The sequence below is a fragment of the Parerythrobacter lacustris genome, from assembly GCF_024626475.1.
GTDB classification, from domain to species: domain Bacteria; phylum Pseudomonadota; class Alphaproteobacteria; order Sphingomonadales; family Sphingomonadaceae; genus Parerythrobacter_A; species Parerythrobacter_A lacustris.
On record NZ_JANKHH010000001.1, the window covers coordinates 446,764 to 503,127 of the forward strand.

The window sequence follows — 56,364 nt, forward strand, 5'->3', positions numbered from 1 at the left end:
CAGGCGGAGACCGCCGCCGTGCGCCGTCACGATCCCGACCACCCGCTTGCCGACGAAAACGGCGACGTGTGGGAAAGCGGCGTCGATGAGAACACCGAGATGGTCGAGATCATGGAGAGCGCCCGCCAGTACCAGAATCTGGTCGAGGCGATGAACACCGCAAAGCAGCTGATGCTGGACACGATCAGGAGCAAGTGATGGCCGTAGAATCCACCGGTGGCCTCGCCGCCAATCTGCAGGCGCTGAACGCGCCGGGCACCGCCGCGCGGGCCACCTCGCGAGGGGGCATGGGCGCGCTCGACCAGGGCGATTTTCTGCGCCTGATGCTCGCCCAGTTGCAGCAGCAGGACCCGCTGGAGCCGGTCGATAACAAGGACATGCTGGCGCAGATGGCGCAGTTCACCGCGCTCGCCGGCAGCACCGAAACCAACCAGACGCTGGCCGACATCTCGGCCAAGCTCGACGCGCTGATCGCGGCCCAGAAATCCGCCCAGCCCACTACCTGAGGAGCAAGCCCGATGACATCCTTTTACACTTCGCTGAACGGCCTCAAGAATTCGCAGACCGATCTCAGCACCATCGCGCACAACATCGCCAATGCCGAAACCACCGGCTTCAAGAAAAGCAATGTCGAATTCGCCGATATCGTCGCCAACGGATCGGCCGCAAACCCGCGGATGACGCAGGGCATCGGCGCGACGGTGGCGGGGATCAACCAGAACTTCAGCCTGGGCTCGATCGAACAGACCGGGCGCAGCCTCGACATCGCGATCGACGGCGACGGCTTCTTCACCACCCGCAACCCGGAAAACGGCCAGGTGCTCTACACCCGCAACGGCAGCTTCCAGATCGACTCGGTCGGCAACGTCACAGATTTCGCGGCCAAGAACCTGCAGATGTTCGCGGTCGATGCGAGCGGGGCGGTGGTCAATGCCGGGACCACGGTCGATGCCGTGGTCCCGACCACCAACGGTGCCGGTTCGGAACTCGCCAGTATCACCATCGAGAAGAACGGGCTGATCAACGCCGCTTATGCCGACGGGAGCACCCAGGCGATCGGCCGGGTGGCGCTGGCGACATTCGTTGCGCCGACCGGGCTGCGGCCGGTGGGTTCGACCAACTGGGAAGCGACCGGATATTCCGGCAGCGCGACCTACGAACTGCCGGGCAACGGCCGCAATGGGCAGTTGCTGGCAGGCGCGCTCGAGCGTTCGAACGTCGATCTGGCGGAAGAAATGGTCGGGCTGATCACCGCGCAGCGTAATTTCCAGGCCAACGCCAAGGCGATCGATACCGCCACCCAGTTCTCGCAGACCATCATCAACCTGCGCAGCTGACCGGCACGACTGAGGGAGGCCCGCTATGGACCGGATGATCTACACCGCGCTGACCGGCATGGATGCCGCAATGACGCGCCAGCGCGCCATCGCCAGCAATCTTGCCAACGCCAGCACACCCGGCTTCCGCGCCGAGACTTTTGCCACCGTGCCGACACACCTGCCGGGCGGAGCGCTCGACGTGCGCGGCTATGCACAAGGGGCGGTCCGCGGGGTCGATCTCGGTGCGGGCACCATGGTGCAGACCGGGCGCGCGCTCGACATAGCCGTGGCGGGCGAAGCGCTGATCGCCTTCCAAGGCGAAAACGGCGAGGAGGTCTATTCGCGCCGGGGCGACTTTTCGATCGATTCCGCAGGGCGGTTGGTCAACGGCGAAAATCTGCAGGCGATGGGGCTGAACGGCCCGGTCGCCGTGCCGCCCGGTTGGGAGGTCATTCTCGGCAGCGACGGTAATGTCTACGCCGCCGATCCCGCCGCGCCCGATGCGCCGCCGACCGAAGTCGGGCGGATCAAGCTCGCCAGCCCCGCCGGAAGCGCGGTGGTCAAGGGGCTCGACAACCAGCTGCGGGTGCAAGGCGGCGGGGTGTTGCCCGCCGATCCGACCGCAGAAATCACCAGCGGCGCGCTCGAAGGCAGCAATGTCGATGCGAGCGGCACGCTGGTCGACATGATCGAAGCGCAGCGCAGCTTCGAACAGCGCGCAAAGCTCATCTCCACCGCTGAGAAGCTCGACCAGTCGAGCGCCAGCCTGATGTCGCTCGGATAACCGAAAAAGGACCCGACCCATGCCCACTTCAGCCCTTCACGTCGCCCGCACCGGGCTCGAAGCGCAGGATACCCGTATGCGGGTGATCGCGCACAACCTCGCCAATATCGGTACCACCGGCTTCAAGCGCGACCGCGCCAATTTCGAGACGCTGTCCTACGACGACGCGCGGGTGGCCGGGCAACGCTCGACCGGCGAGACCGCCTATGCCATCGGCCTCAACCTCGGCACCGGGGTCTCGGTGCAGGGCACCACGCGGATCGATACGCAGGGGACGCTGACCACCACCGGCAATTCGCTCGACCTCGCGCTTGACGGCAACGGCTTCTTCCAGGTCGAACTGCCGGGCGGGCAGACCGCCTATACCCGGGCCGGGAACTTCACCCTGTCCGCCGAGGGTACGCTGGTCACCGCGCAGGGCTATGCCCTGCAACCAGCGATCCAGGTGCCCGCCGGAGCGCAGTCGATCGCGGTCGGGCCGGACGGCACGGTCACTGCGATCATCGACGGCGATGCGGCACCAGCAGAACTCGGCCAGATCAACATCGCAAGCTTCGTCAATCCGGCCGGCCTTCAGGCCACGGGCGACAATCTGCTGCTCGAAACCGCCGCCAGCGGCGCGGCCGACACCGGCGTCGCCGGGCAGAATGGCCGCGGCCAGATCCGCCAGGGCATGCTGGAGGCGTCCAATGTCAATGTGGTGGAGGAGCTGGTCGAGATGATCGAGGCGCAGCGCGCCTACGAGATCAATTCCAAGATGGTCAGCGCGGTCGACGAGATGCTGCGCAACGCCAACCAGACGCTGTGAGAGACATCATGAAACGCGCTCTCCTCGCTCCGCTGGCGTTGCTCGCCCTCTCCGGTTGCGGCCTCGAAGGCGGCAAGCCGGCCACCGGCTTCGCCGCCGCCCTGCCCCCTGCGCCGCCCGAATTCGCACCGCGCAACGGAGCGATCTTGCAGGTCGCGCAGGGCTATGCCGCGCTGCACGAGGGCACCCGCGCGCGCCGCGTGGGCGATGTGGTGACGGTGCTGCTGGTCGAGAACCTCAACGCAGGCAAGTCCGCCAGCGCCAACACCGCGCGCGACGGATCGGCCGGGTTGACTCCGCCGAGCGCCGGTCCGCTGTCGTTCCTCAACCCCGACGCCCTTAATGCCGAGGCACAATCGTCGTTCAAGGGGCAGGGCAGTGCGAACCAGCGCAGCACGCTCAACGGCACGATCGCGGTGACGATTGCGGAAGTGCGCCCCAACGGAACCGCGCGCGTGGTCGGAGAACGGCAGATGCAACTGAGCCAGGGCGATGAATGGGTGCAGTTCTCCGGCATCTTGCGGCTGGCCGATGTCGACGTGGACAACCGCGTCATCTCCAGCCGGATCGCCGATGCGCAGATCATCTATGGCGGGAAGGGCGCGATCCAGCAGGCCAGCCGACCGGGCTGGCTGAGCCGCTTCTTCAACATGGTAAGCCCGTTTTGAGGAGCGATGCGATGCGCCGGATAATCTCGTTTCTCACTCTCGCCCTGCTGGCGCTGCTGGCGGCGGTGCCCGCCCATGCCGAGCGCATTCGCGATCTCGGCAGCTTCGACGGCGTGCGCCCGAACCAGCTCACCGGATACGGAATCGTGGTCGGGCTCGACGGCACGGGGGACGACAATTTCGAATATGTGACGCAAGCGATGCGCGGGGTGTCGGGCCGGCTGGGCCTGACACTGCCGCCGGGCGTCTCGCCGGGGCTGAAGAACGCCGCCGCGGTCATCATCACCGCCGAACTGCCCGCCTTCGCCAAGCCGGGCCAGACGATCGACGTGACGGTTTCGACCATCGGCCGCGCCAAATCGCTGCGTGGCGGATCGCTGGTGCTCGCGCCGCTCTATGGCGCGGACGGCAAGATCTACGGCATGGCGCAGGGTAACCTCGCGGTCGGCGGGCTTGGCGTGTCGGGGCGGGACGGATCGAAGGTGACGGTCAATGTGCCGACCGTGGGCCGGATCGCCGACGGGGCGACGGTCGAACTGGCGGTCGCGACCGGGTTCGACAGCGAACAGGAACTGCGCTTCAACCTTCACAACGCCGATTTCCAGACCGCTTCGCGGGTGCGCGACGCGATCAACGCGCGCTATCCCGGCTCCGCGCGGGTGATCGACGGGGTCACGCTGGCCATCGTCATGCCCTTCGGCAGCGATCTGCGGGCCGAGATGATCGCCGGGATCGAGATGATCGAGGTCCGCCCCGCCGAAACCCCCGCCCGGGTGATCGTCAATGCGCGGACCGGCACGGTGGTGATCAATTCCGCGGTGCGGCTCGCGCCCGCGGCGATCAGCCACGGACGGCTGGTGGTGCGGATCGAAGAATCCCCGGTCGTGATCCAGCCAGCGCCGCTGAGCCGCGGACAGACCGCAGTGGAGCAATCCACCACCATCACAATCGAACAGGCCGAAGATCGCGTCGCGCTGATGCCGGGCGGGGCGAACCTGTCCGAAGTGGTCGATGCGCTCAACATGCTCGGGGTCGGTGCGGGGGACCTGGTGGTCATCCTCGAAGCCCTCAAGCAGGCGGGTGCGCTGCAGGCCGAGATGGTGATCCTGTGACCGCGATTTCCGCCTCTGCAGGGCCCTTGAGCCTCGCTGCCCAGGCCGCCGATCCGCGCGAGCAATTGCGCAGCGCGGCGCAGGCGTTCGAGGCGATCTTCCTGCGCCAGCTGCTCGCCAGCGCGCGCGCGACCGATTTCGGCGGCGAGCCATTGCTCGGCGGCCCGGGCCTCGAACAATTCGAAGCCATGCGCGACGAACGCTTCGCCGACATCGCCTCGCAACAGGGCATGTTCGGCCTCGCCGAAGCGATCGAGCGGCAACTCGCCGCTTTCGTGGGAGATACGCCATGAGCGCCAACCTCCTGCTGATCGGCAAGAGCGGGGCGATGGCGGCGCGCGCCGCGCTCGATCTCACCGCGCAGAACATCGCCAATGCCGGCAATCCCGACTACGCGCGGCGCACGCTGTCGATGGCGGAAGTGGCGGCCAAGGGCGGTATCACCATGCAGCAGGACGTCGGCCTGTCCGGCGTGCGCCCCGACCGCGTGCTGCGATCGGATTCGCTGTTCCTGCACAACGAGGCGCGGCGGACATCGGGCGATGTTGCCCGCGCGGACGCCGAACTCGCCGGGCTGACCAATGCCGAAACTTCGATCGAACAGGCGGGGATCTACACCGCCATCGTCGATTTCGAAGCCAGCCTCTCGCGGCTTGCGGCCGACCCGCTCGACGGCGCGCTGCGCAGCGCGGTGGTCGAGGGGGGCGACCGGCTGGCGCAGACCTTCCGGATTGCAGGCAACGGGCTCGACATCGCTGAGGCGGATTTGCGCTTCAATGCCGATGCGGGGGTCGAACAGCTCAACCTGCTATCGGGGGAACTCGCGCGCACCAACGCCGGGATCGCCCGCGCGCGGCCCGGCAGCAGCAATATGGCGGCACTGTTCGACCAGCGCGATGCGCTGCTGCGCGATATGGCACAGCTGGCGGGTGTGAGGACCCAGCTCGATGCGATGGGCCGTGCCGCAGTGAGCCTCGACGGTCAGCCGCTGGTGACGGGGGTCGACAGCTTCGCGCTGGCCGTTGCCGCCAATCCCGATGGCACGCTGGGCTTTACCGTCGGCGGCACGGCGGTGGAACTCGACGCGGGCAGCCTGCTCGGCGCGTCGCAGGCGCTGCGCGGGATCGCCGAGCTGCGCACCCAGCTGGATGGCCTCACAGCGCAAGTGATCAATCTCGCCAATACCGCGCAGGCCAATGGCATCGCGCCCGACGGGACACAGGGGCAACCGTTCTTCTCCGGCAGCGGCGCGTCGGATATCGCGCTGGCGCTGACTGGCGGCAACCAAATCGCAACGGCGCCCGCAGGCTCCGGTGTAGACAGCCGCAATATCGGCAATCTCCAAGCCCTGCGCGATGCGCTGGCGGTCAACGGCCCTGCGTCCAGCGCGGACACGCTGCTGTTCAACCTCTCAAGCGCGATCGGATCGCGCACCATCACCCGCGATGCCCTGCGCACGATCGCCGACTCCGCCGGGGTCGCGCTCAGCGCCGAGACCGGGGTCGACCTCGACCGCGAGGCGACCGAACTGCTGCGCTACCAGCAGGCGTTTCAAGCCAATGGTCGGGTGATCCAGGCGGCGGCGGATATCTTCGACACCATTCTGGGGATCGGGCGATGATCACGACCGGCAATTCGACTCAGGCCTTCTATGGCCGCTCGCAGCTGTTCATGGGCGGCCTGCGCGCCGAGGCGGAGAGCCTGCAACGGCAGGTTTCTACCGGAGAGCGGATCGCGCGCTCGTCCGACGATCCGGTTGCGGCCTCTCGCCTGCGCGCACTTGCGCGGCACGAGGCGCTGGGCAGCATCGATGCCGGCAAGGCGCGGCGGGTCGATGAGGATCTGCAACTCACTACCAACGCCTTGCAATCGGTGGCGGACGATCTCATCCGTGCGCGCGAGCTGACGCTCTGGGCGAGCAGCGAGACCACCGGGGCGACAGAACACGCGGCGATCGCGACCGAGCTCGAACAATTGCGCGAACGCATCTTCGCCACCGCCAATGCGCTCGACAGCGGCGGGCGTCCGCTGTTTGGCGGTACTTCGGGAACCGTCGCTTATCAGAAGGATGCGGCCGGAACCGTCACCTATGCCGGAACCGCATCGCCCGGTGAGATCGATCTCGGGCAGGGCCAGAGCATAACCCGCGGCTTTGCCGGGCCGGACATATTCGAATTCACATCCGGCGGCGCGCCCGCCGATGTCTTCGGCTCCCTCGCAGCGCTGGCCTCGGCTTTGCGCGGCGGAGCGGCCGACCCGTCGCAGGCGGCGCAGGATGCGCTGGCCCGGCTCGACGACGCACTCGGCTCGGTCACCCGCGCACAGACTGTCTCCGGTGCGCGCTCGGCCTGGCTGGAGGTGGTGCAGGACCGCCAGATCGACCAGTCGCTCGTGCGCAACCAGCAGATGGCCGATGCAGGCGGTGTCGATCTGACCAGCGCCATCGCCCGCCTGCAGCAGGTGCTGACCGTGCTGGAAGCGAGTCAGGCCAGCTTTGCGCGCGTCGCCAGCCTCTCCCTTTTCGAGCGGATCTGATCCGCCAACCGCTCATCGATCGGAAAGCCCAAAATGTTCGCAATCATCGGTATCGTCATCCTGCTGGTTATGGTGTTCGGCGGCTTCGCGCTGACCGGCGGTGCGCTGGGGCCGGTGATGGAGGCCGTGCCGCATGAGATGCTGATCATCGGCGGCGCTGCCATCGGGGCAACGGTGACGGGCAATTCAATGCACGAGCTCAAGCTGCTCGGCGGCGGGCTGAAGAAGGTGTTCAAGGGCCCGCGCTATTCGGACCAGGACCATGTCGATGCCATCGCGCTGACCAGCCGGCTGATGAAGATGCTCAAGACAGAGGGTCCGGTGGCGATGGAAGCCCATGTCACCAATCCACAAGATTCCGCAGTCTTCGCCGAGTATCCCAACCTGCTGGCAGACAAGGGCCTGACCGACCTGATTGCCGACACGCTGACGCTGATCGTCGTCTCCTCCGGCTCGCTCGATACCCATGCGGTAGAGGACGTGATGGACAACACGATCAAGACCCGCCTGCACGAACTGGACGAGCCCGCGCATGCCTTGCAACAACTCGCCGACGCGCTCCCTGCGTTGGGCATTGTCGCCGCCGTGCTCGGGGTGGTGAAAACCATGGGGTCGATCGACGAGCCCCCCTCGGTGCTCGGCGGAATGATCGGCTCTGCGCTGGTCGGGACCTTTCTCGGCGTGCTGCTCGCCTATGGCATCGTCGGGCCGCTCGCGGGAAGGCTCAAGCAGGTCAATACGCACGATGCGCAGATACTCCATTCGGTGAAGCAAGTGATCATCGCCTCCTTGCGCGGCTATCCGCAGCCGCTGGTGGTGGAGAGTGCGCGTTCGGGCTTGCCGCCCGCGCATCGACCCTCGCTCACCGAGCTGCTCGATACGCTGCGGGGCAAGTAAGTGGCCAGCGCTGCGCCCCTGCTCGCTGCGGATGAAGAGACACTTCCGCCGGTCGCGCCGATCATCGTGAAGAAGATCACTATCGAGGCCGGGGGGCACCATGGTGGGGCGTGGAAGGTGGCCTATGCCGACTTCGTGACCGCAATGATGGCGTTCTTCCTCCTGCTGTGGTTGCTGGGTGCAACGACGGAAGACCAGCGCAAGGGGCTGGCCGACTACTTCACGCCCACCCTCGTGCATACGCGCGAAGAATCGGCAGGGTCGGCGGAAGGCCTGCTGGGCGGCTCGTCGCTGACCGATGTGGACAATTATCCGCATGCTGCGGGACAGACCGGAACCCGGGCGATCACGATCCCGCGCGGGGCCAAGGGCGGTCCGCTCGAAGGCGGGGTCGAAGAGCGGGAAAAGCGTCGGGCAGAAATCGCACAGCGGATCGAACAGAAGCTCGAAGCCGCCGCGCGGTTGAGGCGTCTCACAAGCCAGGTGCGGGTCATGCGCACGCCCGAGGGCGTCAGGATCGATCTGGTCGACGATGCCGATTTCTCCATGTTCCACCTGTCGAGCACCGTGCTGGTGCCCGAGGCGCGCGAGCTGCTGGCAATCATCGCGGGCACTCTGGCAGAGCAGGAAGGTCAGCTCATCGTGCGCGGCCATACCGATGCGCTGCCATGGCGCGGCGGTGAAGGCGGGGGCCCAAGAGCCAACAACTGGTCGCTCTCGACCGGTCGTGCCGAAGCCACCCGGCAGGAATTGCTGCGCAACGCCATCGCGGAACAGCGCTTCGACCGGATCGAGGGCGTCGCCGACCGCGAACTGCTGGTGCGTGACGATCCGTCCGATCCGCGCAACCGGCGGATCTCGATCCTGCTGCTGGGTTAGGGCGCCGCTGCGCGGCCCTGCCCTACTGTAGCCTTCCGGCGCCCCTCCGTCAGAAGCAGGGCAGCACGTTCGCTTCAAACGCGCAGGATACGTCGACGCCGCCCTGAGGCCGAGTGGATATCCGGCACCGAACCAACACGATGCAGTTCCATTTGCGCGGCGCAGATCTAGGCGCGAACGGACATGCCTCCGCATCGTGCGATTCGCATAGCGTGCGCGGCCATCTCGCTCTTCCAAAGAGATTGGGTCCGGACTTCGCTTATTGCATCGACTGATTTGCCGGGCAGCCGAGCGTGCGCCATTGTCGCGATCATAGCGAAATCCGGCAAAGCGAGTGGGCAAGGGATCGAGGCACGGGTCGCCGCACCAAGGGCTGCATTGCCGATTCTTCCTCCCGGTGCCGAGTGGCTTTGGGCGAGCACGGCGACTTATCTCGCGAGCGTCGATCAAATCGGCAGCGATGCCGTGACTTTGCGCCCTTGGCCGGACCCGCCCAGTTGCGCGCCCCCCCCCCNCCTCGGGAAGCGCCACGCGCTCCCCGCTGTTCAGAGGGATCAGCGCAGCAACGAGAGAACGTTCTGCTGGCTCTGGTTGGCCTGTGCCAGCATCGCGGTCGATGCCTGGCTCAGGATCTGCGCCTTGGCGAGCGCGGTCGTTTCGGCCGAGTAGTCGGTGTCGACGATCCGCGAACGTGCATCGCTGAGGTTGGTCGAATTGGTGGTCAGGTTGTTGATCGCCGATTCGAGCCGGTTCTGGCCGGCACCCAGCGTGGCGCGGGTGGCGCTGATGTCGTCGAGCGCATTGTCGACATTGGTGATGGTGGTCGCCGCTGCCGTGGTGGAAGTGACGTCGAGTGCCGTGGCGGTCAGGTTCGTGCCGTCGATACCGACACTGGTGAGATCGACCGTGTTGGTCGCGTCGGTCGCGATGGTCACGGTGACGTCGGTGCCCGCCGTGGTGCTGAACAGCGTCACGCCGTTGAACTCGGTGTTGGCGAGAATGTCGCTGATCTGCGCCTGCAGCTCGTCCACTTCGGCATCCATGTAGCCGCGGTCGGAAGCCGAGTAGGTCTCCGTCTTCGACTGGACCGCCAGTTCACGCACGCGCTGCAGCATGTTGCTGACCTCGTCGAGCGCGCCTTCCGCCGTCTGCGCCAGCGCGATGCCGTCGTTGGCGTTGCGCACGCCCTGTTTCATCGCACGGATGTCGGCGGTCATGGTGGTCGAGATGGCGAGGCCTGCGGCGTCGTCCTTGGCGCCGTTGATGCGCTTGCCGGTCGACAGGCGTTCCATGGCGACGGCCTGCATGCGATCGGCCATGCTCGAAGCATTGGAAGCGCGCAGGGCGCTGATGTTGGTATTGATAACGGCCATGATGGGTCTCCTGGTTGAATTCAGACTGGTCTGTGTCGCTGCCGGCCTGGGCAATGGACCATGCCGGTTGACACCCCAAAGAGCGGCCAGAGGATCGCGGGTTTAAGGGCAATGAAAGCGAGGCAAGTGGCCGGAAGATAGGTACTTCTACCCGGTATTAACTTTAGCCTTCCTTGGCCGCTCGTGGGCCATTTCCCCCTTGAAACATGGTTTACGGGGGTCATCCGATGGTACGGGCAAACAGCACCGATGCGGCACGGAAAAAACATTCCGGATTGGTGGAATACGCCGGGGCCATGCTCGCCAACTGGCCGGATGACAGCGAGATCGCCCTGGTGGATGCCGGGGCCGGACCGCCTTCCCCTCGTGGAGGACGGGCGATCGCATTGCGCCGCGCCGAATGCGGATCGATCGGGCGACAAGCCGATGGCCGGTATCTCCTGTGCTACGCTAAGAGCGACGAAACAGCCGCCCGGGCCGCGCTGGTTGCTGCCTGCGCGCACAATGGCATGCCGGTTGCCGCCGATACCGGCACGCTCGCCATGCTCACCCTTGCCGCCCGCGTGGCGCAGAGCAATATTCCGGTGCTGGTCGAAGGACCGACCGGGACGGGCAAGGAAGTTCTCGCCCGGTTCCTCCATCGGGCGAGCGGACGGGCCGAGGCTCCGTTCGTAGCGGTCAATTGCGCCGCCATGCCCGAGGCCATGCTCGAAGCGATGCTGTTCGGCCACCGCAAGGGTGCCTTTACCGGTGCCAGCGAGGCGGCCGAAGGCTTCTTTCGCGCAGCGCACGGCGGCACCCTGTTGCTCGACGAACTGGGCGAGATGCCGCTGGCGCTGCAAGCCAAGCTTCTGCGCGCCTTGCAGGAGGGCGAGGTCGTGCCCCTGGGCGCGACCCAGCCGGTCAAGGTGGATGTGCGGGTGATTGCCTGCACCAACCGCAGCCTGCCCGACGAAGTGGCTGCAGGCCGCTTCCGGGAAGATCTATATTATCGCCTCGCGGTCTTTCCGCTCCGGCTCGATGCCTTGCGCGAACGGCGCGACGATATCGCCCCGCTCGCCTTCGCCATGCTGCTGCGCCACGCGGAGATGAAGCAAGGTCCGCGCTGGATCGTGGCGGACGCGCTGTCCGCGCTCGAAGGGCACAGCTGGCCGGGCAATGTGCGCGAACTGGAGAATGTGATCCGCCGCGCGCTGGTGCTGGCCGGTACGGCGGAGCGGATCGAGGCCGAACATATCGTTTTCGACCGCCCCGTGGCCACCGTCGAGCAGGGTGAAGCCCCCGCCGCGATCGGCGACGGCAAGCTGCATGCCATCGCCCGCCATTCCGAGGCGAGGGCGATCCTGGATACGCTCGACCGGCATGACGGTAATCGGCTGGCGACGGCGCGATCGCTCGGGATATCCGAACGCACGCTGCGCTACCGTCTCGCCTCGATGCGCGAGTCCGGCATGCTGGCCGCAGGAGGTGCGCGATGAGCGTGATCCCGCCCGCCGGCAGTGCCGGAGCCTTGCAGCAGGTGCTCGCACTGCGCCAACAGGTGCTGCAGCAGTCCGACGCCCTGCGCGGCCTGCGCGAGGCCGGGGCGACCGACGCCGCCGGACAGACCGCCTCCGCGCCCGCCGGTGGCGGCTTTGCCGATACGCTGCGCTCGACGCTCGAACAAGTGAACCAGGTCCAGGCGAAATCGGCCGACATCACCGCCGCTTACGAACGCGGCGAAGTGACCGATGTCGCGCAGGTGATGCTGGCGCGGCAGGAATCGAGCGTCGCCTTCGAGGCAACCCTGCAGGTGCGCAACAAGCTGCTCAGCGCGTATCAGGAAATCATGCGGATGGGGGTCTGATAGATGGCCGAGTCCACCGCCCTTGCCCCGTCGCGGCTCGATGGAGGCGACCGCCTGTCCCTGTCCGATATGGGCGACAGTTTCGGTTCGCGCTTGCAGGGCCTGGCCGCGCAGCCTGCGATCCGGCGCGCACTGCCCGCGCTTGCGGGGGTCGGCCTGCTGGCGGGCGCAGCCGTGCTCTACCTCGCGCTGGCGAGCGAGCCGCAACGCGTGCTCTACACGACCCTTTCGGATGGCGAACGCGCTGCGGTGGTCAGCTCGCTGGAAACCGCCGGGATCGCGTTCGAGATCGACCCGGCAACGGGCATGCTGTCGGTGCCCGAAGACGAACTCTACCGCGCGCGCATGGTGGTCGCGGCGGACGGCGGGCTGGTGAGCCCGGACAATTCGATCGAACTGCTCGATTCCATCCCCTTGGGTTCGAGCCGGACCCTTGAAGGGGAACGCCTGCGCAATGTGCGCGAGCAGGAACTGGTGCGGACGATCGAGGAAATCGACAGCGTCGAGAGCGCGCGGGTCCATCTCGCTTCGCCCGAACGATCGGTCTTCGTGCGGGAGAATGTCGCCCCGAGCGCATCGGTGATGCTGCGGCTCGCGCGCGGACGCAGCCTGTCTCCCGACCAGGTCGCTGCGATCGTCAACCTCGTCGCCGGCTCGGTGCCCGGCCTCTCGGTCGCCGATGTGCGGGTGGCGGACCAGCACGGCCGGTTGCTTTCTCAGACGGGAGGCGGAGCAGGCGATCATCTGGAACTGCAGCGGGCGTTCGAAGACAAGCTGCAATTGCAGGTGTCGCAATTGCTCACCCCGCTGGTCGGGGCAGAGAACTTCTCCAGCCAGGTGCAGGTCGAACTCGACATGGCCGAGGTGACCAGCGCACGCGAAAGCTATGATGACAGCGGTGTGGTCCGGTCCGAAAGCCAGAGCTCGTCGAGCCAGGGCGGGGAGACGCTGGCAGGCGGCATCCCCGGCGCGACCAGTAACACGCCGCCGCCGGGTGCGACGCTCGAACAGGGCGCGCCGCAAGGTGGCCAGCCGAACGACTCCGCCAATCCGCAGTCGGGTCAGGAAAGCGCCCAGCGCGTTTATGAGGTTGGCCGCGAGGTCGCGGTCTCGTCGACCCGGCCGGGCGGTGTGCGGCGCATTACGGTGGCCGTCGTGCTCAGCGCCAAGGCCGTTCAGGCGATCAAGCCCGCCACTGCGGCCCAGGTGCGCGAACTGGTCGAATCGGCTGTCGGAGCGAGCCTCGAGCGCGGCGACAAGGTGACGGTCATCGCCGGCGCATTCGACCCGGTAAAGGAAGAGGAGACGCCGTTCTACCAGACCGGCTGGTTCGACATGGCGATCCGCTATGGTTCGGGGCTGCTGGCGGTCCTCCTCGCCCTGCTGCTCGGGGTCCGTCCGATCCTCAAGGCGCTGCGCCGGGAGCGTGCGACCGATGAGGATGCGGACAACAGCAATGGCGAGCCCATAGCCGAAGCCGACGAACAGGCCGCAGCCGGTGCAACGCCCGTCTCGGCTCAGCAGACCGATCTGGGCGAGCAGGTCGACCTTGCCCGCCGCCTTGCGGCCGAACAGCCCGAGCGTGCCGTGGTGGCATTGAAGCGGATGCTGGCTACTCCGGCCGAAGGGCGCGGCGCATGACTGCCTCCGCCCAGCTCTGCAACGCCGATCGCGCGGCTGTCATTCTGATGCTGATGGACGACGAGGAGGCGGTCGACCTTCTCGGGCGTCTGGAGCCGGAAGAATTGCAGCTGATCGGCCAGAAGATGGTCGCGCTGGGCGATGTCGGTCCGGAGCGGATCGCGGGTGCGATCGAAGGCTTCGTCCGGCTGGCAGACGACAGGACCCTCCCGGCGCAAGACCGCCCGGCGCAGCTGCGCGAGCGGATGAACCGCGCGCTGGGCGAGGTGAAGGCCGAATCGATGATGCAGCGTATCGGCACCGAGGAGCGGGCGCGCTCGCTGGAGATTGCGCGCTGGCTCGCGCCCTCGGTGCTGGTCGGGCTGGTCGAGGGCGAGCACCCCCAGGCCATCGCCGTTCTGCTGTTGCTGCTGGAGGCCGAACCCGCGGCGGAACTTCTCTCGCTGCTGCCACCAGCACTGCAACCCGATCTCGTCGAACGGATCGCGCGGATGCGGCAGGTGTCCGGACTGGCCCTTGAGTTGCTCGAAGAAGTTCTGACCGAACGGATATCCCGCAAGTTCGGCCGCGCCGCGATCGAGCTGGGCGGCGCGCGCGAGGCTGCCGAGCTGATCAACCTCTCTGCTCGCCCGGTCGGGGCGACGGTCATGCCGGCGATCGCAGGCAGGGACGCCGCGCTCGCCAAGGCGATCGAAGCGGAGATGTTCACCTTCGAGATGCTGTTCGCTCTCGATGCCATGGCGATGGGGCGCCTGCTGCGCGATGTCGAGAACGAGGTTCTGGTCGATGCGATGAAGGGGCTCGAGGAAGAGCAGCGCGAGCCGTTCTTCGCCGCCATGTCCAGCCGCGCGGCGGACGGGGTGCGCGACGAAATCGAAATGCGCGGCCGTGTGAAGCGGGAAGATGTCGTGCGGGCCCAAACGGCGATCATCGCCATCGCGCGCCGCCTGGCGGACGATGGCGAAATCAGTCTCGGAGCGGACGATGGCGAGTTCGTTTGAATCGCTTTTCGGCGGTACCGCTGCGCTGGACGCATCCCGCTCGCCTGCTCCGGCAACGGGTGCATGGTTCGCACGGATTGCGGACGATCAGACATTTCGCCCGCTCGCCCATTTTGGACAGCGGAGCGCTACCGCCGCGACCCCTGCCGCTCCCGATCCCATCGACGCCGTCACTGCCGACGCCTTGGCCGACGCGGAAGCGCGCGGCAGACAAGCGGCGTTGGCGGAAATGGCGAACGAGGGAGCGGCAAGGGCGGCCCTGAAGCTGTCGCTCCAGCGGCTCGACGACAATCTGCAGGAGGAACTCGGTCTCCGCATTGCCGAGACGGTCGCCGCCCTGTGCGAACATACAATCGCGCCGCTCGCAATCGACCGGTCGGCCTTGCGGGCGCGCGGCCTTGCTGCAGCCGCGCTGCTGCGCGAGGGAATCGAAGCAACCTGCCTGCGCTTGCATCCCGACGATATACCGCTGCTCGATGAAGACTTCGCTGCCCGCTGGCCGATCGAGGCCGATGCGCGGCTCGAGCGCGGCACCCTCCAGTTCGATACCGCCGAAGGGGCGGTGCGCGACGGGCCGGCGGAATGGCGCGCGGCTCTGCATGAGGCGCTCGGACTGTGCTGAGCCTGCTCGAAGGGGAGCTGGCGCGGATGCGCAGCGCGGCGAGCGCGCTCGATTTCGCGCCCAGGCGTCTCGGCCGGATCGTCAGCTGCGACGGCGGGCTGATCGGCGTCTCGGGGCTCGATGCGCCGATCGGGACCCTGTGCCGGGCGGAAGCAGCGCCGGGTCATGAGGCTCCGGCGGCCGAAGTGATCGGATTTCGCGGAGGATTGAGCCTGATGATGTTGCTGGGCGACACGGTGCGCCTGCAACCGGGCGCACTGGTCCGAGCCGAAGGCCATCCGGGCATCGTGCGGGTCGGTGAAGATTTCCTCGGCCGCGCGGTCGATGCGCTGGGGCGACCGATCGACGGTCTCGCGCCGCTGAAGGCAAGCCAGGAATGGCCGCTGGACGGGGTGCGCGAAATGACGCTCGACCGGGCGTCGGTGATCGAGCCATTCGACTGCGGCATCCGCGCGATCAATGCGCTGGCAACGCTCGGGGTCGGCCAGCGGGTCGGAATCATCGCCGGATCGGGCGTGGGCAAGTCGACCCTGCTCGACATGGTGCTGCGAGGATCGGAATGCGACATCGTCGTCGTCGGCCTGATCGGCGAGCGTGCGCGCGAGGTTTCCGATTTCATCGGTCGGCATATGCGCGGGGAGCGCCGCCGCCGGACCGTCCTTGTCGCGGTTCCCTCCGACCACGCGGCAAACCTGCGGCTGCGCGGCGCGCAGTTCGCCACCTCGCTGGCCGAATATTACCGGGCGCAGGGCAAGCGCGTGCTGCTGGTGCTCGATAGCCTCACCCGCGTGGCGCACGCCGCGCGCGAGCTGGCGCTGTCGCTGGGTGAAACCGGCGCATGGCGCGGCTACCCCCCTTCATCGCTGGCGGTGCTGACAAAGCTGATCGAGCGTGCCGGGAATTCGCACCGCAGCGGCGGATCGATCACCGGGATCTACTCGGTGCTGGCGGACGGTGATGACCAGACAGACCCGGTGGTCGATACGGCGCGCGCAATCCTCGACGGGCATATTGTGCTCAGCCGCGAAATCGCCCGGCGCGGCCGCTACCCGGCATTCGATATGCCCGCATCGCTCAGCCGGGTAATGGCCGATCTGGTCGATCCGGACCATCGCCGCAACGCCGATGCTTTGCGCGCGCTGATTGCCGCGCACGAGAGTAACCGCGACCTGCTGATGATGGGGGCCTATCGCGCCGGAAGCGATCCGCTGCTCGACCGCGCGCTCGCCCTGCAGGGGCCGATCGAGGCCTTTCTGTCACAGGAACAGTTCGACCGGATTTCATTGGGCGAAAGCGTCGCGACGATGGCCGGGATCATGGAGACAACCGATGCCGCGCCGTAAGCTCGAGCTGCTCGAACGCCTAGCGCGGCTGCAGAAGGTCGAGCGTCTATGTGCCGCTACGCAAGCCGCCGAGGCGCAGGCGGTCCATCGCAAACTGGAAGCGCTCCATCTGCGCAGCACTGCGGTCGCGAGCGGCATCGGCGCATGGCGTTTGGCGATGAGCGGCGACGACTTCGCCCGCCAAGTCACTTTCGCCGGCGGGGTGCAGCGGATCTGCAGCGCAACCGCCGAGGAATCGCGCAAGGCCGAGCGCGAAGCGCAAGATGCGCTGGTCACGCTGCGCCAGGCCGAGCGGCGTCACGACCTGGTCGGCGAGCAGGTCGCGGCGCAGCAATCCCGGATCGCCACCATCGTCGAGGTCCGCGAAGTGACCGGTCTGGCACGAAACTTGAAGAGCCGCTGACATGTCCAGCCGAACCACAAGGGGTGCAGCAAGGTGAGCCCGATTTCGACCAGCCCTGCGATCTCCGGGCTACCCCTCGCGCCTTCCGGTGCGACGGCTGCTCTCGCCGTAAGCGATGCCTTGCCCAACCTGTTTTCGCTCGCGCTGGGCGGCACCGCGGCGGGTGAGGCAGGGGCGGAATCCCTCACCGGAACAACGGGAGAGGGCAACGAGCCACCGCCCGGCGGCAAGCTCTTGCCGGTCACAAGCGGCAACGGGTTGCCGCCCATGTCGGCCGGTCCGATTGCGCCGAATAATGCGAAGGCGTCCGCCCCGGTGGACGCAGGGACGATCGACCGGCACGGTGCCGGGGATTCGACAGGCGATGCGAGCGCAGGCTCGGTCTCCGCCGATGCCGCGGTGGACCAAGGCTCGCCGCCCCCCGAACCACCGGCAACGACAGCTCCGGTGTCCGTGCTGCCGGTTCTGCTCGCTGATCTGGCGGGAGCCTCGCTCCCTGCCGGTCAAACACCCGCCGACCCGGCAGCAGCGATTGTGCCGGGCACGATGGCATCTGGCGATCCGGGGCAGAGCCCGACCGACGAGGCAAGCAGCGTCGCAGTTTCGGCTGCCTCCCTGCCCAAAGCGGTTCCGGCCGCAGTTGCCCCGTCTTCCCCAGAGCCGGAGGCGACCGATGACGCCACGGTGCAGCCGAAAGATCCCCGACAGGCGCCGACACTTCCGGCCGCAGCTTCCGCCGGGACCACGGCGGTGTCCATTCAGCCCATCGCGTCCACTCCTCCGCCCGGCCCCGCTGCTCCCCAGGCAGGCCCGGTGCCCGGCGATCCGCCTGCGGTCCCGCGTCACGAATTCGCGCAATTGGTCGAGAAATTGGCGGAGGCCCGCGAATGGGCCCGGCCTGGACGGGCGGAAATGCAGCTTGCGCATCGCGAGTTCGGGCCGGTGTCGATGCAGTTTGAAATCAACGGTCAGGCGCTGAAGGTGGCACTGTCCAGCCCGCACAGCGGGTTCGTCGCCGCCGCCCAAGCCGCCATGGCGGACGGGCCGCGCAGCGACAGTGGTGGACCACGGCAAGATAGCGCCGCGCCGTTCCACCATCCGGGGTCCGGCCAGTCCCCGACCACCGATGCCCAGACCCAGCGTCAGCAGGGACAGGCCCCGTATCGCCGCGAGCGTCCCGAGGGAGAGCCCCTTTCCCGTCATGACAACCAGGAATCAGCGCCCCGCCGGACCGATGCGGGCGGCCTGTTCGCCTGAGCCGCCAGAGGAGACGAAAATTGAGCAAATCCAAGAAGACTGACGAGAGCGCCGAAGCAAAGCCGAAGTCCGGCAAGCTCAAGCTGATCGTGGGTATGGTGCTGCTGCTGGGTGCGGGCGCGGGCGGGACTTATGGTGCGGTCGCGGCGGGCCTGCTGGGCGGCCATGCAGGGGAGGCCAAGCCCGATGTCCCGCAGCTGGTCGCGAAGGATGGAGAGGATCCCTACGCTCCGCCAGCGGAAGGAAAGGGCGAGGCACCCGAGATCGTTCATGGCGAGGGCGGCAGCGAATACCGCACCGCCTACTACAATTTCGAAGAGAGCTTCACCTCCAACCTCAAGGATTCCGCCGGCTTGCTGCAAGTGAGCCTGAGCGCCTCGACCCGTCATGACGGGAGGGTGATCCAGTGGCTCGAGCTGCACGAACTCGCGATCCGCTCGGCGATCCTGATCGAACTGGCCGACACGCCGGAAGACGATGTCTATTCGGTCGAAGGCAAGGAACGGTTGAAGAAACGCCTCGTGCTGGCGATCAACCGGGTGCTCAAGGAAGAGGAAGGTTTCGGCGGCGTCGACGCGGTCCACTTCCAGGGGTTCATCGTCCAGTGAGGCCCGAAGGTGTTCTTGTCGCCGAACGGCCTCTGGCGCGGCATAGCGAGCGCCTGGTCCGGCGCACACCGGATGCGGGCGAAAGCGGGGCAATGCTGTGCGCGGCGCTGCCGCGGATTGAACATGCTTTGGCGGATGCGCTGGCGGATCTGATCGGAGCGAGGCCTCAAGTCGCCTGCGCCAAGGTCGAACGGACCACTGCCGCGCGACTGCACAAGCTGGTCGATGCCGTTGCGGTGAATTGTCTGTTGGCCGAAGCCGCCACCGAACTGGTGGTTCTTTCGCTCGGTTACGCCGATGCCCTGATGCTGACCGATCAGGTGTTCGGTGGTTCGGGCGCGCGGCCCGGTGTTCGGCCCGAGCGCCTCTCGGCCTCGGCCGACCGGGTCGCCGACCGCCTCTCTCCGCTGGTCGGAGAAGCCCTGGCCGGCGTGTTCGATCGCGGTGAGCCGTTGCAACCCGCAGCACGCTGCGATGTGCTGGGCAAGTTGGTAAGCGCGTCCGACCCGGGCGAGTTCTTCCTTCTTGCTGTCACGGTCTCGCGCGACGGGCAGGGTGACTGGGGCATGCGGCTGGTCCTGCGGCCCGAACAGGCTGCACGCTTGCTGCATGGCGCACGGCGCACCGGCGGATCGTCCCGAAGCGGCGACGCCGATAGCCCCGAGGCAGACCGGATGCCCGGTGTGGCCATGCCGCTGACGGCAGTTCTGGGCGAAATTCGCGCACCGGTTGCGCGCCTCGCCAGACTGGCGCCGGGCGATGTTCTTCCTCTGGCGATCTCGGGGCAGGCGCGCCTGCGGGTCGGCGGCATCGAGATAGCACGCGGCCAGATCGGCGCGACCGATGGCCAGCTCGCGCTGCGCCTTACGCATATTGCATGGACGGAAAAGAGGCATGGACATGACGGATAAACTGCAAGCGCTCGACTTCATTCGCGATGTCGAGGTGGCCGTGAGCGTCGAGCTCGGCCGCACCCGGATGCCGCTGAGGCAGGTGCTCGAGCTGGGGCTCGACGCGGTGGTCCCGCTCGACCGGCAAGTCGACGAACTGCTCGACATCTATGTCAACGGCACCGCGATCGCCCGGGGCGAGGTTATCACCGAAGGGGATCGCTTTGCGCTGCGCATTGTCGAGCTGGCAGGCGACCGGCGGCAGGGGGAGGCGGCCTGATGGTCTGGTATGTGATCAAGCTGGTTCTGCTGCTGCCGCTGCTCGGCGGGATGATCTGGGGCAGCCTGTGGCTCGCGCGCAAGGCGCAGACCGGGCTCGGTCAGCGACTGGGCCAGCACAATGCGGCGAAATCGGCCCGGCTGGTGGAAACGACCATGCTTTCCCCCGGCATGCGGCTGGCGGTGGTCGAGTTCCACGGCCGCGAGATTCTCGTCGGGGCGACCCGCAACGGGCTCGTCCGGCTCGCCGAGGCACCGGCCCGCGGAGAGCGTGCATGACCCGCCGTATCCTGCTGATCGCGCTCGCCGCTCTGCCGCTGGCCCTGCTGCCCGATCTCGCCCATGCGGCTGCAGCGGTGGCGACCCCGCCGGCGGGTGTCGGCGGCGCGCTCGAACGCGCGCTCGACGGTGCGGCGGGCGGGGAGGGGACACCGCTCTCGCTGTCGCTGCAGGTCCTGCTGGTCATGGGCCTGCTCACGATCCTGCCCGCGCTGGTGCTGATGATGACCAGCTTCACCCGCATCATCATTGTGCTGGCGATCCTGCGCCAGGCGCTGGGGCTCCAGCAGTCGCCGCCGAACCAGGTTCTGATCGGCCTGTCGCTGTTCCTTTCGCTGTTCATCATGGCCCCGACCCTGGAAGAGGTGAATGCACAGGCGATCGAGCCCTATGCCGCCGGGCAGGTCGAGGCGGATGTGGCGATCGAGCGCGCGGGCGATGCCTTCGCCACCTTCATGATCCGCCAGACCCGCGAGACCGATCTGGCGATGTTCGCCGACATGGCGGGGCAGGGCAGCTTCGCCGACGCCGAAGAGATCCCGTTTTCGATCCTGCTGCCCGCTTTCGTCACCAGCGAGCTCAAGACCGCATTCCAGATCGGCTTCATGCTGTTCCTGCCGTTCCTCGTGATCGATCTGGTGGTGGCGAGCGTCCTGATGAGCCTCGGCATGATGATGATGTCGCCGACCATCGTCTCGCTGCCGTTCAAGCTGCTGCTGTTCGTCCTGATCGACGGCTGGGCGCTGTTGATGGGCTCGCTCGCGATGAGTTTCGGATAGCGGAGGGCTGGAAGATGGACGAGACCGCTTCGTTCTTCGCGCTGGTCGACCGGATGCTGTGGACCACCGCGCTGGTGGCCGGGCCGATCCTGCTCGCCGCGCTGGTTGTCGGCCTGCTGGTCGGGGTGATCCAGGCCGCCACTTCGGTCAACGAACAGACGCTGACCTTCGTGCCCAAGCTGGCGATCGTCGCCGTTGTGCTCGTGCTGATGGGCGCGAGCATGCTGGGGCTGGTGGGGGATTTCGCGCGCGAGATATTCGCCCAGATTGCCGGAATCGCCGGACAGTGATCCTGCCCGATTTCGGCCTCGGTGTGTGGGAAACCCACCTGTGGCACCTTGTCTTCGTGCTGGTCCGGATCGGGGCAGCGATGCTTGCCGCCCCGGTCTTCGGATCGCGGCTGGTGCCGATGCAGGTGCGCACAGTGGTGGCGGTGGCGCTCGGCATTTTCGTGCTCAACTGGGTGCCGGTGCAATTGCCCGAGGACATGCTGGCCCTGCCGACGCTGGTCAGCCTGCTGTCCGAAGCGGTGATCGGCTTCACCTTGGGCATGGTGTTGCAAATTTCCTTTGCCGCGCCGCTGATCGCGGGCGAGCAGATCGCCGGCGGTATGGGCATGGCGATCGCCACCGCGGTCGATCCGTCGAGCGGCAGCCAGTCGGGGGTGGTCGGGCAGTTCTTCACCATCGTGATGACGCTGGTGTTCCTCGCCACCGGGGGCCACCTGCTGTGGATGCGCCTGCTGGTCGAAAGCTACACCCTGCTACCGCCGGGCAGCGATATGGCGATGGCTGATCGTGGCTGGCTGGTCGCGAGCTTCTTCACCCAGGCGCTGGCGACCGCCGTGGCGATTGCGCTGCCGATCGTGCTTGCGCTGTTGCTGGTCCAGCTGGTGACCGGGGTGATCAGCCGCTCGGCACCCTCGCTCAACCTCTTCGCGCTCGGCCTCCCCGCTAGCGTGCTCGCCGGTCTGGCTGCGCTGATCGCGGCAGTGCCTCTGCTCAACGAGCAGTTTGTTGCGCTGTCGCTCGAAGCGATCGAGCTGGCCGGAATGGCCGTCACGCCATGAGCGAGAGGCCGGCCGGAGAGAGGTCTCATGCGCCGACCGAGAAGCGGCTGCGCGATGCGATCGGCAAAGGCAACGTCCTGCGCTCGCGCGAGGTCGCCACGGCGGCGGCGGTCGGAGCAGGGGCGCTGTGGCTCAAGCTGGCGGGGAGCTGGATGTTCGGGCGGCTGGAAAACGCTGCCCAGTCCAGCCTGTCGTTCGACCGCGAACGGCTCGAGCGGTTCGAGCCGGGACAGATGATGCAGGATCTGGCCTGGTCGAACCTCGTGCCCGTCCTGACGCTGGGCCTCGCAGTGATTGCGGTCACGCTGGCGGCGCAACTGCTGCCGGGGCGCGGTGCATGGGTAATCGGCAATGTCATGCCCAAGGCCTCGCGGATCGATCCCTTCGCCGGGCTCAGGCGCATGTTCGGTGCGCAGGGCTGGATCGAGCTGGGCAAGAGCCTCGTCAAGCTGGCGCTGCTCGGCGCGATCGCGTGGTACTGGGGCGTCGCGCATTTGATGGAGGTTCTGTCGCTCGGGCGCGGCGAGCTGACCGGACAGCTTTCCGCCGCGTGGGATGCGATGTCTTCACTGCTCGGATTGCTGGCGGCCGGCCTGCTGGTGATCGCGCTCGGCGACTGGCCGATCCAGTATGTGCGCAGGATCTCGCAGCTCAGGATGACCGGGCAGGAACTGCGCGACGAACACAAGGAGCAGGAAGGCGCGCCGGAGAAAAAGGCGGCGATCCGCCAGCGCCAGCGCGACATGGCGCGCGGCAGCGTCGCCCCGGCGATGCAGAAGGCGCAGTTCGTCCTGACCAACCCGAGCCACTTTGCCGTCGCCATGGCCTACGATCCGGCAGTGGCGAGTGCGCCCTATGTGCTGGCCAAGGGGCGCGGCGAGAAGGCGCTGGCGATGCGCGAACTGGCGCAGGAAATGGCGGTGCCGACGCTCGAATATCCGGTGCTGGCCCGAGCGGTCTATTTCACCACCCGCGAACAGCAGATGATCCGGGCGGAACTCTATTCCGCCATCGCTAGCGTGCTCGCCTTCGTGATGTCGCTCAAACGCGGGGAAGCCCCGGCCCGCCCCACGATCGACGTCCCGCTGGAGCTCCATTTCGACGCCGAAGGCAGGGTACAAGTCTCTTAATCCTGCGCCTCGCGTGCCGTCCTTCCGGGCATGGAAACCACAACCACCTCTTCGATCGTTGGCGCACTGGGCGGCGGCAGCGGTGTCGACATGGTCAAGCTTGCCGAGGACCTTGCCAAGGCGCGGTTCCTCTCGCCGCTTGCCCAGCTCGAAGATCGGAGCGAACAGCTCGAAGCGCGCATTTCCGGGGCCTCGACCCTGCGCAATCTGCTTGGGCAGCTTGCCAGTGCGCTCGGCGACCGCATCCGCACCGGCGATCTTGCGCCCGCCGCAAGCCTGACCAACCCCACTGTCGCGCAGGCATCGGTGCTGGCGGGCAGCAGCGGGCGGGGCAGCTTCTCGCTCGAAGTCACTACGCTTGCGAGCGCCCAGATCCTTGCCGGCAACAGCTATTCCGCCGCCACCGATCTGGTCGGCGAAGGGCAGTTGACGCTGCGCTTCGGCACCATCGACGGCGGCGGCTTTACTGCCGACGGCGTTGCCGCCCCGCTTGTGATCGATGTATCCGCCACCGATACGCTGGCCGATGTCGCGGACCGGATCCGTACCTCGGGCAGCGGGCTTAACGCCTATGTCGCCAACACCGGCAGCGGGGCAAAGCTCGTGATCAAGGGCGAAGAGGGTGCGGCAAAGGCCTTCGTGGTCGAGGCTGCAGGCGCCAGCGCCAGCGGAGGGACGCCCGCCGCCGGGAATATCGATTTCCTTGCTTGGACCCCGCTCACCGATACCGGACAGCTCAGGGCATCGGCTGCAGACGCCGCATTCCTGTTCGATGGCGTGGCGATGACGAGCGCAGGAAACAAGGTGACCGGCCTGCCCGGCGGGCTCGTGCTCACGCTGACCGGCACCAATGCGGGGGCACCGGCGCAGATCGCCTTTGCCGACCGCAGCACCCGGATCGCCTCGGCAATGGGCGATTTCGTCGCCGCGCTGAACGAGATCGCCAATGCGCTCGAAGAGCTTGCCGCACCGCAAGGGGGCGAACTCGGCAACGATCCCGGCGCGCGCGCCCTGAAGCGCGCACTCGCCAGCCTGACCACGCAGGTGGTGATGCCCGGTGCCGCCCCGGGCGAGCCCTCGACCCTCGCCGATCTGGGCGTGGTGCGCACACGCGAGGGCAAGTTCCGCCTCGACGGCGAGCGCCTGAACAAGACGCTGGCGGACAATCCGGCGGCGGCGGGCGCGATGTTCACCACCGGCCTCCACGGGGTTTATGCCAGCCTCGACAATCTGTCCCGCGCGGCCGGCAGCCGCACCGACCCCGGTGCGCTGGGCGGCTCGATCGCGCGCTACACCGACCAGCTTGCCCGGCTGGACGACCGGCGGGCGAAATTCGCCGAGCAGCAGGAAATCCTCCGGGCGCGACTGGTGAAGGACTTCGCCGCCGCCGACCGGCGGGTGTCGGCTTCGCAGTCGACCCTGTCCTTCATCCAGGCGCAGATCGCGATCTGGACCGCGCCGCGGGGCTGACATGCTGCAGACCCTCGATCCCGCAAAAGCCTATCGCATGGTCGATTTCGACGCCCGCGTTGGCGGGCTGGCAGGGCCCGACCTCGTCCGGCTGTGCTTCGAAGAGATAGATGCGGCGCTCGACCGCGCGCTATGGGCGCATGACCGGCAAAGGACGGAACTGCGATACAAGTCGCTCGAGCGAGCGCAGCTGGGCGTGTCCGCCCTGCTGCTCGGCCTCGACCGGAGCCATCCGGCGGCAGCATCGCTCGATACCTTCTACCGCTCGTTGGTCACCCGGCTGATGGCCTCGCGCCGCGCCTTCGACCCGGCGGACGTGGCCGAAGTGCGCCGCGACATGGCGGACGTCCGTCAATCCTTCTTCGGCTAGCGCGCGGTCGTCAGGCGGGCCTGCGCGCGAAGATGCCGAACCCGGCGATGATCGCGTAGCAGATGATCGGAATAATCATCGCCAGCGCAAGGTTGCCTCCGTTTGCATCAGCCACGATCCCGTAAAGCAAGGGCACGACGGCGCCCCCGCAGATAGCAACGTTGATGATGCCGGAGCCGTCCGCCGCGCGCGGACCGAGCTTTTCGCAGGCAAGCGAGAAGATCGTAGGGAACATGATCGAGTTCATCAGGCCCACTGCGAGCAGCGAATAGGCCGACAATTCGCCGTTTGTATTCGTCGAAATCAGGATCAACAGGATCGCGCCGACCGCGTTGAAGGCAAGGATCTTGCCGGGGCTGAATATGCGGAGAAAATACGATCCGATGAAGCGACCGACCATTGCACCACCCCAATAAAGACCGATCATCCAGCCGATAACGCTTTCAGGCTGCCCGAGAACCCAGTCTTGTGAGAGGTAATTGATGATGACCGATCCGATGGCGACTTCGCCGCCGACGTAGAGAAAGATGCACAGCGCACCGAGCCCGAACCGGGAGCGTTTCAAGAGATCAAGGCCGGCCAATCCTTCTGAGGCCTCATGCTTCTCGCCCTTCAAGCGATTGCGGAACATCCATACTGCCGCCGCCACCAGCGCGATCAAGGCGGCAACACCGAGATAGCCCTGCCAGATGGCTTCGCTTTCGGCCTGCCGATAGGCCTCGAGCGCCGCACCGGAAAGCTGGTCAGCGGTAACATCGGCGAGGCTGCCGAGGATCACCGCCGCGCCGACAATCGGAAAGACCGTCGTGCCGAGCGAGTTGAACGCCTGCGCGAACGTCAACCGGCTATGGGTCGTGGCGGGTGGTCCGAGGAGGCTGATCAGCGGGTTCGCCACCACCTGCACGATCACCACGCCGCTGGCGAGGATGAAAAACGCGGCGAGGAACAGCGGGTAGGTCACATACTGGCTCGCCGGAATGAACAGCAAGCAGCCGGCGATCATGGTCAGCAACCCCGCCACCGCGCCGCGCATATAGCCGAGTTTCTTGACCAGCTTCGCACCCGGAATACCGATGATCGCGTAAGCGGCGAAGAAACAGAACTGCACCAGCATCGCTTCGGTCCAGTTCAGCGTAAACAGCTCCTTGAGCTTCGGGATGATGACATCGTTGAGCGAGGTGATGCCACCGAAGATGAAGAACAGTCCGAACACGAAGTAATTCAGCCCCGGCGCATCGATCTGGGTGCCGTGGTCTTCCAAGGGATTGGGATCCGTGCTCGACGAAACACCCGGTGCCATTGCCATCTCTAATCCCCTCGCGTGTCGGCCGCCCCTTGGTGCGTGGCGTTGCCGTGGTTTGGTTGCTCAATGCGGCCGCAGTGGCGGCCTGTCCAAATGTATACCTATGCAATCCCCGGTTTCAGAACGAGCACGCCGTCCCCTCGGGCAATTCCTGCCGCGCGATCGAGGCGATCTGCAACTTGAGTTCGCCGGTCGAGCGGATTTCGATGCTGTCCCCCAAACCCGGGGCGCATTGGCCGGTCAGGATCATCTCGCGCCAGCCCTTGCCCGCCCCGACCAGCAGGTCCGAAGTGATATCTATCGTCGACCCGCCGACGGTCACTGTGACCGAACCGGTGGGGTTGTTCGGCACCGAATAAGCGATCCGGTAGTCTCCGCTTCCTTGCCCGCTTTGGCCGATAACCAGCGCCGATCCGGGCGCGAAGGTGATCTCGCGCGCGTCTTCCTGCCGGGTGCGGTCGATGCCGCGCGCCATGATCCCGTTAGCCTCGCCGCGCAGGCCGGGCAGGTTGGTACCGCCCGCGCTGGCGGTGATATTGGCCGCGAGACGACCCGTCTCGAACCAGGCGTTCGAGGGTCCTTCGTTGAGGAAGCCGCAGGTCTCGTCGAGCGTGCCTAGGCCACCCGGCCGGTCGAGCGACAGGCCATAGCCGCGCGCGAACAGCGCGCCATCCGGCCCGTTGACCGGGTTGCCGTTGCACGCCGCAGGCCAGCTGAACGACAGCCGCCCGGACGCTTCCCTCTTGCCGAACAGAATGTCCGCCACGCCCGCGCCCTCGCTGCCCGGCAGCCAGCTGGCGACGAAAGCGTCCGAGGCGTTGATCTCGCGGTTCACCCACAGCGGCCGGCCGGAGAGGAACACCGCGACGGTCGGGATGCCAGCCGCCGTGAACTTCCGCAGTTGCTCGAGGCCGGCTTCCTTGCGGAACACCATCGTCTTCTGGTCGCCGTAGAATTCCGCATAGGAATCCTCGCCGAACACCACGATTGCCACATCTGGTTTGGCGGCGAAGCTTCCGTCCGGCGAAAGCGTTGTGGTGCTGCCCTGCGCCTTCGCCTCGGCTGCGATCCCGGCCCAGATCGAGGTCGCGCCGGGGAAATAGTCGTTGGTGAGTTCCGGACCGCCCTGCCAGGTCAGCGTCCAGCCGCCCGCCGCCTGCCAGATCGCGTCGGCGCCTTCGCCGGTGACGAGGATCTTCGCGCCCGGCTTCAGCGGCAGCACGCCGGTGTTCTTGAGAACGACCTGCGACTTCGCCACCGCTTCGCGCGCGATCGCGCGGTGGGCGGGTGAGCCGATCACCGAAAGATCACCGCCGAGCCCGCGCTCCGACGGTCTTGCAGCATCGGCATCGAGCAGACCCGCGCGCAGCTTGACCCGCAATATCCGGCTCACCGCGCGGTCGAGCGTCGCCATAGGGATCGTGCCATCTTCGACCTGCGCGACGAGGTTTGCGTGCAGCGCCTTCCAGTCGTCGGGCACCATGTAGATGTCGAGCCCGGCCTTGAGCGACTGCGCGCAATCGCTGACCGTGCAGCCCTTGACCTGGCCGTGCCCGTTCCAGTCGCCGACCACCAGCCCGTCGAAACCCATTTCGTCGCGCAAGACGCCGGTCAGCAAGGCTTCGTTGCCGTGCATCTTCTCGCCGTTGATCGAATTGAAGCTGGCCATCACGACCTGCACCCCGGCTTCGATCGCGGGCGGGTAGGGCACGGCGTGGATCGTCTTGAGCTGCGCGATGTCGCCGTTGACGTCGCCGGTATCGATCCCCTGGGTGGTTCCGCCGTCGCCGAAGAAGTGCTTGGCGGTGGCGATGACCCGGCCCTTGCCGAGGAAGTCCGCCTCGCCTTTCCTGCCTTGCAGGCCTTCGACGAGAGCCTCGCCTAGCTTCGCGACGAGCTGCGGATCTTCGGAATAGCTCTCGTAGCTCCGGCCCCAGCGGTCGTCCTGCGCTACCGCCACGGTGGGCGAGAAATTCCAGTCGATGCCGGTCGCTTCGATCTCCGCAGCGGTTGCCTCGCCGATGCGGCGGACCAGTTCGGCGTCACCGGTTGCGCCCAGCCCGATGTTGTGCGGGAAGATCGTCGCGCCGATCACATTGGTGTGGCCGTGCACCGCATCGGTGCCCCACATGGTGGGGATCACAGGCTCGCCACCGGGGAGCGGCTTGACCGATGCGTCATACATTTCGTCGGCCAGCCTGAGCCATTCCGCTGCAGGTGCGAATTCATCGCCATAAGGGCCGCCATTGCCGCCGTTGAGATAGCTGCCGAAGCGGTAGCGCTCCATGTCCTCGGCAGTGAAGGAATTGATCTGCGGCTGGATCAGCTGGGCGACCTTGCGCTCCAGCGACATCCGCCGCAGCAGGTCGGCGACGCGATCGTCTTCCGGGAGCGGCGCGGCATCCGCAACCGGTGAAACACTCGCCGGCGCATCGACCGATGGCGTTGCACATGCTGCCAGTGCGAGACAGGCCGCCAGCGCTGCGGAACCGCGATACATCCCAACCCCTCCGATGACAATTTGGGAACGTTCTCAAAGGTGATTGGCATGGACTGCTGGCTAAATCAAGCGGCTATCGCGCTCGCGCCATGGTCGCGAGCATGGCGCAGGCGACTGCGGCCAGCACCGCCATCAGCGCGAACATGCCCGAAAAGCCGAACCGGGGCACCAGGGCGATCGTCATGACCGGCATGATCAGCGAGGGTATCGTATTGGTGAGGTTGAAAATGCCGAGGTCCCGGCCCCGCCTTTTCGGGGCTGGCAAGACCTGGAGCACCTGGCTCGAATGTTGGGCGAGGAACACGCTCGCAGCAAGGCTGAAGATGAAATAGCCAACGATTGCCGGAACGACCCCATGGGCCAGCGCCATGACCACAAGGCCAATGGCCGAGAATCCGGCTGCGACCGCCAGCGGCGCGATCGGCCTCCCCGTCCGGTCGGCCCATCTGCCCGCCGCGAAGGAGAGCGGGATGGCGGTCAGCAGCACCAAGCCGAACAGGCGCGCAGTGTCGCTGTCGGTGAAATCGGGTATGAAGCTCCGCAACCAGAAGAACAGATAGGCGAACAAGGCCGCCTCGGCGATCTGGACCAGCAGCCGCGCCGCCCACATCTTTGCCACGGTCGATGGTGAGGAGATAACGCGCGGCAAGTCTTTCTCGGGTGCGTCGTCCATCAGATGCGGCATGGGGTGCGGCTTGCCGAACAGCAGCGCGGGGAGCACCATTGCCACGACCAGTGCGGCAACTAGGACCAGTCGCGCGTCGGGGCCGGCAAGACCGGGGTAGGTCACCAGCGCACTGCACGAAGCACCCAGCGCCGGGGCAAAGGCGAGCAATCCGCCAAGCAATCCCTTCTGCCGGTCGGGTACGCAATCCCCGGCCCAGGCCGCAAGCGGGGCGAGCATCATGTTGAGCGTGACCTGCCAGCAGAACACCAGCGCGATCAGTCCGGTAAGACTGGTCGCCTGCGCCATCGCGACAAGCAGCAGCGATGACCCGCACAGGCCCAGCGCGATCCAGCTCCGTCGCCGCCGGGTCAGGTCGCTCAGCCAGCCGAAGGCGATGTTGGTCGCGCTGGCAGCAATCGCCCCGCCGAAGGTCACCATGGCAAGCCATTCGACATTGTCGTTGCCCGAAAGTGCGTTGACCCGCAGGGGCAGCAGGATGGTTAGGAAGGGGACATAGGCGACCGCCCCGCCGGCGGCGGCAAGGCCATAGAGCAGCAGGAAGCGCAGGCTTTGCCGCGGCCCGGGATCATCCATCGGCAGGGCGGGCGGGCGGCGCGGTCGATTCGCGCACGATCAGCGAGCCCTCGACCGCCATCGCCTCGCCGGCGGAGGCGGGATCGTCTGCCCCGTCGATCAGCAGCTCGACCGCCTTCGAAACCGTCTCGGCGATCGGCTGGTCGATCGCCGTCAGCGGCGGACGGGTGAAGCGCACCACCGGGGTGTTGTCGAAGCTGACCAGCGAGAGGTTGTGCGGGATCGCCAGACCCATGTCGCGCGCAACCTCCATCGTGCCGAGGCTCATCTGGTCGTTGCTGGCGAGGATCGCCGTCGGCCGGCTCGCTTGCCGCAGCAGCTTGCCCGCCGCCCGCACGCCCGAATCGAAGCTGAAATCGCCCACGGTGTAGAGGTCTTCGACATCGAGTCCCGCCCCGGCCATTTCTGCCCGCCAACCTTCCTCGCGCCGGGCGCTGAGCGAATATTCCGCCGGCCCGGCAATGAAACCGATCCGCCTGTGACCCAGTTCGAGCAGGTGCCGGGTCGCTTTGCGGGCGGAACTTTCGTCGCTCATGGTGAGCGCGAAACCCGGCCCTTCAGCCCGGGTGCCGATGCGGGCGAAGGGGATCTGCTGCTCCGCCAGCAGGCCGGTGATCAGCGGGTTTTCCGAGTGCGGCGGGGTCAGGATCACGCCATCGGGCTGCAATGCCGCAATCGCTGCGCCCAGCTCGCGCTCGACATGGTCGTTATGCGTGTCGACCAGTTCGATGATCATGCGATAGCCATACTCAGCGCATTTGAGCATCCCGCCGAGCAGCATCTGGTCGACCCAGTCACCGCCTTCGCGCTTCTGCCAGTCGGCGATGGTGCGCTCGCGGTCGTTGAGCGCGAGGATGAGATAGGACTTGGCCCCGCTCATCCGCTGCGCCGCGATCGAGGGAACATAGCCGAGCCGCTCGATCGAGGCCTGCACCCGGTCGCGCATGGCCGGCCGCACGTTCGGGCCGTCGTTGATTACGCGGCTGACGGTTTGCAGCGAAACGCCCGCGTCGGCGGCAACATGCTTGATGGTTACGGCCTGCTTGCGCCGGGCCATGCCTAGTCCCCACTTCCAGACGCACAGGTCTGCCCCGACGAGGGAGCGGGATTGCATTGCCAGATCCGCACCCAATCGACTTCCATCCGCTTGGGGTACCCTGTTTCGGCCACGCCTCCAAGACCCCTTTCTTCGGGCAGACCGCCGCCGATCGCAAGGTTCAGGATGAGGTGGAAACGCTGGTCGAACGGGGCATTGGCGTGGTCCGCATTGTCGCTCCACCAGGCATCGGCTTCCTTGCGGGCAAAGACATTGCCGTCGAAAGTCCACTCGATCACCCCCGGCGACCAGATGATGCCGTAGGTATGGAACTGTTCGTCGAGCACCGCCGGGGCATGCATTTCGCTGCTGTTGAGCGCGTTGCCCGGCCAGAGCCCGCCGAAATGCAGCGTGCCGAGGATCGTGTTCTCCCTGCCGCCCGGGCATTCGGCGCAAGGCACGCCCAGGTTGACGGCCTCGAGAATGTCGATCTCCCCCGAAGCCGCCCAAGTGCCGTAGGTATTGTCTTCCGGCAGCATCCAGATGGCGGGCCAGGTGCCCTGCCCCTGCGGCAGCTTCGCGGAAATCTCGATCCGGCCGTAGCGCCACGCCGCCTTGCCCTGCGTCAGCAGTTTGGCCGAGGTGAAAGGCTTAGTCGCCCGACCTTCGCCGTCCGGCTGGCTGGCGCGCATATGCGGCGGAAAGGCAGGGCCAGTGTGAGTCTGCTTGCGCGCGGTTATGACCAGCGCGCCGTTTTCGATTCCGGCGTTGGAGGGATCGTCGACATAGCACTGGCGCTCGTTATTGCCGCCGCCCCAGCAATCGACCGCGAAGCCCCATTTTGTGCGATCGATCTGCGGGGCGTCGAATTCGTCCGACCATGTGAGCTCCCAGCCGGCCTCGTTCGCCGGCGCGCGGGCTTCGCCAGGTACTGGCAGGCTGACCTGCTCGATGACCTTGGTCTGCCTCCCGTCGGTCGCGGTGCAGGCCGTTAGCGGGACCACCGCGAACGCGAGCGAAAGGAAGCGGTATGGGTTCACGGACATCTCCTCGTGGGTGCTGCATACCGCCGCCAGCGGCAAAGAAAAGCGGGCCCCTGTCGCGAAACAGGGGCCCGCCTTCGTACCTAGCCTTGCGGTTCGCCCTTAGAAGTCGAAACGCGCCAGGAAAGTGAAGCGGCGATCGTTGCGGAAGGCCGAGCGGGTGATCCGCGTCCCGTCGAAGTCGACCACCTGCGAGGTTTCGGTCACGTCGTCGAGCAGGTTGACGCCCTGCACGCCGAGTTTGAGGAAGTCGGTGACCGAATAGAAGATCGATGCGTCGAGCTGGCCGGTCGCTTCCTGATAGATCGGCGAGAACGGGAAAATGTCGTCGCGCGGGGTGATCAGGAATTCGTCGCGCCAGTTGTAGGCGGCGCGTGCCGACAGCGGGCCCTTCTCGTAGAACAGGGTCGCGTTGACGGTGTGTTTGGAAACACCCTGTAGCGGCTGCGAGGAGGCGAACAGGCTGCGGTTCTGCACCAGATCGGCGTTGGAGAAATCCCCGCCGTCGACATAGGTATAGGTACCGGAAAACCCGAGGCCGGACAGCAGGCCGGGCAGGAAATCGTAGGTCTGCTGATAACCCAGCTCGAAACCCTTGAGCGTGCCGCCCAGCGCATTCTCGGGCCGCCGCACTTCGACTTCCGCCGTGGCTCCGTCGGGTGCGGTGAAGGTTACGATCGGCAACCCGGTGGTCACGATCCCTTCGATATCCTTCAAAAAGGCCGACAGGGTCAGCGAGCCGACGTCGTCGAAATACCATTCCGCCGACAGGTCGTAGCTCCACGATTCGATCGGCCGCAGCCCGCGGTTGCCGGTGTTGAGGGTGAACAGCGGTCCGGTGGCCTGCGTCCCCCCATTGATCAGGTTGGCGGTATTGTCGGTGATGCCACCGCCCGACCGGTAGAGGCTCGGGTCGGGGCGTGAGATGCCCTTCGATGCGGCAAACCGGAACAGCAGCCCGCCGCCGACGTCCAGCTTCGCATTGAAGCTCGGCAGCCAGCTTTCGAACACCACATCATCGCTGACGTCGATTACATCATTGGTGAAGGCCGCCAGGAACTCGGGCAGGCGCGAAGCCGGGAAAGCGGCGTTGCAATAGCCCGGCGTGGGTTGCCCCTGCGGCACGAAGCCGCAAGAGGCCTGCAGTTCGGCCAGCGTCAGTACGCCGTCGCGATTGCCGGCGGGGCCGTTGTCGATGCCATCGACCCGCGGGAATCCGACCACGCCTTCGGTCTCGTAAGTCGTTTCGACATAGCGCAGACCGAAATTGCCTTCGAGCACCCAGCCATTGTCGAAGTCCAGACCGTAGTCGATGCGGCCGTAGGCCGCCTTGGTGTCTTCCACCTGCACGTTGATTTCATTCGCGCAGAAGGGGTCGCATCCGGCGCGTCCCCGGACCCCGAAGAACGGGTTGGGAGTCTGCGAGAAGACGTTGATCTCGCGCGCTTGGGCAGCCGAGGTTCCCGCGAGATATTCGCCGAGGAAATCGTCACCCCCGAAGAAGAACGCGCCGCCGAGCGGGATCGGCGCGTTGCCGCGCTGGAAGCCGTCGGCGAACGGCGAACGGAAGTTAGAATAAGTCGGAAAATCATCGACATAGGCACCGCCCGCGATGGCGAATTCCTGTCCGGGCAGTCCGGTGAAGAACCGGCCCGGCTGGAAACCGCCTGTGGCAGCGCAGCCCGGACCCGCATTCCACGGGGCGCAGCCCGCACGGCCGGCCCAGGGCGCCGAGAGGTTGCCCCAGGTGCTGAAATTGGTGTCGCGGTTGATCCGCTCGCGCTCGGCCCAGCGCGCGCCGAAGCGGGCGCTCTTGAAGAAGCCGGTGTCGCTGATGTCGTATTCGACGTCGGCCTTCACGCTCTTCAGTTCGCCTTCGTTGCGCTCGATGCTGTCGAGCAGGAACCAGTAATAGGTGCTGTCCCCGCTGGTAAAATAGTCGGACGGCGCACCCGGAGGGGCAAGGAACTCGATCTGCGGCGTCGATCCGGTGGCGTCGATCGCGATATTGGCCCAGCTGTTCATCGCACCGATGACCGAATCGCGGCTCAGTTCGGAATTGATCTGCTGCGCCTCGAAATTGAACCGCAGCCGATCGGAGGCCTCCCAATCGATGTCGATCGAGAAATCCTCGGTGGTTGCATCGGTATCTCGCTGGAAGCGCAGGGTTTCGAGCGGGATGCCGCCGCGCCCGAACGGATTGGCGTAAGCGTCGCCGATCCGCTGCGAGAGGACACCGCGCTGGAACACGCCGTTCGCGTCGAATTCCCACGTGCTGCCCGCAGCCGGGACCGGGAACAAGGCATCGTCGTTGACCTGCGCGAGGATCGCGTATTCGTCGGTGAAGAACTGGGTATCGGCCCGCAGCCATTCGAACGTGACGAGGAATTCGCGGCCGGGGCTCTCGTACTGGAGCACCGCCGACCACGCTTCGCGGTCACGATCGAGTGTGGTGGTGCGCACGCCGGCGCCCTTGGGCACGATCACCGTGTTCGGAGGCGGGAAATTCGACGGATCGAACCCGGTCGGATTGCCGACACCGCCCGAGTTGACGCCGGTCGTGCGAATGCACGGGCCGGTGAGCGTGTCGGCGCGGTAGCAAGGATCGGTCAGCTGCGATGCGTCGGTCCGGCTGATCAGTTCCGACTTGGTATAGCCAAGCTGGATGCCGATCGAGCCCGCGTCGCCTTCGAAGGTCGTCGATCCGAGAAGCGAGAAACCGCCCGACCATTCCTCGGCAAGGTCGCCCATGGTCGCTTCGATCGAGCCGGACAGGCGCGTTCCGCGGCTGTCGAGTGGCTTGCGGGTGACGAGGTTCACCGTGCCCGCAATGCTGCCCTCGATCATGTCTGGGGTGACGTTCTTGAACACTTCGACCCGGCCGAGCAGTTCCGGCGAAACGTCGTTGAAGCTCAGCACCGTGCCGCCATTGGCGGAGAAGATATCGCGACCGTTGAGCTCCGAGCGCACGAACGGCAGGCCGCGGACGATCACGCCGGTCCCTTCGACCGAGAAGCGGTCGGGGTCGCTGGTCTTCTCGAACCGGCCGATATTGACGCCCGGAATACGCTGGAGCGTTTCGGCGACCGAGCGGTCGGGCAAGGCACCGATATCCTCGGCAGTTACCGCGTCGACAAAGGTGTCGGCATCGCGCTTGATGTTCTGCGCGCTTTGGAGCGAGGCGCGATAGCCGCTGACGATGATCACATCGCCATCGTCTGCCGCCGCCTCTTCGGCCGCTTCTTCGCCGTCAGGTGCGTCCTGCGCGGCAGCCGGGGTGGCGAGCGCGAGGCAGATCGCCAGGCTCGACGCTGTACCGAGAGCCCACCGGCGCCGGTCCGATTCGGAATCTAAATTGCGGAAATCGCGAGACACATACCCCTCCATCGCAGAAATTTGCTTTCCTACATTGACCCACCTACGCCCGATTGGGAGCGTTCACAAGCGCGAAAATGAACGTTCACAATTTGCCCGTTGACTGTTAGAAAGCTGCAACACTCCCGTCTTGCCCGTATCGCTTGCGGGCAGGGAATCTGGGGGTAGACTGGTGCCCCTGCGGGAAGGATCGGACAAGGCATGGCTATCGAGAGGATCGTGATCGTTGGGGGCGGTACTGCCGGCTGGATGACCGCCGCCGCCCTGTCGCGCGTGGCGCAAGGCAACGATGTCACGATCACCCTGATCGAGTCCGAGATGATCGGCACCGTCGGGGTGGGCGAGGCCACCATCCCGCCCTTCGTCGAATTCAACCAGCTGCTCGGGATCGACGAGCGCGAACTGATGGCCGAGGCGCAGGCGAGCTTCAAGCTGGGCATCCAGTTCGTCAACTGGGGCAAGATCGGCGACAGCTACATCCACCCGTTCGGCGCCTATGGCTACCAGATGGGGGGCATCGCCTTCCACCAGGTGTGGCACCGTTTCCGGCAGGCTGGGGACAAGCGGCCGATCCAGGTCTACAATCTGGAGACCATGGCCGCCTATTTCGGCAAGTTCCTGCGGACGGAGGACTACAACAAGCGCGACGACCTGCCGCCGATCAACTACGCCTATCACATCGACGCGACGCGCTATGCGAAGTTCCTGCGCGGCTACGCCGAAAAGCGCGGGGTCATCAGGCGCGAAGGGCGGGTGACCGATGCGACTATCGACGGCGAGAGCGGCTTCGTGGCGTCGGTGACGATGGAGGATGGCGAGGTAATTCCGGGCGATCTGTTCGTCGATTGCTCGGGTTTTCGTGGGCTGCTTATCGAGCAGGCGCTCCATACCGGCTACGAGGACTGGCGGCACCTGCTGCCCTGCGACCGGGCCGTCGCGCTTCCGTGCGAGCGAGAGGACGGCAGCGGTCCCCCGCCCTACACCCGCGCGACCGCGCATCGCGCGGGCTGGCAGTGGCAGGTCCCGCTGCAGACCCGCAACGGCAACGGCCATGTCTATTGCAGCGAGCACATGTCCGACGACGAGGCGCTCGATATCCTGGTCAAGAACATGGCGGGCAAACCCGCAGCGGAACCCAACTTCCTCCGCTTCGTGACCGGGCGGCGCAAGAAGTTCTGGAACAAGAACGTCGTCGCGATCGGCCTCGCGGCGGGGTTCATGGAGCCGCTCGAATCGACTTCGATCCACCTGATCCACACCGGCATCAACAAGCTGATCGCGGTGCTCTCGCTCGACGGGATCACGCAGACGCAGGAGGATAGCTTCAACCGGCTGACGGCCAAGGAATACAACCGCATCCGCGACTTCCTGATCCTGCATTACAACGCCACCGCGCGCGACGATTCCGAGTTCTGGAACTACGTCCGGACGATGCCGGTACCCGAAACGCTGACCGAGAAGATCGAACTGTTCAGGGCCAACGGGCAGATCTTCCGCGAGGAAGACGAGCTGTTCACCGAAACCAGCTGGGCGGCGGTGATGATGGGGCAGGGCATCCAGATGGCCGGGCACAACCCGGTGGCGGATTCGATGACCCCGGCAACGATCAAGGGCGAGCTCGATGAAATGGAGAAATCGATCCGTTTCCTGGTCGAGAACATGCCGCTGCATGGCGAATACCTGGCGAAGTATTGCCCCACGCGGATATAGTCGAAAGGCTTGCAATCCGCCGGGACGCGGGTGATTGACGGGTCGGGTTCGGAGAGGGTCATGACACGCAACGCGCCGCGCTACCGCGTTACATCATTCGACGTTGCTGCCGCAGCGGGGGTCAGCCAGTCGACCGTTTCGCGCGCGCTCGCCGGATCGAGCGCGATTACCGAGGAAACTCGCGCCCGGGTTGTCGCCGCTGCCGAACAGCTGGGATATGTCGTCGACGCCCGTGCTGCCATGCTCCGCCGTGGCCGGACCGGAACGATAGCGGTGGTGGTGATCTGCCGCACGGGCGAGGCCGCGTCCGACATCAACCCGTTCTATTTTTCGCTGCTCGGTTCGGTCAGCGCCGCGGCGGCCGAACAGGGCTACGAGACGCTGGTCTCGTTCCAGTCGGCGCGGGAATCGCTGTTCGGCCGTTACGAGGAACGCGGGCAGGCCGACGGGGTGATCGTGATCGGCACCACCACCAACGATGCCGCGTGGGAATATTTTCGCGGTCTCGACGACAAGGGAGCGAACCTCGCCTTCTGGGGCTCGCCGTTCGACGACCTCGAGTGGGTGCGGTCGGACAATTTCGAGGGCGGGCAGATCGCGACACACACGTTGATCGAGGCCGGGTATCGCCAGATCGTCCATATCGGGACGCGGGTTTCCACCCAGCGCCAGTTCGAGGAACGGTATGACGGCTATGCCGCCGCGATGGCAAAGGCCGGGCTCGCGCCGCAGATCGAAGTCATCGACGAGACCGCCGACCGCGAATCGCAGGGGCGCAAGGCGGTTGCCGCGCTGGTCGAGAAGGGCACCGCTTACGATGCCCTGTTCATCGCCTGCGACGCCATTGCGCTGGGCGCGCTCGACGAACTCGGTCGGCGCGGGATTTCGGTGCCAGGCGACTGCGGCGTGATCGGCTTCGACGGAATCCGTGCGGGAACCTACAGCAACCCGCCGCTGACCAGCATCGAGCCCGATTTCGAAACTGCCGGCGCGCAACTGGTCCGCACGGTGCTGGGCGAACAGCGCGAGGCGAGCGAGCGCCGGGTGCCGGTGCACCTGCTGCGGCGCGGCAGCGTCAGGGCCTGACGCTCAGCTTGATCTCGCCCTGCGGCATGCCGAAGATGCCCAGCACCGGGTGCGGCTGGTAGGGCTTTTCGAGCCGGCGGATCTCTTCTGGGCTGAGCGCGACATCGAGCGCTGCAACGGCATCGTCGATATGATGCGCCTTGGTCGCGCCGATAATCGGGCTGGTGACTTCGGGCTTGTGCAGCACCCAGGCCAGCGCGATCTGCGCCATCGGTAGCCCGCGCTCCTTCGCCAGCGCTTCCACCGCCTCGACGATCTGCCGGTCGTTTTCCTGCGTCCGCGAATAGAGCGCCTTGCCCACCAGATCACTCTCGGACCGGTCGGTCTGGCTATCCCACGGACGGGTGAGTTTGCCGCGCGCCAGCGGGCTCCACGGCATGACCGCGATATTCCTGTCGGCGCATAGCGGTAGCATCTCGCGCTCTTCCTCGCGGTAGAGCAGGTTGACGTAGTTCTGCATCGAAACGAATTGCTTCAATCCGGCGCTTTCGGCCAGGTGGAGCATTTTCTGGAACTGCCAGGCGAACATGCTCGAAGCGCCGACATAGCGCACCTTGCCGCTGCGCACGATTGCATCCAGGGTTTCGACGATCTCTTCCATCGGGGTATTCGGATCGAGCCGGTGGATCTGGTAGAGATCGATGTAATCGGTGCCGAGCCGCCGCAGGCTGTCGTCGACCGCATGCATCAGCGCCTTCGCCGACAGTCCGCCGGTGTTGGGTGCGTCGCGCCAGCGAAAAAACGCCTTGGTCGCGATCACGATCTCGTCGCGGTGGGCCATCTCCTTGAGCAGCTTGCCGGTGATCTCTTCGCTGGTGCCGCCCGAATACATGTTGGCGGTGTCGAAGAAATTGATCCCCGCCTCGAGCGCCTGACGGAAGAACGGGCGCGCGTCGTCTTCGCCCATGGTCCAGTCGTGCCCCTGCGCCGCCGCATCGCCAAAGCTCATGCACCCGAGGCACAGCTTGGAGACGGTGAGGCCGGTGTTGCCGAACTGGACGTATTTCATGCGCGGGTTCCTCTGCTCCGGTGGCAGGCTAGCAGTCTGGCTATGGCGGGCAATAGGCGAACCCGCTTGCAGATATAAAGAAACCTTTATATGTCGCTCTCGATGCGTATCGAAGCGATCATGCGGGCGCTTGCCGACCCTACGCGGCTGCGGATCATGCGGCTGCTGTCCGCCATGGAGTTGGCGGTGGGTGAGCTGGCGCAGGTGCTCGGGCAAAGCCAGCCGCGCGTCTCGCGTCATGTCGGCATCCTGTGCGATGCGGGCCTTGCCGAGCGTCACCGTGAAGGCAGCTGGGTGTTCCTGCGCGCCGCTATCGGGCCGGAACGCGGCAATGTGGTGGGCGAGGCGGTCGCGCGGTTGCTGGCCACGGCGGAACGCGAAGACCCCGAGTTTGCGGTCGCCTGCGAGGACGACCGGCGCCATCTCGCGACTATTCGCGCTGCGAGGGAAAAGAGCGCCGAGGCCTATTTCGCGCGCCATGCGGAAGACTGGGACGAGCTGCGCAGCCTGCACAGTCCGGATGGCTTGGTCGAAGCGCGACTGGCTTTCGCGTTGGGCGATATGCCGCTCGGCCAGTTGCTCGATGTCGGTACCGGGACTGGGCGGATGGCCGAGCTGTTTGCCGACCGCGCCGAGCGGATCGTCGCGCTCGACAAGAGCCTCGATATGCTGCGGATCGCGCGTGCCAAGCTGCAGAACCTGCCCGCCGACGGGGTCGAATTGGTGCAGGGGGACTTCGCCGCGCTGCCCTTTGCCGCGCAAAGCTTCGACACGGTGCTGCTGCACCAGGTGCTCCATTTCGCGCAGGATCCGTCGGTCGCACTGACCGAAGCGGCGCGGGTCACCCGGCCCGGCGGGCGGATCGCCATCGTCGATTTCGCCGCGCACGAACGGGAAGATTTGCGCGAACGCTATGCCCATGCCCGGCTCGGCTTCACCGACGGCGCGGTCCGTACCTTGCTGTCCGAAGCGGGCTACGAGCCGGACGAGCCCATCGCGCTCGAAGAGGGCGAGCTGGTGGTGAAGATCTGGCTCGGCACCCGCCAAGGCGCGCCGGTGAGCGCAAGGCACAATTCAACCAACAGGAAAGTCGCACCGTGACCCCCACGCTCGACCAGATGCACGAAGCGCGCACGGCGCTCGACAGCCCGTTGTTCAAGGGGCTGCCGGGCGATATCGATGTGTCGTTCGAATTCTTCCCGCCCAAGACCGACAAGATGGGCGAGACGCTGTGGCAGAGCGTCGAGACGCTGAAGCCGCTCGGCCCGCGTTTCGCCTCGGTCACTTACGGTGCCGGAGGCTCGACCCGGGAGCGCACCCACGAACAGGTCGTGCGCATCCAGCAGGAGGCAGGCATCCCCGCCGCCGCGCATCTCACCTGCGTCGGGGCGACCAGAGAGGAAGTGAACGCGGTCGCGCGACATTACTGGGACGAGGGCATCCGCCATATCGTCGCCTTGCGCGGCGACTCGCCGGAAGGCCGCTACACTCCGCATCCCGGCGGCTATGCCAATGCGGTCGAGCTGATCGCGGGCCTGAAAGAGGTCGCCGATTTCGAGATTTCGGTCGCCGCCTATCCCGAGGTCCATCCCGACAGCCCCGATGCCCAGTCGGATATCGACAATCTGAAAGCCAAGTTCGATGCCGGGGCGACGCGTGCGATCACCCAGTTTTTCTTCAACACCAAATGCTTCTTCGAATTCCGCGACCGCGCGGCGGCGGCCGGGATCGGCGGGGAGATCGTGCCCGGCGTGATGCCGGTGCTCAGCTTCGCCGCTGTCCAGCGGATGAGCGGGCTGTGCGGCACCGCAATCCCGGCATGGATGGAAGGGCTGTTCGACGGGCTCGACGAGCGCCCCGAAGCGCGCCAGCTGGTCAGCGCCACCATCGCCGCCGAACTGTGCCGCCGGCTCTATGCAGGCGGGGTGCGGCAGTTCCACTTCTACACCCTCAACCGCGCGGAGCTGAGCTACGCGATCTGCCACATGCTGGGCATGCGCCCGAAGGAGAATGCGGCATGAACGCGCGCGACGAACTGCTGGCCGAGGCGGCGCAGCGCATCCTGATCAAGGATGGGCCCTACGGCACTGCGATCCAGAACGCGAAGCTGTCCGAGGCAGATTACGCGGGCGAGACCGGGCTGAGCCATGACCAGAAGGGCAACAACGATCTCGTCAACCTGACCAAGCCGCTGGTGATCCGCGCGATCTGCGACGAATATCTCGCTGCGGGCGCGACCGTGCTCGCGACCAACACCTTCAACGCCAACCGTATCAGCCAGGCCGATTATGGCGCCGAGCATCTGGTGCGGGAGATCAACATCGCCGCCGCCAAGGTGATCCGCGATGCCTGCGCCGATGCGACCGCAAGCGACGGGCGCAAGCGCTTCGTCTGCGGCGCGATGGGGCCGACCAACAAGACGCTCTCCCTCTCGCCCAATGTCGAGGACCCAGGCTATCGCGAAGTGACGTTCGACGAGATCGTCGATGTCTACCGCGAACAGGCCGCCGCGCTGATCGAAGGCGGGGTCGATTTCGTCTTGATCGAGACGGTGTTCGACACGCTCAACTGCAAGGCCGCGATCATGGCAGTCAAGCAGCTCGAGGCGGAACTCGGCCGCGATATCCCGCTGATGATCTCGCTCACGCTGACCGACCTGTCGGGCCGCAACCTGTCGGGCCACACGGTCGAGGCGTTCTGGTACACCGTACGCCATGCGAAACCGGTGACCATCGGGCTCAACTGCAGCTTCGGCGCGGAGCAATTGCGCCCGCATGTCCAGCTGCTATCGGGCATCGCGGATACGCTGCTTATGGTCTACCCCAACGCTGGTCTGCCCAACGAACTAGGCGAGTACGACGAGCTGCCCGAAACCACCGCCGCGCTGGTTCGCCAGTGGGCCGAAGGCGGGCGGGCAAACATCCTCGGCGGATGCTGCGGTTCGACCCCGGCGCATATCGCCGCCATCGCGAAGGCGGTGGAGGGGCTGGAGCCGCGTGCGGTCCCCTCGCTCGAACCCAAGATGCGCCTTGCCGGGTTGGAGCCGTTCACGATGGCAGCATGACAATACGCGTCATCCCAGCGAAAGCTGGGATCGGCATCCGCAGACGCCGAGCAAGCCGAAACAGATCCCAGCTTTCGCTGGGATGACGGAAAGACAGAATGAACGACACCGCCTCCACCGCCCGATTCGTCAATATCGGCGAGCGCACCAACGTCACCGGCTCGGCCCGGTTCAAGAAGCTGGTCATGGCGGGCGATTATGCCACCGCCGTCGAGGTCGCGCGCGAGCAGGTCGAGAACGGCGCACAGGTGATCGACGTCAATATGGACGAAGGGCTGCTCGACGCGGTTCATGCCATGACGACCTTCCTCAAGCTGATCGCGGCCGAACCGGACATCGCCAGCGTGCCGGTGATGGTCGACAGCTCGAAATTCGAGGTGATCGAGGCGGGGCTGAAGTGCGTTTCGGGCAAGCCGATCGTGAACTCGATTTCGATGAAGGAAGGCGAGGCGGCCTTCCTCGAACACGCGCGCATCTGCATGAATTACGGCGCAGCGGTGGTCGTCATGGCGTTCGACGAAACCGGGCAGGCGGACACGAAAGAGCGCAAGGTCGAGATCTGCCGCCGCGCCTACGCGCTTCTGACCGGCATCGGCTTCCCGGCCGAAGACATCATTTTCGACCCCAATATCTTCGCTGTGGCGACGGGGATCGAGGAGCATGACCGATACGGGCTCGACTTCATCGAGGCGGTGGCGGAGATCAAGGCATCATGCCCGCATGCCAAGACCAGCGGCGGCCTCTCCAACCTCAGCTTCAGTTTCCGCGGCAACGAGACCGTGCGCCGCGCTATGCATTCGGTGTTCCTCTACCACGCGATCCCCGCCGGGCTCGACATGGCGATCGTCAACGCGGGCCAGCTCGACGTTTACGACCAGATCGATCCGGCGCTGCGCGAGGCGTGCGAGGACGTGATCCTGATGCGCCGATCGGACGCGACCGAACGGCTGATCGACCTCGCCGAAAGCTACAAGGGTGTCGACGCCAAGGCGGAGAAGGAAGCCGAGGAATGGCGCGGCTGGCCGGTCGAGCGGCGGCTTGAGCACGCGCTGGTCAAGGGCATCGATGCCCATGTCGTCGAGGATACCGAAGAGGCGCGGCGGGCGAGGGCCGAAGCCGGCGGGCGCCCGATCGAAGTGATCGAAGGGCCGCTGATGGACGGCATGAACGTCGTCGGCGACCTGTTCGGCAGCGGCAAGATGTTCCTGCCGCAGGTGGTCAAGAGCGCCCGGGTGATGAAAAAGGCGGTCGCCCACCTCATCCCGTTCATCGAGGCGGAGAAGGATCTGCTGCCCGAGCAGGAGCGCAAGGCCAAGGGCAAGATCGTCATGGCGACGGTCAAGGGCGACGTCCACGATATCGGCAAGAACATCGTCGGCGTCGTGCTTCAGTGCAACGGCTACGATGTGGTCGACCTCGGCGTGATGGTGCCGTGGCAGAAGATTCTCGAGGTGGCCAAGGCGGAAAAGGCCGACATCATCGGGCTGTCGGGCCTGATCACCCCCTCGCTCGACGAGATGGTTACCGTGGCGGAGGAAATGAAAGGCGGCGGATTTACCCTGCCGCTGCTGATCGGCGGGGCGACCACCAGCAAGGTCCACACCGCGCTGAGGATCGACCCGGCCTATGACGGCCCGGTGATCCATGTGCTCGACGCAAGCCGCGCGGTCGGGGTCGCGAGCAGGCTGCTGTCCGACACCCAGCGCGACGAATTTGTCGATACGACCGCCAGTGAATATGAGAAGGTCCGCGAAGCGCGCGCGGGGAAATCGCCGAGCGTCCTCCTCAGCCTGGAAGAGGCGCGCGCGAACTACTACGACGCCTTCCTCAGCGACAAGCCCGCACCGCCGCTCCAGCCGGGCCTCCATGTGTTCGACGACTGGGATCTGGCGGATTTGCGCCAATGTATCGACTGGACCCCGTTCTTCCGCGCATGGGAACTGCACGGCAACTACCCGGCAATCCTGACCGACGAGGTGGTTGGCGAGACCGCCACCCAGCTGTTCGCCGATGCCAACGCGATGCTCGACCGGATCATCGACGGCAAATGGCTTACCGCCAGGGGAGTGGCCGGCTTCTGGCCCTGCGCGCGCGACGGCGATGACGTAACGCTGCATCTGGCGGAAGAGGAACGCCATGTGGTCCTCCCGTTCCTCCGCCAGCAGGTCAAGAAGAGCCGCGACCGCGCTAACATGTGCCTCGCCGATTTTATCGATCCGGCGGGTGACTGGATCGGCGGTTTCGCGGTCGGCATCCACGGGATCGAGCCGCATTCGGCGCGGTTCCTCGCCGACAAGGACGATTATTCGGACATCCTCCTGAAGGCGCTGGCCGACCGCTTCGCCGAGGCCTTTGCCGAGCGGCTGCACCAGCATGTCCGCACCGACCTGTGGGGCTATGCGCCGGGCGAGCAGCTGACCAACGAGGCGCTGATCAAGGAAGAATATCGCGGCATCCGCCCCGCCCCAGGCTATCCCGCCTGCCCCGACCACAGCCTCAAGCCGATCCTGTTTGACCTGCTCAATGCGACGACAAATGCCGGGCTGACCCTGACTGAGAATTTCGCCATGTGGCCGACCGCTGCCGTCAGCGGCTTCTATTTCGGCCACCCGGAAGCTGCGTACTTCGGCGTTGCCCGCATCGGTCGCGACCAGCTGGAAGACTATGCCAAGCGGCGCGGAGTCAGTCTGGAGCAGGCCGAACGCTGGCTGCGGCCCAATCTCGACTAGGCCCGATTCCTAGGCGTCGCGTCCTTTCAGCGCGTCCAGCCGCTTGAGCATGGGCGTAACCATCGGGATCGTCAGCATCGTGCTCGCCACCGCCATCAGCAGCAGCGCGGTGAAGGCGGTGTTGGTGATGATCTGCTTGTCGAGCAGGATGTTGGCGAAGATGATCATGATCAGCGCCTTGGTCTGGAGCAGCCAGCCGATCAGGCTGGCCTCACCCTTGGCCCAGCCGAGGATGCGCCCGGCCAGAGCGACCCCGATCAGCTTGCCGGCGACCGCCGCAAGCAGCAGCGCTGCGGCGGCCGCGAACACCACGGTCCCGCCCACGTCCCACTCCGTCCGCAGACCGGTCGAGAGGAAGAACACCGGCATGATCGTCAGCAGCACGACATTGCGGAACCGGTCCATCGCCTCGTGGCCGTACCAGTCGGCGTCGAGCACCACCCCGGCGAGGAACGCTCCGACCATGAAATGCATGCCCGACCAGTCGCCGGCGAGGCCGCACAGCGCAAGCCAGATCAGCCCGACTGGCCAGCGGTCCTGCTGCGACAATCGCACCATCAGCCGCCGGATCAGCCAGGTGGCGATGGCAAAGCCGACCAGGAACACCAGCTGCCGCCCGATCCGCTCCCAATCGAGCAGGATCAGCGCCAGCACGCCCCAGATGGCGATATCGTCGAGGCTGGCATAGCGCAGTATACGCTGGCCCAGCGGCTCGCGCAGGATGGCGAGCTTTTCCATAAACAGCACGAGGATCGGCAGGGCGGTCACGGCACAGGCCATGCCGAGGCCGACGATCACCTGCCAGGTCGCGCCTTCCGGCCCCTGCCAACCGGGCCAGCGCAGGATCAGCAGCGCCGCCAGCGAGCCGAGCAGCAGCGGCATGCCCAGCGCGAGGCCGGCGGTGATCGAGGTTTCGCGCCGGTGCTTCCATGCCTGTGACAGGTCGAGTTCGATCCCGGCGATCCACACGAACAGCATCACCGCCCACACCGCCACGCCGTTGAGCATGCCGATGACCTCGGGGCGGAACACGAAGGCGTAATACTCGGGCATGGCGGCGCCCAGCACTCCGGGGCCAAGCAAAATCCCGCCTACGATCTGGACCACCACCAGCGGGGCGAAGTATTCGGTCCTCAACAGCCGCCAGAACAGCCACGGCAGCGCGAAGATGATCAGCAGCGCGATCAGGTAAAATTCGTTGATGGTCATGCTGCCCCCAATGTTCCAGAGCATCTGCGGCGATTAGGAACGCATTGCAACCGGACTGTTCGGACGATCGAGCAAGCTTGGGCCTGTTGCGATGCAAGGTCACGATTTGTTGTGCTTTGATCGATGGACCGCGCTAATCCCGCCGCAATGTCAGCGGTAGTTCACGAAAATCCGGTGGAAACCGGCGGGCGTCTGCCAGAAGTCGCATGCCTGCACGAATTCTGGGCCGCGCATGTGCAAGGCGGGATGCCGGTCCAGCAGATGATCGAGCGGTTGCTGCTCAGCACTCTGGGCTTGGGCAATCTGCAGACTTACCGCTTCCTCCGATCCGGACAGCCCGCCTTTGCCGAGTTCGAGGACTGGATTGTGGCAACTGCCGGCCTGCCCGATTCCAACACCCTTTCGCGCTATCACGGCTGGCTGACCGATTTGCCGCCGAGCATCGAGGCGCAAGCGGAGCTGGCCGAGGTCGATGCTATGCCTCCGGCGCTGAGCGAAGATGATCTCGCGCATTGGGAGGAACACGGTTTCGTCGTCCTGCACAATGCGATTACCGGACCGGAAGCGGCTGCGTTGTGCGAGCTGGTGTGGCAGCAGGCGGGCGGTCGCCCAGATGAGCCGGACAGTTGGTACAGTGAGCGCGAGGGCGGGATCATGCTCGCCTGCTATCAGCATCCCGCGCTCGAAGCGGCGCGGCGTTCGCCCCGCGTGCGCAAAGCTTTCGCACAGCTGTGGGGCACTGCGAATTTGTTCGTGACGATCGACCAGCTCGGCTTCAACCCGCCCGAGAGGGAGGGGCATCCCTTCGCCGGGTCCGACCTGCACTGGGACGTCAGCCTTGCCGCCCCGGTGCCGTTTGCGACGCAGGGCGTGCTCTATCTGTCCGATACCTCGGCCGATCAGGGCGCGTTCCGCTGCGTCCCGGGGTTTCACCGCACGATCGACGCATGGGTTGCCGGGCTCGGTTCGGCAGACCCGCGCGCGATCGATCTGCACGACCGGGAGCATTACGTCGAGGGGCGGGCGGGCGATCTGGTGATCTGGCACCAGGCGCTGCCGCACGGGGCGAGCCCCAACCGTTCCGACAAGCCGCGGCTGGCGCAATATGTGAACCTCTATTCGCCCGACATGGTGATCCGCAGCCGCTGGCGCTGAAGGTGGCAAAACCGCGCATCGCCGATTGACCACGGCACGCGAATCGCGCAGGGCGGTCCGGTCTTCCGGCAGGAGCGATTCTGCCGGACGGACCAGCGGGAGAGACCTTGCCGCAAGGCAGGGCGCCGAAGGAGCAACCGCCCCGGAATCTCTCAGGCCAAAGGACCGCTGGACCGGCTGACACTCTGGAAAGCGTCGCTGCTTCGCGCAGGGACCACCGAAGGAAGAAGTGCGGCGCATCCGCTGCATGAAGCTCTCAGGTTTCCCGACAGAGGGGGCGGTGCCGCGCTTCAACCCGAAGCCGGCGGAGTCGGGGACTGTGATGAGCGATATCGATACCGGTACGGACGATGAAGTGATCGAGGTGGGCACGTTGCCGCTCGATGCGTGGCACCGCGCTCAAGGTGCGCGGATGGTGCCTTTCGCCGGCTATCACATGCCGATCCAGTACGAGGGGATCGTTGCCGAGCACGAATGGACCCGCACCAGCGTAGGGCTGTTCGATGTCAGCCATATGGGGCAGCTGCTGCTGTCCGGGCCCGATCTCGACGCGGCGGTCGAGGGGGTGCTGCCGATCGATCTTTCGACCCTCAAGCTCGGCCAGCAACGCTATTCGCTGCTGCTCGATGACGAAGGCGGCGTGCTCGACGATCTGATGGTCTCGCGCTGGCCCGAGCATCTCTATCTGGTGGTCAATGGCGCGACCAAATGGGATGATATCGGCCATTTGCGCGAGCACCTGCCCGACGAGATTACCCTCAACCACCTCGAGGACCGCGCGCTGCTCGCGCTGCAGGGGCCGAAGGCGGCGGATGCGCTGGCGCGGCACGCGACGGGGGAATATTCCCTGTCCGACCTCACTTTCATGAAGTTCGGCCGCTTCACCCTTGCCGGACATGAGGTGACCATCGCCCGCGCGGGCTACACCGGCGAGGACGGGTTCGAGATATCGCTGCCGGCGGATGCCGCAGAGGAAATCGCCACGCTGCTGTGCGGCGAGCCCGAGGTGAAGCCCATCGGCCTCGGTGCGCGGGATTCTCTCCGCCTCGAAGCGGGCTTGCCGCTTTACGGTCACGACCTCTCGCCCGAAACCTCGCCGATCGAGGCGGGGCTGGTGTTCGGGATCAACAAGCGTCGCCGGACGGAAGGCGGCTATCCGGGGGCCGAGCGGATCAACCGCGAGATCGCCGAAGGCACGGCGCGCAAGTGGGTCGGTCTCAGGCTCGAAGGCCGGATGCCCGCGCGCGAAGGTGCCGAGGTTTTCGCGGGCGACACCAGGGTCGGCACTGTGACCAGCGGCGGCTTCTCGCCTTCGCTCGGCTACCCCATCGCCATGGCCTATGTCGCCGCCGAACACGCCGCAACGGGCACCGCGCTCGAAATCGAAGTCAGGAACAAGCGTCTCGCCGCCACGGTGGTACAGGCGCCCTTCGTACCGCATCGCTACTACCGAGGGAGCAAGTAGAATGGCCCGTTACTTCACCGACGAACACGAATGGATCGATGTCGATGGCGACAATGCCACGGTCGGCATTACCGACTATGCGCAAGGTCAGCTGGGCGACATCGTCTTCGTCGAGCTGCCCGCCACCGGCACCATGCTCGAAAAGGGCGGCGATGCGGCGGTGGTCGAAAGCGTCAAGGCGGCAAGCGACGTCTATGCCCCGATCAGCGGCGAGGTGATGGAAACCAACGACGCACTCGAAGACGATCCCGCACTGGTCAACACCAGCCCTGAGGAAGACGGCTGGTTCTTCAAGATGACCGTTGGCGACAAGGGCGAGCTCGAAGGGCTGATGGACGCCAAGGCGTACAAAGCGTTCTGCGACGAGCTATAACGATGTGGGCGGCGCCGCAGAATCTGGCCGAGTGCCATCTGCTGGTGGCGGTCCCGCTCTATGACGGGGCGCAGGGGCCGTTCCTGCGCTCGCTGCTCGCGCTGACCGGAGTTGCGCGTGCGCGGGAACTGAAACTGAGCGTCGCTCTGCTGACCCATCAGCCGTCGATCAACCGCGCGCGCAATTCGCTGATGACCAGCTTTCATGACGGCAGCTACACCCACATGCTGTTCGTCGACGGGGACATCGGATTCAACGCGGACGAGGTCATCGGGCTGGTCGAGGCGATGCTGGCCGACCAAGCCCGCGCGATCATCGGCGCGCCCTGTCCGAAGCGGCTGATCAACTGGCAAACCGTCGCCGCAGCGGTGCAGAAGGGATTGGCGCAGGACAATCCGGCGGACCTGGAGAAGTTCGCCGGGGATTTCGCCTTCGAGCTGCTCGATCCGCTTGCGCAGATCGCGCTCGACCGACCGGTCGAGCTGGCCAAGCTCGGCACCGGGCTGATGCTGATCCGCCGCGATGTTGCCGAGGTGCTGCGCGCCGCGCACCCTGAATACGAATACCGGCCGAACCCGGTCGAGCGTGCGGCCAGCGGATTGAGTGAAACGGCGCACGCTTTCTTCCAGCCGATGATCGAACCCGACACGCAAAAACTCCTGTCCGACGACTATGCCTTTTGCCGCCGTGCACGCGATGCCGGCTTCCGTATCTGGCTCGCGCCGTGGATGCGCACAACCCACACCGGGCCGGCGACATTCTCCGGTTCGCTGGTCGATCTCGCCCGACTTTTCCCTTCCTCCCAAACCGAGTGATCCCATGCGCTATCTGCCCCTGACCGATACCGACCGCGGCGAAATGCTCGCGAAAATCGGCGTGTCGTCGATCGACGACCTGTTTGTCGATGTGCCCGAAGAAGCGCGGCTCACCGGCCCGATCGAAGGCCTGCCGCTCCACGCCAGCGAGATGGCGGTCGAAAAGCACATGCGGCGGCTGAGCAAGAAGAACCTCGCCGCGGCCGATGCGCCGTTCTTTCTCGGGGCGGGGGCCTATCGCCACCATATCCCGGCGAGCGTCGATCACATCATCCAGCGCGGGGAGTTCCTCACCGCCTACACGCCCTATCAGCCGGAGATTGCGCAGGGCACGCTGCAGATGCTGTTCGAATTCCAGACCCAGGTCGCGCGGCTCTATGGCTGTGCGGTCGCCAATGCCTCGATGTACGACGGCTCGACTGCTTGCTGGGAAGCGGTGGCGATGGCGCATCGGGTGACCAAGCGCAAGCGGGTGGTTCTCTCGGGCGCGCTGCATCCGCATTATGCCGAAGTCGTCCGCACCATGGCCAAGTTTACCGACGACGAGATCGCCGACGCCCGTCCATCGATGCAGCCCGATCCTGACCTGGAAGGCCTGATCGGCCGCATCGACGACGCGACGAGCTGCGTCGTGGTGCAGTATCCCGATATTCTGGGGCGTCTGTCGGACCTGTCGCAGATTGCCGAGGCCGCGCATGCGAAAGGCGCGCTGCTGGTGGTGGTCAACACCGAACCGGTCGCGCTGGGGATGGTCAAATCGCCGGGCGAGCAGGGCGCGGACATCGTGGTGGGGGAAGGCCAGTCGATCGGCGTCGGCCTTCAGTTCGGCGGGCCGTATCTCGGCCTGTTCGCGGTGCGCGATCCCAAGCATGTGCGCCAGATGCCGGGCCGCCTGTGCGGCGAAACGGTGGATGCCGAGGGCAAGCGCGGTTTCGTGCTGACGCTGTCGACCCGCGAGCAGCATATCCGCCGCGAGAAGGCGACCAGCAACATCTGCACCAACAGCGGGCTTTGCGCGCTGGCCTTCAGCGTTCACATGACCTTGCTGGGTGAGAAGGGCCTGCGCCAGCTTGCGTCATGGAACCACAGCCTCGCCTGCACCGCCGCCGAACGCCTGGTCAAGGTACCGGGAGTCGAGCTGCTCAACGCCACTTTTTTCAACGAGTTCACGATCAGGGTCGGTCGCGACGCGCGCGAGCTGGTGCGGCTGCTCGCCGACAAGGGCATATTGGCCGGGGTCTCGCTCGGAAGGCTCTATCCTGATTCGGAGGGCCTCGACGACGCCCTGCTGGTCGCGGTGACCGAAACGACCAGCCACGAGGACATCGAAGTGCTGGCGGTCGCGCTTAAGGAGGCCCTCGCATGAACAGCCCCAACGCATCCGGATGGAAGCCTGAAATGACCCCCGCAGACGGCGAAGGACCCGAAACCCTGACCGGCAACCGCGCCCTCATGCTGGAGGAACCGCTGATCTTCGAACTCGGCAATGCCGAAACCACCGGGGTCGATTTTCCGATCGAGGACGGAACGAACGCCTCGCTGGGCAATGTGGTGGAAACGGTCATCGACGAGGTGTTCTACCGGATGGCCGCCTTCGATCGCCGCGATTCCATCGGCCTGCCGGGGCTGTCGGAACCGGAGACGATCCGCCACTACACCCGCCTCAGCCGCCAGAACTATGCCATCGACCTCGGACTGTTCCCGCTCGGCAGTTGCACGATGAAGCACAATCCGCGGCTCAACGAGAAAGTCGCGCGGATGCCCGGATTTGCCGATGTCCATCCGCTGCAACCGGTCGAGACTGTGCGCGGCGCGCTGGAGGTGATCAACGAGCTGGCGCACTGGCTGATCGAACTCACCGGAATGCACGGCGTGGCGATGAGCCCCAAGGCGGGCGCGCATGGCGAGCTGTGCGGCATCCTGTGCATTCGCGCCGCGCATGAGGCGCGCGGCGATGCGCGCAAGGTGATTCTCGTGCCCGAAAGCGCGCATGGGACCAACCCGGCGACCGCTGCCTTCGCGGGCTACGAGGTCGAGGATATCCCGGCAACCGCCGAGGGCCGGGTCGATCTGGAAGCATTGAAGGCGAGGCTGGGGCCGGACGTTGCGGGGGTGATGATCACCAATCCCAACACCTGCGGTCTGTTCGAGCGCGACATGAAGGCGATTTCCGACGCGGTCCACGCTGCGGGCGGCTACGTCTATTGCGACGGGGCGAACTTCAACGCCATCGTCGGCAAGGTGCGTCCGGGCGATCTCGGGGTCGATGCAATGCACATCAACCTGCACAAGACCTTCTCCACCCCGCACGGCGGCGGCGGCCCCGGATCGGGGCCGGTCGTTCTATCGGAAGCGCTCAGCCCGTTCGGCCCGCTGCCATATACCGCGCGCACGAAGGATGGCGTGGTGCATCTGGTTGAAGAAGAAACCGCCGACGCGTTCTCCGAAGAACATTTCGCCGGGAAAATGCAAAGCTTCGGCCGGATGACCGCGTTCCACGGGCAGATGGGCATGTTTACCCGCGCGCTGACCTATATCCTCAGCCATGGCGCAGACGGCCTCAAGCAGGTGGCGGAAGACGCAGTGCTCAACGCCAACTACATCCTGCGCAGCATGGAGGACCTGCTCGACGCGCCGTTCGGGGCGAGCGGGCCGTGCATGCACGAGGCGCTGTTCTCCGACGCCGGGTTCGGCGGCGGGTTGTCGACGCTCGATCTTGCCAAGGGGCTGATCGACGAGGGCTATCATCCGATGACGGTGTACTTCCCGCTGGTGGTCCACGGCGCGATGCTGGTCGAGCCGACCGAGACCGAGAGCAAGCATTCGCTCGACCAGTTCATCGCCGCCTTCCGCCATGTTACGGAGCGCGCGAAGGCGGGTGACGAGGGTCTGAAACAAGCCCCCTATTACGCACCGCGCCGCAGGCTCGACGAGACGCAGGCCGCGCGCAAGCCGGTGCTGGCGTGGAGCGAACCGGAGGCGTGAGGCTGCCAACATGCGGGGTTGCCAAGGCGGCCCCGCTTCCGCCACAAGGCGCGGCAAGCACAGCATAATCCTGGGTCGCGCAATTCCGAGAGGACGGATTTGGGCGAGAGCGCAAAAGTGAGTTTTGTCCGGCGCGGCTGGCGCAATGTGCGCGAGGCCGGCCCGCGCCGGCTTGCGCTGACCATCGTCCTGCTGCTCGCTGCACTCGTGGTGGCGCGGTTCAGCTGGTCGATGCTAGGGCTGAGTCCGGCAGAGGCCGCCTTCTACGATATCCGGGCCTACACTGCGGCGTCGCGCGCCGCCGTCGATCAGGACCCGCGGATCGTACTTGTCGAATACGACGACGATGTGTTGAGTGAGCTCCCGCAGCGCCAGCCGCTTGATCGTCGCGTGTTGATTGCAGCGCTGCGAAATCTCGACACGATGGGAGCCAAGGCGATCGGGCTGGACATCATCTTCGACCAGCCCCAACCGCAGGACGAGGAGCTGATCGAACTTCTGCGGTCGATGAAGACGCCGGTTCGAATCGCCTACCTTTCAGGCGAAGTGGCAGACGAACACATCATCTGGAAGCAACAGGATAATCTCGACAAATTTATGGCGAGGCTTGAAGGGAGCGATGCGAGGCCGGTCAACGTCCTGCAGCAAAACAGCTTTGGCGTAACTCGGCTGTTCCCACCGCTCGACGACCGCCTGCCGCCGCTGATGGCGCGTTCGATGTTGGAAGCGGGCGGCGAGGGTTCGAAGACTATGCCCGGATACACCGGCGCGATCCGTTTCCGGCTAGGTTCGCGCGACGGGCAGGACGATACGGCCGAAAGTGGCAAGTCTGCAGTGTCCGAGCCGCTTTATCCTGCTTTTCCTGTGACCCTTTTTGCGGACCCCGAGATTGCATCAGGCTTCACCGAGATGGTCCAAGACCGATATGTTCTGGTTGGGAGCAATCTCGTAGATGTCGACCGGGTGTCGACTACCTTGACCAATGGAACCGGTTATCGCCCGCCCGGCATGTGGGTCCATGCTGACATGATCGCGCAAATGCTCGATGGGGCAGAACTGCCGAAGCCCCCGCCAATCACGCTTTGGTTACTTGCCTTCCTATTCGTGACCATGGCGATCCTGACTGGCTTGCTCGAATGGGGAAGCTGGCGAATCTATGCGCTGTTCGGTGCGCAGTTTGCAATTATGCTTGGTATCCCGTTCGTGCTGCACTTTCAGGGTATCGACACCTACGGCTTGCCTGCGATCGGCTGGCTTGCCGGGTGGATCATCGCCTTCACCGCGGTCACTTCCGCCGCCCGGGCGGCTGGCGCGGTGCAGCGCAATTTCGCGCAGGGCGCGCTCGGCAAGTATCTGCCCCGCGAAATGGCGAAAGAAATCATCGACAACCCCGAGCTGCTCGCGCTGCACGGCGAGAAGAAGGCGATCTACGTCCTCTTCTCCGACCTCGAGGGGTTCACCAAGATGAGCCACGCGATCACCCCGGAAATGGTCGCCAAGCTGCTCAACCGCTATCTCGAAATGCTCAGCCAGGTGGTGCTCGACCATGGCGGGGTGATCGACAAGTTCGTCGGCGATGCGGTGGTCGCCTTCTGGGGCGCGCCGATCGCCAAGGACGACGATGGAACGCGCGCGGCCAAGGCGGGGTACGCGGTGTGGCAGGCGGGCGAGGCATTCCGCGCCGAGGTTGCCGCGATGGACCCGAACCTGCCCAAGATCGGCAAGACCCGCGTCGGGCTGCACTATGGCGAGGCGGTGGTGGGCAATTTCGGCGGCGACACGCGGATCCAGTACACCGCGCTGGGGGATAGCATGAACACCGCCGCGCGGCTCGAAGCGGGCAACAAGGCGCTCGATTCCAGCGTCATGGCAAGCCGCGAGTTCGCCGAACGCTCAGGTCTCGACTGGTGGCGCCCGATGGGGCGCATCGTGCTGCGCGGGCGCGCCCAGCCGGTCGATATCATGGAACCCGCCCCCGATTTTCCCGTCGAAGACAGGAAGGTCTTGCTTCAGGCCATGATTTTGTCGGAAAAGAACAATACCGATGCGGTCGAACTGATAGAGAAGGTCTCTGCACGGCATCCGGAGGACGCGGCGCTTGCCAATCTGCTGCACCGGATGCGCAATCTTGGCGAGGGAAATGCCTATGTTCTCGGGTAGAAAAATTCGCAGTTCGCTGCTCATCGCGGGCGTTGCCACAGGGCTGGTGCTGGCTGGCGGCGCTCAGGCGGGTGTGGTGGTCAAATCGAGCGGGCCGTCCGCCGGCCAGTATCCGCCGGGCAAGAAGCTCGACGATGCCAGCTCGGTCACCCTCAAGCCCGGCGATACGCTGACCATCCTCGCCGACGGCGGTACCCGTGTCATTTCCGGTCCGGGGACGCACCGCGTCGCTGCACGCGGAACCAGCCGCCGAACCACTATGGCCACCCTTACCCAGCAGCGTCCCAAGGAGCGGCGGATTCCCACGGCGACGCGCACTGGCGCTGCCTTGGGGACTGCCCCGGCTTCGAACCTGTGGCAGGTGGATGTCACCAAGTCGGGTGCTATGTGCTTGCCCGATCTTTCCGCGCTGACTTTCTTCCGGCCAGGCGGGGACCAGCCGTCGACCTACATGCTGACGGCTCCCGGAATGATCGAGCATATTCACGTCGCGTTTCCGGCCAATGAATCGCTTGTCGACATGGATTCGGATACGCCTACGGTGAAGGAAGGGGTCGACTATGTCCTGACCGGACCGGGAGGCGAATCCTCCGTCATCTCGTTCAAGACGCTGGCCGAGCCCGCCACGACGGGGGAGGCGCTGGGGCTGCAGTTGATGGAAAACGGGTGCGAATCGCAATTGGAGCTTCTCACCGCCAAGATGATGCCGCAATAGAACTTCGAT

At 65.8% G+C, this 56,364-nt stretch carries 53 protein-coding genes and 1 riboswitch (1 of these 54 only partly in view); of the genes, 44 read left to right on the top strand and 9 right to left on the bottom strand.

The features are described 5' to 3' along the window. The 12 genes in view from flgC to NSO95_RS02345 are tightly spaced (at most 33 nt apart) and all read left to right on the top strand, a layout consistent with a single transcriptional unit that may run on beyond the window. On the top strand, window positions 1-198 hold the end of the coding sequence (gene flgC / locus NSO95_RS02290; RefSeq protein WP_257594520.1) for a flagellar basal body rod protein FlgC. The gene continues 207 nt to the left of window position 1, outside the view; 198 of the gene's 405 nt are visible here — the last part of the coding sequence; its start codon lies off the left edge, out of view; its stop codon occupies window positions 196-198. After that, window positions 198-506 (top strand): flagellar hook assembly protein FlgD, encoded by a 309-nt coding sequence (locus tag NSO95_RS02295; protein ID WP_257594521.1) that lies wholly within the window; start codon window positions 198-200, stop codon window positions 504-506. Before flgC ends, NSO95_RS02295 begins: the two co-directional genes overlap by 1 nt. Before the next feature lie 12 nt (window positions 507-518). Then, a complete protein-coding gene (locus tag NSO95_RS02300) occupies window positions 519-1,337 on the top strand; it encodes a flagellar hook-basal body protein (RefSeq protein ID WP_257594522.1) in 819 nt (272 codons plus the stop codon). 25 nt (window positions 1,338-1,362) lie between these two features. Further along, entirely contained in the window at window positions 1,363-2,103 is a 741-nt protein-coding gene (locus tag NSO95_RS02305) for a flagellar basal body rod protein FlgF (protein ID WP_257594523.1), read from the top strand. Window positions 2,104-2,122: 19 nt separating this feature from the next. After that, the gene (gene flgG, locus NSO95_RS02310; RefSeq protein WP_257594524.1) at window positions 2,123-2,911 is read left to right on the top strand and encodes a flagellar basal-body rod protein FlgG; all 789 of its coding nucleotides are present in this window, start codon (window positions 2,123-2,125) and stop codon (window positions 2,909-2,911) included. Window positions 2,912-2,919: 8 nt separating this feature from the next. Beyond that, window positions 2,920-3,579, top strand: a complete 660-nt coding sequence (locus NSO95_RS02315; protein WP_257594525.1) for a flagellar basal body L-ring protein FlgH — start codon at window positions 2,920-2,922, stop codon at window positions 3,577-3,579. Window positions 3,580-3,590: 11 nt separating this feature from the next. Continuing rightward, entirely contained in the window at window positions 3,591-4,691 is a 1,101-nt protein-coding gene (locus NSO95_RS02320) for a flagellar basal body P-ring protein FlgI (protein WP_257594526.1), read from the top strand. 26 nt (window positions 4,692-4,717) lie between these two features. After that, window positions 4,718-4,984 carry a rod-binding protein gene (locus NSO95_RS02325; protein ID WP_257594527.1) on the top strand — a complete coding sequence of 89 codons (267 nt, stop codon included), beginning with the start codon at window positions 4,718-4,720 and terminating at the stop codon, window positions 4,982-4,984. Beyond that, window positions 4,981-6,312 (top strand): flagellar hook-associated protein FlgK, encoded by a 1,332-nt coding sequence (gene flgK, locus NSO95_RS02330; RefSeq protein ID WP_257594528.1) that lies wholly within the window; start codon window positions 4,981-4,983, stop codon window positions 6,310-6,312. Before NSO95_RS02325 ends, flgK begins: the two co-directional genes overlap by 4 nt. Beyond that, entirely contained in the window at window positions 6,309-7,226 is a 918-nt protein-coding gene (locus tag NSO95_RS02335; RefSeq protein WP_257594529.1) for a flagellin N-terminal helical domain-containing protein, read from the top strand. The genes flgK and NSO95_RS02335 overlap by 4 nt, the downstream gene beginning before the upstream one ends. A 33-nt stretch (window positions 7,227-7,259) precedes the next feature. Further along, on the top strand, window positions 7,260-8,123 hold the full coding sequence (motA, locus tag NSO95_RS02340; RefSeq protein ID WP_257594530.1) for a flagellar motor stator protein MotA: 864 nt from the start codon (window positions 7,260-7,262) through the stop codon (window positions 8,121-8,123). Next, entirely contained in the window at window positions 8,124-9,002 is an 879-nt protein-coding gene (locus NSO95_RS02345; RefSeq protein WP_257594531.1) for a flagellar motor protein MotB, read from the top strand. A gap of 554 nt (window positions 9,003-9,556) precedes the next feature. Here the strand turns inward: NSO95_RS02345 and NSO95_RS02350 are convergent. After that, complete coding sequence (locus NSO95_RS02350; protein ID WP_257594532.1) at window positions 9,557-10,375, bottom strand: flagellin N-terminal helical domain-containing protein; 819 nt, start codon at window positions 10,373-10,375, stop codon at window positions 9,557-9,559. Window positions 10,376-10,602: 227 nt separating this feature from the next. Here NSO95_RS02350 and NSO95_RS02355 point away from each other — a divergent pair, with 227 nt between their 5' ends. Genes NSO95_RS02355 through NSO95_RS02440 form a run of 18 tightly spaced genes read left to right on the top strand, consistent with a single transcriptional unit; the run spans window position 10,603 to window position 25,362 of the window. Next, window positions 10,603-11,853, top strand: a complete 1,251-nt coding sequence (locus tag NSO95_RS02355) for a sigma-54 interaction domain-containing protein (RefSeq protein WP_257594533.1) — start codon at window positions 10,603-10,605, stop codon at window positions 11,851-11,853. Continuing rightward, window positions 11,850-12,221, top strand: coding sequence for a flagellar hook-basal body complex protein FliE (gene fliE, locus NSO95_RS02360; protein ID WP_257594534.1), 372 nt, complete (start codon window positions 11,850-11,852; stop codon window positions 12,219-12,221). The genes NSO95_RS02355 and fliE overlap by 4 nt, the downstream gene beginning before the upstream one ends. A gap of 3 nt (window positions 12,222-12,224) precedes the next feature. Next, on the top strand, window positions 12,225-13,862 hold the full coding sequence (fliF, locus tag NSO95_RS02365) for a flagellar basal-body MS-ring/collar protein FliF (RefSeq protein ID WP_257594535.1): 1,638 nt from the start codon (window positions 12,225-12,227) through the stop codon (window positions 13,860-13,862). Next, window positions 13,859-14,863: a flagellar motor switch protein FliG gene (locus NSO95_RS02370; RefSeq protein WP_257594536.1), complete on the top strand. Its 1,005-nt coding sequence runs from the start codon at window positions 13,859-13,861 to the stop codon at window positions 14,861-14,863. Before fliF ends, NSO95_RS02370 begins: the two co-directional genes overlap by 4 nt. Continuing rightward, entirely contained in the window at window positions 14,847-15,485 is a 639-nt protein-coding gene (locus tag NSO95_RS02375) for a FliH/SctL family protein (protein ID WP_257594537.1), read from the top strand. The genes NSO95_RS02370 and NSO95_RS02375 overlap by 17 nt, the downstream gene beginning before the upstream one ends. Continuing rightward, the gene (locus NSO95_RS02380; RefSeq protein WP_436278016.1) at window positions 15,479-16,828 is read left to right on the top strand and encodes a FliI/YscN family ATPase; all 1,350 of its coding nucleotides are present in this window, start codon (window positions 15,479-15,481) and stop codon (window positions 16,826-16,828) included. Before NSO95_RS02375 ends, NSO95_RS02380 begins: the two co-directional genes overlap by 7 nt. Then, window positions 16,815-17,231 (top strand): hypothetical protein, encoded by a 417-nt coding sequence (locus tag NSO95_RS02385; RefSeq protein ID WP_257594538.1) that lies wholly within the window; start codon window positions 16,815-16,817, stop codon window positions 17,229-17,231. The genes NSO95_RS02380 and NSO95_RS02385 overlap by 14 nt, the downstream gene beginning before the upstream one ends. A 33-nt stretch (window positions 17,232-17,264) precedes the next feature. Further along, window positions 17,265-18,488, top strand: coding sequence for a hypothetical protein (locus tag NSO95_RS02390; RefSeq protein WP_257594539.1), 1,224 nt, complete (start codon window positions 17,265-17,267; stop codon window positions 18,486-18,488). A gap of 20 nt (window positions 18,489-18,508) precedes the next feature. Next, a complete protein-coding gene (locus NSO95_RS02395; protein ID WP_257594540.1) occupies window positions 18,509-19,096 on the top strand; it encodes a flagellar basal body-associated FliL family protein in 588 nt (195 codons plus the stop codon). Then, window positions 19,093-20,007, top strand: a complete 915-nt coding sequence (locus tag NSO95_RS15320) for a FliM/FliN family flagellar motor C-terminal domain-containing protein (RefSeq protein ID WP_257594541.1) — start codon at window positions 19,093-19,095, stop codon at window positions 20,005-20,007. The genes NSO95_RS02395 and NSO95_RS15320 overlap by 4 nt, the downstream gene beginning before the upstream one ends. After that, window positions 19,997-20,266 (top strand): flagellar motor switch protein FliN, encoded by a 270-nt coding sequence (gene fliN, locus NSO95_RS02405; protein WP_257594542.1) that lies wholly within the window; start codon window positions 19,997-19,999, stop codon window positions 20,264-20,266. Before NSO95_RS15320 ends, fliN begins: the two co-directional genes overlap by 11 nt. Further along, complete coding sequence (locus tag NSO95_RS02410) at window positions 20,266-20,544, top strand: flagellar biosynthetic protein FliO (RefSeq protein ID WP_257594543.1); 279 nt, start codon at window positions 20,266-20,268, stop codon at window positions 20,542-20,544. Before fliN ends, NSO95_RS02410 begins: the two co-directional genes overlap by 1 nt. Next, complete coding sequence (gene fliP / locus NSO95_RS02415; protein WP_257594544.1) at window positions 20,541-21,323, top strand: flagellar type III secretion system pore protein FliP; 783 nt, start codon at window positions 20,541-20,543, stop codon at window positions 21,321-21,323. The genes NSO95_RS02410 and fliP overlap by 4 nt, the downstream gene beginning before the upstream one ends. Before the next feature lie 14 nt (window positions 21,324-21,337). Further along, on the top strand, window positions 21,338-21,613 hold the full coding sequence (locus tag NSO95_RS02420; protein ID WP_257594545.1) for a flagellar biosynthetic protein FliQ: 276 nt from the start codon (window positions 21,338-21,340) through the stop codon (window positions 21,611-21,613). Beyond that, window positions 21,610-22,392: a flagellar biosynthetic protein FliR gene (gene fliR / locus NSO95_RS02425; RefSeq protein ID WP_257594546.1), complete on the top strand. Its 783-nt coding sequence runs from the start codon at window positions 21,610-21,612 to the stop codon at window positions 22,390-22,392. The genes NSO95_RS02420 and fliR overlap by 4 nt, the downstream gene beginning before the upstream one ends. Next, window positions 22,389-23,522 carry an EscU/YscU/HrcU family type III secretion system export apparatus switch protein gene (locus tag NSO95_RS02430; RefSeq protein ID WP_257594548.1) on the top strand — a complete coding sequence of 378 codons (1,134 nt, stop codon included), beginning with the start codon at window positions 22,389-22,391 and terminating at the stop codon, window positions 23,520-23,522. Before fliR ends, NSO95_RS02430 begins: the two co-directional genes overlap by 4 nt. Window positions 23,523-23,552: 30 nt before the next feature. After that, entirely contained in the window at window positions 23,553-24,992 is a 1,440-nt protein-coding gene (fliD, locus tag NSO95_RS02435; RefSeq protein ID WP_257594549.1) for a flagellar filament capping protein FliD, read from the top strand. A gap of 1 nt (window position 24,993) precedes the next feature. Continuing rightward, window positions 24,994-25,362, top strand: a complete 369-nt coding sequence (locus NSO95_RS02440; protein ID WP_257594550.1) for a flagellar protein FliS — start codon at window positions 24,994-24,996, stop codon at window positions 25,360-25,362. 10 nt (window positions 25,363-25,372) lie between these two features. On the opposite strand, the gene NSO95_RS02445 is transcribed toward NSO95_RS02440, so the two are convergent. The 6 genes from NSO95_RS02445 to NSO95_RS02470 all read right to left on the bottom strand — a co-directional run bounded on the left by NSO95_RS02445 (window position 25,373) and on the right by NSO95_RS02470 (window position 35,880). Beyond that, entirely contained in the window at window positions 25,373-26,668 is a 1,296-nt protein-coding gene (locus NSO95_RS02445; RefSeq protein ID WP_257594551.1) for a sugar MFS transporter, read from the bottom strand. Window positions 26,669-26,783: 115 nt separating this feature from the next. Further along, the gene (locus NSO95_RS02450; RefSeq protein WP_257594552.1) at window positions 26,784-29,165 is read right to left on the bottom strand and encodes a glycoside hydrolase family 3 protein; all 2,382 of its coding nucleotides are present in this window, start codon (window positions 29,163-29,165) and stop codon (window positions 26,784-26,786) included. A gap of 73 nt (window positions 29,166-29,238) precedes the next feature. Continuing rightward, the gene (locus NSO95_RS02455; protein ID WP_257594553.1) at window positions 29,239-30,426 is read right to left on the bottom strand and encodes an MFS transporter; all 1,188 of its coding nucleotides are present in this window, start codon (window positions 30,424-30,426) and stop codon (window positions 29,239-29,241) included. Further along, on the bottom strand, window positions 30,419-31,483 hold the full coding sequence (locus tag NSO95_RS02460) for a LacI family DNA-binding transcriptional regulator (RefSeq protein ID WP_257594554.1): 1,065 nt from the start codon (window positions 31,481-31,483) through the stop codon (window positions 30,419-30,421). Before NSO95_RS02460 ends, NSO95_RS02455 begins: the two co-directional genes overlap by 8 nt. 2 nt (window positions 31,484-31,485) lie before the next feature. Next, complete coding sequence (locus NSO95_RS02465; RefSeq protein ID WP_257594555.1) at window positions 31,486-32,508, bottom strand: glycoside hydrolase family 16 protein; 1,023 nt, start codon at window positions 32,506-32,508, stop codon at window positions 31,486-31,488. Window positions 32,509-32,607: 99 nt separating this feature from the next. Continuing rightward, window positions 32,608-35,880 (bottom strand): TonB-dependent receptor, encoded by a 3,273-nt coding sequence (locus NSO95_RS02470; RefSeq protein ID WP_257594556.1) that lies wholly within the window; start codon window positions 35,878-35,880, stop codon window positions 32,608-32,610. A 201-nt stretch (window positions 35,881-36,081) separates the two neighbouring features. Here NSO95_RS02470 and NSO95_RS02475 point away from each other — a divergent pair, with 201 nt between their 5' ends. Both NSO95_RS02475 and NSO95_RS02480 read left to right on the top strand, forming a co-directional pair. Next, complete coding sequence (locus NSO95_RS02475) at window positions 36,082-37,590, top strand: tryptophan halogenase family protein (protein ID WP_257594557.1); 1,509 nt, start codon at window positions 36,082-36,084, stop codon at window positions 37,588-37,590. 60 nt (window positions 37,591-37,650) lie between these two features. Further along, on the top strand, window positions 37,651-38,676 hold the full coding sequence (locus NSO95_RS02480) for a LacI family DNA-binding transcriptional regulator (protein ID WP_257594558.1): 1,026 nt from the start codon (window positions 37,651-37,653) through the stop codon (window positions 38,674-38,676). On the opposite strand, the gene NSO95_RS02485 is transcribed toward NSO95_RS02480, so the two are convergent. Beyond that, the gene (locus tag NSO95_RS02485; RefSeq protein WP_257594559.1) at window positions 38,666-39,685 is read right to left on the bottom strand and encodes an aldo/keto reductase; all 1,020 of its coding nucleotides are present in this window, start codon (window positions 39,683-39,685) and stop codon (window positions 38,666-38,668) included. The two genes, NSO95_RS02480 and NSO95_RS02485, sit on opposite strands and share 11 nt — an antisense overlap. Window positions 39,686-39,787: 102 nt before the next feature. On the opposite strand from NSO95_RS02485, the gene NSO95_RS02490 reads away from it, so the two are divergent. The 4 genes from NSO95_RS02490 to metH all read left to right on the top strand — a co-directional run bounded on the left by NSO95_RS02490 (window position 39,788) and on the right by metH (window position 45,478). After that, window positions 39,788-40,786 (top strand): ArsR/SmtB family transcription factor, encoded by a 999-nt coding sequence (locus NSO95_RS02490; protein ID WP_257594560.1) that lies wholly within the window; start codon window positions 39,788-39,790, stop codon window positions 40,784-40,786. Further along, complete coding sequence (gene metF / locus NSO95_RS02495) at window positions 40,783-41,706, top strand: methylenetetrahydrofolate reductase [NAD(P)H] (protein WP_257594561.1); 924 nt, start codon at window positions 40,783-40,785, stop codon at window positions 41,704-41,706. Before NSO95_RS02490 ends, metF begins: the two co-directional genes overlap by 4 nt. Next, window positions 41,703-42,749, top strand: a complete 1,047-nt coding sequence (locus NSO95_RS02500; protein WP_257594562.1) for a homocysteine S-methyltransferase family protein — start codon at window positions 41,703-41,705, stop codon at window positions 42,747-42,749. The genes metF and NSO95_RS02500 overlap by 4 nt, the downstream gene beginning before the upstream one ends. Before the next feature lie 98 nt (window positions 42,750-42,847). Then, window positions 42,848-45,478: a methionine synthase gene (gene metH, locus NSO95_RS02505; protein ID WP_257594563.1), complete on the top strand. Its 2,631-nt coding sequence runs from the start codon at window positions 42,848-42,850 to the stop codon at window positions 45,476-45,478. Between the two features lie 9 nt (window positions 45,479-45,487). On the opposite strand, the gene NSO95_RS02510 is transcribed toward metH, so the two are convergent. Then, a complete protein-coding gene (locus tag NSO95_RS02510) occupies window positions 45,488-46,687 on the bottom strand; it encodes a cation:proton antiporter (RefSeq protein WP_257594564.1) in 1,200 nt (399 codons plus the stop codon). Window positions 46,688-46,834: 147 nt separating this feature from the next. Between NSO95_RS02510 and NSO95_RS02515 the strand changes: the two genes are divergently transcribed. The 8 genes from NSO95_RS02515 (at window position 46,835) to NSO95_RS02550 (ending at window position 56,355) form a co-directional block, all read left to right on the top strand. Beyond that, the gene (locus NSO95_RS02515; RefSeq protein WP_257594565.1) at window positions 46,835-47,842 is read left to right on the top strand and encodes a phytanoyl-CoA dioxygenase family protein; all 1,008 of its coding nucleotides are present in this window, start codon (window positions 46,835-46,837) and stop codon (window positions 47,840-47,842) included. Between the two features lie 86 nt (window positions 47,843-47,928). Next, a riboswitch (glycine riboswitch) is annotated at window positions 47,929-48,020 on the top strand. Between the two features lie 144 nt (window positions 48,021-48,164). Continuing rightward, a complete protein-coding gene (gene gcvT, locus NSO95_RS02520; protein WP_257594566.1) occupies window positions 48,165-49,307 on the top strand; it encodes a glycine cleavage system aminomethyltransferase GcvT in 1,143 nt (380 codons plus the stop codon). 1 nt (window position 49,308) lies between these two features. Next, the gene (gene gcvH, locus NSO95_RS02525; protein ID WP_257594567.1) at window positions 49,309-49,680 is read left to right on the top strand and encodes a glycine cleavage system protein GcvH; all 372 of its coding nucleotides are present in this window, start codon (window positions 49,309-49,311) and stop codon (window positions 49,678-49,680) included. A gap of 2 nt (window positions 49,681-49,682) precedes the next feature. Next, window positions 49,683-50,495, top strand: coding sequence for a glycosyltransferase family 2 protein (locus NSO95_RS02530; RefSeq protein ID WP_257594568.1), 813 nt, complete (start codon window positions 49,683-49,685; stop codon window positions 50,493-50,495). Between the two features lie 4 nt (window positions 50,496-50,499). Next, a complete protein-coding gene (gcvPA, locus tag NSO95_RS02535) occupies window positions 50,500-51,861 on the top strand; it encodes an aminomethyl-transferring glycine dehydrogenase subunit GcvPA (RefSeq protein WP_257594569.1) in 1,362 nt (453 codons plus the stop codon). After that, window positions 51,858-53,480, top strand: coding sequence for an aminomethyl-transferring glycine dehydrogenase subunit GcvPB (gene gcvPB / locus NSO95_RS02540; protein WP_257594570.1), 1,623 nt, complete (start codon window positions 51,858-51,860; stop codon window positions 53,478-53,480). Before gcvPA ends, gcvPB begins: the two co-directional genes overlap by 4 nt. Window positions 53,481-53,597: 117 nt before the next feature. After that, window positions 53,598-55,640, top strand: a complete 2,043-nt coding sequence (locus NSO95_RS02545; protein WP_257594571.1) for a CHASE2 domain-containing protein — start codon at window positions 53,598-53,600, stop codon at window positions 55,638-55,640. Then, a complete protein-coding gene (locus NSO95_RS02550) occupies window positions 55,627-56,355 on the top strand; it encodes a hypothetical protein (RefSeq protein ID WP_257594572.1) in 729 nt (242 codons plus the stop codon). Before NSO95_RS02545 ends, NSO95_RS02550 begins: the two co-directional genes overlap by 14 nt. The last annotated feature ends 9 nt before the right edge of the window (window positions 56,356-56,364 follow it).

Excerpts from the sequence above, each read along its gene's own strand:
- NSO95_RS02295 (WP_257594521.1), top strand. The coding sequence starts at position 198 with ATGGCCGTAGAATCCACCGGTGGCCTCGCCGCCAATCTGCAGGCGCTG.
- NSO95_RS02300 (WP_257594522.1), top strand. The coding sequence starts at position 519 with ATGACATCCTTTTACACTTCGCTGAACGGCCTCAAGAATTCGCAGACC.
- NSO95_RS02305 (WP_257594523.1), top strand. The coding sequence starts at position 1,363 with ATGGACCGGATGATCTACACCGCGCTGACCGGCATGGATGCCGCAATG.
- flgG (WP_257594524.1), top strand. The coding sequence starts at position 2,123 with ATGCCCACTTCAGCCCTTCACGTCGCCCGCACCGGGCTCGAAGCGCAG.
- NSO95_RS02315 (WP_257594525.1), top strand. The coding sequence starts at position 2,920 with ATGAAACGCGCTCTCCTCGCTCCGCTGGCGTTGCTCGCCCTCTCCGGT.
- NSO95_RS02320 (WP_257594526.1), top strand. The coding sequence starts at position 3,591 with ATGCGCCGGATAATCTCGTTTCTCACTCTCGCCCTGCTGGCGCTGCTG.
- flgK (WP_257594528.1), top strand. The coding sequence starts at position 4,981 with ATGAGCGCCAACCTCCTGCTGATCGGCAAGAGCGGGGCGATGGCGGCG.
- NSO95_RS02335 (WP_257594529.1), top strand. The coding sequence starts at position 6,309 with ATGATCACGACCGGCAATTCGACTCAGGCCTTCTATGGCCGCTCGCAG.
- motA (WP_257594530.1), top strand. The coding sequence starts at position 7,260 with ATGTTCGCAATCATCGGTATCGTCATCCTGCTGGTTATGGTGTTCGGC.
- NSO95_RS02350 (WP_257594532.1), bottom strand. The coding sequence starts at position 10,375 with ATGGCCGTTATCAATACCAACATCAGCGCCCTGCGCGCTTCCAATGCT.
- NSO95_RS02355 (WP_257594533.1), top strand. The coding sequence starts at position 10,603 with ATGGTACGGGCAAACAGCACCGATGCGGCACGGAAAAAACATTCCGGA.
- fliE (WP_257594534.1), top strand. The coding sequence starts at position 11,850 with ATGAGCGTGATCCCGCCCGCCGGCAGTGCCGGAGCCTTGCAGCAGGTG.
- fliF (WP_257594535.1), top strand. The coding sequence starts at position 12,225 with ATGGCCGAGTCCACCGCCCTTGCCCCGTCGCGGCTCGATGGAGGCGAC.
- NSO95_RS02370 (WP_257594536.1), top strand. The coding sequence starts at position 13,859 with ATGACTGCCTCCGCCCAGCTCTGCAACGCCGATCGCGCGGCTGTCATT.
- NSO95_RS02375 (WP_257594537.1), top strand. The coding sequence starts at position 14,847 with ATGGCGAGTTCGTTTGAATCGCTTTTCGGCGGTACCGCTGCGCTGGAC.
- NSO95_RS02385 (WP_257594538.1), top strand. The coding sequence starts at position 16,815 with ATGCCGCGCCGTAAGCTCGAGCTGCTCGAACGCCTAGCGCGGCTGCAG.
- fliN (WP_257594542.1), top strand. The coding sequence starts at position 19,997 with ATGACGGATAAACTGCAAGCGCTCGACTTCATTCGCGATGTCGAGGTG.
- NSO95_RS02410 (WP_257594543.1), top strand. The coding sequence starts at position 20,266 with ATGGTCTGGTATGTGATCAAGCTGGTTCTGCTGCTGCCGCTGCTCGGC.
- fliP (WP_257594544.1), top strand. The coding sequence starts at position 20,541 with ATGACCCGCCGTATCCTGCTGATCGCGCTCGCCGCTCTGCCGCTGGCC.
- NSO95_RS02420 (WP_257594545.1), top strand. The coding sequence starts at position 21,338 with ATGGACGAGACCGCTTCGTTCTTCGCGCTGGTCGACCGGATGCTGTGG.
- NSO95_RS02430 (WP_257594548.1), top strand. The coding sequence starts at position 22,389 with ATGAGCGAGAGGCCGGCCGGAGAGAGGTCTCATGCGCCGACCGAGAAG.
- fliD (WP_257594549.1), top strand. The coding sequence starts at position 23,553 with ATGGAAACCACAACCACCTCTTCGATCGTTGGCGCACTGGGCGGCGGC.
- NSO95_RS02440 (WP_257594550.1), top strand. The coding sequence starts at position 24,994 with ATGCTGCAGACCCTCGATCCCGCAAAAGCCTATCGCATGGTCGATTTC.
- NSO95_RS02445 (WP_257594551.1), bottom strand. The coding sequence starts at position 26,668 with ATGGCAATGGCACCGGGTGTTTCGTCGAGCACGGATCCCAATCCCTTG.
- NSO95_RS02450 (WP_257594552.1), bottom strand. The coding sequence starts at position 29,165 with ATGTATCGCGGTTCCGCAGCGCTGGCGGCCTGTCTCGCACTGGCAGCA.
- NSO95_RS02455 (WP_257594553.1), bottom strand. The coding sequence starts at position 30,426 with ATGGATGATCCCGGGCCGCGGCAAAGCCTGCGCTTCCTGCTGCTCTAT.
- NSO95_RS02460 (WP_257594554.1), bottom strand. The coding sequence starts at position 31,483 with ATGGCCCGGCGCAAGCAGGCCGTAACCATCAAGCATGTTGCCGCCGAC.
- NSO95_RS02465 (WP_257594555.1), bottom strand. The coding sequence starts at position 32,508 with ATGTCCGTGAACCCATACCGCTTCCTTTCGCTCGCGTTCGCGGTGGTC.
- NSO95_RS02475 (WP_257594557.1), top strand. The coding sequence starts at position 36,082 with ATGGCTATCGAGAGGATCGTGATCGTTGGGGGCGGTACTGCCGGCTGG.
- NSO95_RS02480 (WP_257594558.1), top strand. The coding sequence starts at position 37,651 with ATGACACGCAACGCGCCGCGCTACCGCGTTACATCATTCGACGTTGCT.
- NSO95_RS02485 (WP_257594559.1), bottom strand. The coding sequence starts at position 39,685 with ATGAAATACGTCCAGTTCGGCAACACCGGCCTCACCGTCTCCAAGCTG.
- NSO95_RS02490 (WP_257594560.1), top strand. The coding sequence starts at position 39,788 with ATGCGTATCGAAGCGATCATGCGGGCGCTTGCCGACCCTACGCGGCTG.
- NSO95_RS02500 (WP_257594562.1), top strand. The coding sequence starts at position 41,703 with ATGAACGCGCGCGACGAACTGCTGGCCGAGGCGGCGCAGCGCATCCTG.
- metH (WP_257594563.1), top strand. The coding sequence starts at position 42,848 with ATGAACGACACCGCCTCCACCGCCCGATTCGTCAATATCGGCGAGCGC.
- NSO95_RS02510 (WP_257594564.1), bottom strand. The coding sequence starts at position 46,687 with ATGACCATCAACGAATTTTACCTGATCGCGCTGCTGATCATCTTCGCG.
- NSO95_RS02515 (WP_257594565.1), top strand. The coding sequence starts at position 46,835 with ATGTCAGCGGTAGTTCACGAAAATCCGGTGGAAACCGGCGGGCGTCTG.
- gcvT (WP_257594566.1), top strand. The coding sequence starts at position 48,165 with ATGAGCGATATCGATACCGGTACGGACGATGAAGTGATCGAGGTGGGC.
- gcvH (WP_257594567.1), top strand. The coding sequence starts at position 49,309 with ATGGCCCGTTACTTCACCGACGAACACGAATGGATCGATGTCGATGGC.
- NSO95_RS02530 (WP_257594568.1), top strand. The coding sequence starts at position 49,683 with ATGTGGGCGGCGCCGCAGAATCTGGCCGAGTGCCATCTGCTGGTGGCG.
- gcvPA (WP_257594569.1), top strand. The coding sequence starts at position 50,500 with ATGCGCTATCTGCCCCTGACCGATACCGACCGCGGCGAAATGCTCGCG.
- gcvPB (WP_257594570.1), top strand. The coding sequence starts at position 51,858 with ATGAACAGCCCCAACGCATCCGGATGGAAGCCTGAAATGACCCCCGCA.
- NSO95_RS02550 (WP_257594572.1), top strand. The coding sequence starts at position 55,627 with ATGTTCTCGGGTAGAAAAATTCGCAGTTCGCTGCTCATCGCGGGCGTT.